The sequence below is a fragment of the Mariniradius sediminis genome, assembly GCF_021491425.1.
Classification (GTDB): domain Bacteria; phylum Bacteroidota; class Bacteroidia; order Cytophagales; family Cyclobacteriaceae; genus Mariniradius; species Mariniradius saccharolyticus.
On the sequence record NZ_JAKEVZ010000007.1, the window covers coordinates 230,687 to 272,202 of the forward strand.

Consider the following 41,516-nt stretch of genomic DNA (forward strand, 5'->3'; position numbering starts at 1 on the left):
TTGACGCTACGTCTGTCAATTCCATGCCTGGTATCCGTGATGTGTTCAGCTTTCAAGTACACAAGGATGATTATGAGCAAAACTTTTTTGATACGACCACGCACCCTGAGTTGGTGGCGATCGTCGGCAATTCGACCTGGGAGGTCCTACAGGCCAAAAGGCAACTGAAAGTCGATTGGGAAGTAGCCCCGGAGCGTTCCTTTGTCATGACTGGCTTTGGTGGCAACAAGTCCACCGTGAAAGTTCCTGCGGGACTTGAAAATACGCCTGGGCATTTGGCCAAAATGGAGGAATTTTCAAAGAAACCCGGCAATATCCTACGGCGCGATGGCAATCCAGAGGAGGCTTTCAAAAAAGCTGCAAAGGTGCTGGAAAGAACCTATACAGCCCCTTTCCTTGCCCACAATTGCATGGAACCAGTCAACTGCTTTGCCCATGTGACAGCAGACAAGGCAGTGATTTATGGTCCGACCCAGGCGCCTGAATCCATCATGCAGGCATTGGTACACCGATTGGGATTGCCAAAGGAGAAAATCCAGATCAACCTCGCCCGTATGGGTGGGGGCTTTGGGCAACGTGCCTACGGTCACCACATGGTAGAGGCAGCCGTCATTTCCCAGACGGTAGGCGCCCCGGTTAAGATGGTCTATACCCGCGAAGATGACATGACCTATGGCATCTATCGTCCAACCTATACGGCTACCTACAGGGCGGCATTGGATGAAAAAGGCAACCTGACTGCCATCCATGTGAAGGCAGGCGGTATCCCTGAGACGCCGATCGCGCCAAACAGATTCCCTGCAGGTGCTGTGGACAATTATCTGGCGGAAGGCTGGGCAATTCCATCAAATATCACAATCGGAGCATTCAGGGCTCCGAGGTCCAATTTTATCGCCAGTGCAGAGCAATCCTTCTTGGATGAGTTGGCGGAGGAAATGGGCAAGGACCCGATTGATTTCAGGTTGGAGCTTTTGGAAAGGGCCAAAACCAATCCTGTTGGCGAAAGAAACGACTATGACCCGGAGCGCTACGCCGGTGTACTGAAGTTGGTACGGGAGAAATCAGGCTGGGACTCCACCCCCGCGAATACCCATAGGGGTGTTTCCGCCTATTTTTGCCACAATTCCTATGTTGCCGAGGTAGTCGACACCGTCATCAAGGACAATCAACCGGTAGTCGAATCGGTATACGCCGCGGTGGATTGTGGGATAGTCATCAATCCGGATGCTGCGAGGAATATGGGTGAAGGCGCAGTGGTCGATGGGATCGGAAATGCGTTCTTTGGGGAATTGACCTTCGATAATGGTGCGCCCTCCAAGCGGAACTTTGACAAATACCGCATGATTCGAATCGGAGAGGCTCCAAAGAAAATCGAGGTACATTTTGTGGAAAACAACGAAGATCCTACAGGTCTGGGCGAACCTCTTTTTCCTCCGGTTTTCGCAGCCGTCGCCAATTCGCTCTACAAGGCTACGGGCAAGCGCTACTACGAGCAGCCATTTGCGCCACAACTCGAAATGCAGAATCTGAGGATGTAAATGAGAAACCAATATTTGGAAAAGGCATTCGGTACAAAAGCCAAGTGATTCCGATCCCATTCGAAATATTTAATTTCTTCAAAATAAAAAACGGAATTTTATTCTGAAAGAAGACCAGATATCGATTCTAATCGGTGTTTGGTCTTTTTTTTGGCCATTTTTCGAAAATTTATTTCAGGAATGTAGGCATATCGCTTCAAATTGATTCATGATTCCGACAATTTTGTGAAAAATCAAAAAACAGGTTCAAAAAATAATCTATTTTTTCATAATTAATGTAAATATTCAAAAAACTGGTTTAAAAATTGGGCATAAAAAAAGGAGTCTCTGTAAAAGACTCCAAGTGTGGGTTTATTTGTAACTGACTACAGCCGTATAAACTTTGGTAAATTCTTGACTTTTGATGTTTTTTCGCTACCAAAATTTTTTAAACATAATAATTTCTTCTGAATAGACCATGTTGACAGTAAAATATTTTTTACAATAACAGGTATTCGATATGCAAATTTGTTTTGTCTTTTAAACAATGCTCGGTAAATCCAGCTTACTCGCGAATTGCCGAGCTCAATATTTCACCCCAGCCAGGATGGCGATTGGTAAGTCATTTTCCTTTGGCGGAATGGGGCAGGAGTACCGGTCGCTGTAAGCGCAATATGGGTTGTAGGCTTTGTTGAAGTCGATGACAATCGTATCGCCTTCCGGAATCTCCAGGTCAATGTACCTGCCGCCTCCATATGTTCCCGTGCCGTTGCTTTGGTCGGTAAAAGGTAGGAAAAGGCTGTTTTTGGATTCTTCCTTTTGCTTGGAACTCCTATCGCGGTAAAGTATCAATGTATATTCCTTCCCATCAAGCGTAAACGCGGCTTTGGCATACCGATCGAAGGCCCGTAGCCTATTGTCGCTGGTGTGCATGCGTAGGGGATTGGAGGATGGAAGGCGCTCAAACTTGGCGGTGACGCGGTATTTTTCATCAACCGGGAAAAATGGTAGCCCTTTAAATCCCTCAATTTCTTCTGGCGGAAGCGGCGATTCTTCGGGGTTTGCATAGCTTTCATCCAGTTCTTTTTGGAACTCCCGGATGGATTTCTTGTAGGATTGTGCTGATGCGAGGATCGGAAATCCAATAAGGAAAACAAGCAAAAGGGCTTTTGTAGGCATAGCTGGATGTGCAAAAAACGTGAATCCTAAATTAGACGTTTTTCTTCTTCAAAAAAACAAAGGCTGGAAATCCTCCAAAAACTTCCGCATCCCATTTCCCCTGCCATGGTCTATGGTCTATTGACTATCGACTTTTATCCGCCTTTTCCCCAATCCGCTACCATCCTTGCCGCTTTTTCCCCAGCCAAGACAGCGCCCTCGATATAGCCGTACCATTTTTCCGATGCTTCGGTACCTGCCCAGAAAACATTGCCAAGTGGTTTTTTGTAGCTGTCCCTGAATCCTGTCCAGGCCCCTGTCGGGTACAAACCCGCATAGCAGCCTTTGCTCCAGGTTTCCTCAGACATGGTATGGTCCACGTATTGGATGGGATTGTTGGCCTTTTCCCCAAAGTACCGCACAAGGACCTGCTGCATCACTGCTTGTCGGTGGGTTTTGTCTTTTTGGAGAAAAGCCTTGGCCCGATCCCCGATGCAGAAACCCAGGATGATGCCGTAGCTGCCGTCTTTTGGAGAGCTGTCAAACATGCTTTGGAATGGTGAATGCTCGTCCGCAAAGGCTTGACCGCTGAAATCCTCTTTTCTCCAAAAAGCCTTTTCATAGATCATGAAGCATTTGATGACGATGCCCATGGCAATCCGGTCCATGACTTGGCGCTTTTCCAGGGGCAGCGGAGGATCGAATGTGATGTTGGCGGCAAGGGGAGGGGGAATCGCGACAATGGCTGTTTTGGCGGCATACTCAAAACCTTGGGCGATTACCTTCACCGACTCTTTTTCTTGATATATACTTTGAACAGGATGCTCGAACAGGATTTCTTTCCTGAATGGCTCCGCCATCCGCTCAATCAGGGTTTGCATACCGCCCACGATGCGGTGCTGTTGGGCGCCGTTTTCGATGTTGATGAGGGTGTTGAGGTCGCGGCCGGACTTGATGTAGAATAGGGCGTGAAGCAGCGAAACCTCGTTGAGTTCGCAGGCAAGCACTGTCTCCATGGCAAGCTTGACCAAATTCCGGCTGGCTTTGGTTTTGCAATTTTCCTCCAGGAAAAAAGCCAAAGAAACGCTGTCGTAGTAGCTTGCTTTTGGATGGGTCCAAGGCTGTTGCAGGTCGATGGATTTGGCCAGGTTTTCCATCTTTTTGAGCACCAAGTCGAGATTGATCAAGGAAATCAGGTCCAGTTTTGGGATCAGGCCTTTGAACTTTTTCACTTTCCCGCCAAAATCCAGCATGTGATAGCCCGAATTGTACGTCTCGAAATAGGGCACGGCGAGTTCCGCGCAAAGTTGGTACATCCGGTCCTGTCCCGGCCCAATCCACTGACCACCCAAATCAAGGTAAAGTTCCTCGGAGAAATGCTTGGTATGTACCCGACCGCCTATGCGGTCGCGGGCCTCGAGTACCTTGAAAGAAAGGCCTTTTTTGTGAAGCAACTTCGCGGCGGCGATGCCCGAAAACCCGCCGCCGATGATGATGGTGTCAAGCATGGGGATACAGTTTTGGGGTTTCACTTTCTTGGCGGGGAAATTCCCGTTTTGGTGTCGAGGATTTGGCTGAAAAAGGCAAAGACTTCATGCGGATGGGTTTCTAGGGATTGGAACCAAAAATTCCAGAATAAAACCCGAATCTGCAAGAAGTCTTTGTGCGCTGACCGGTCAGGTCAAGGATTATTTAGAAATGGAATGAAAAACGGATGGCACGGAGGGGAGACAAAAACAGGCCGAGGTTGTTGTTTTGAATGGTCTGCTCTCCAGAGGAAGTCTGTGTATCTCGAAAATCATAGATTGTCATATTGGTATAATTGATCGTGCCGGAGGTTTCGGCCGATATAGAGAAGTGTTTGGATAGGTGATATCGCATACCTAGGAATGCAGTGCCACCGATGTTGGCGCTTGTTGTCCGTCTGGTTGTTGGCAATTGATTTGGATCATTTGGAGTAAACTCATTGAATGAACGCCCATAGCCAAAAGACAGGTCAGTACCATAGTATCCGATGATTCGTGGATGAAAGGTTTTTTGCCATTCTTTCCCGATATAGACCTGAAAGGATTGCCCATTTAGGTCTTGGACATTGCCGCCGGGAGAGTTATTTTCAAACTGCCCTACATTCGCTCCAATCGATCCGCCTAGCCTTAGCGCCACGTTTTTCCCTTTTTTGCTCACATAGTGTCTTCGGTACAGAAGATTTGTAGGGTAGCTTCCGTCGATAATCGGCGCGATATCCAGCGACAGTTCGTGCTTGGTCTTTGCGTAGTCGAAAACAGTGGGCTCGGCGGTTTCCTGTGCAAAACCAAGGGCCGATAGCCCAAAACAAAACAACAGAATCAAAAGTCTCTTTTTCATAGATGTTGGTTTTTGTGTGAAATACCAGCATCAACGAAAAGATTATAGATTAGGTTTCGCTGCGACAAGGCAAAAACTCAACGCCTTAATTTTCAGCAACTTTGTTTTTCGGGTTCGTCAAAAAGTCCCTGAATTCTTCCGTATCGAAATTACTCATGCCTTCTTGGTAAAAGATGATTTCACCATCGGGATTGACGACAAGGGTAGTGGGGATGGCCTCGCTTTGTAGGGATTCATTGAGGCCGTAAGCGGCGTGGACCACGGGAAACGTGAATCCCTTGTCGCTGATGTATTTTTTGCTTTTCCCAAAATCCTTGTCCAGTGCTATCATCAAAAACTCAAGGTCAGGTGTGTCTTTCACTTTTTTGTACATCTCGGAAATATGCGGCATCTCAGCCCGGCAAGGTGGACACCATGTCGCCCAAAGGTTGATGAATACCGTCTTTCCACGATAGGATTCCAAGTTCACCGGATTGCCTTCCATGTCAACGAATCGGCCGCGGTAGTCAAACTCTTGGTTTTCCTTATTGACCAGTTCGATTTTTGGCTTTTTGATGCCGGTAGCCAGCAGCAGCGACTGGATGCCGCCCATGATGGGTGTGATCAGCCCAGTGAAATACAGAAACGCGAAGATCGAAAGCATCAATCCCCAACTCTTGAGTTCTTTTTTCCAGTCGATTTTCATCCTTTGAATTTTGGTCCCACAAATCTAGCGCTTGTCTTTTGGAGGAACTGTGATATTGGACACTTTTCGCATTTTTGAGATTGGTTAAATACGTTTGGATTTGCCTGTTCAAGTTTGTTTAACTTGACCAAAATGACTACTTTTTCTAAAGAAAGTTGACCAAAACGGGATTCATGATGTCAAAAGGTTTCAGGTTCATTCTGTTTTTACCAATCATGTTGGCTTATACCGCAAATGGGTTTTGCCAAACCTTTGAAATCAGCCCATTCAGCGGCTATACCTTTCCATCCAGTTTCGATATCACGGGTGGCACTGCCAAAATCGAGGGAAATGCCAATTTTGGAATTTCCGCTTCCTATGCACCTCAGGACCGTATCGAATGGGAATTGTCCTATACATATCTGCCAACTACTGCCAGGGCAAGCTCGGCTTATTTGCAAAATGATGCGGTCAGCAAGGCTCGGCTGCATTTCATTATGGCCGGCGCCAACAAGTTGATTTGGGTGTCACAAAAAGTCGCTTTCTATCCCGGGGTCAAAGTAGGCTTTTCTTCCTTGATCTTTTCCGACGGGCCAAGTCCCAACCTTACCAAATTCACCTTTGGGATGCAGGGTGGTGTGAAATATCTTTTTTCCGATCGTGTTGGTGCGAAGTTGCAGGGAAATCTATTGTTACCCATTGTCAGTGCTGGAGGGAGTCTTTGGTGGAATCCAAGCACTGGTACCAATGTCAGCGGATGGACACCGATAGTGCCATTCAGCATCAATGTTGGCCTGGTCTTTCGTCTAAACTGAACAAACGACTGTTGTCGTTGCGCCGATTTTGGCTAATTTCCTAATACCCTTCCTATCAAAACACGTCGCTTTTTCCGAAAAAAAGTAACAATTCAGGCGCTACTTCACACCTATTAAGAACTCCCTGAAATGGTCTGTATCGAAATTATTGGTGCCATTGAGGTAATACACGACTTTTCCTTCCGGATTCACGATGATGGTGACCGGGATGGTCTTGGTAAACATCGAGGAATTTAGACCTTCGAAGGCATGGTAGACCGGGAAGGTAAATTCCTTTGTCTCTACAAATTGAAGGCTTTTCGAGAAATCTTTGTCCGTGGCGACCATCAGGAATTCAATATCGCCCCGCTCTTTTATTTTGTCATAAAGGCTCTGGATGTAAGGCATTTCGATTCTACATGGCCCACACCAAGAAGCCCAGATGTTTATGAACAGGGTTTTTCCTTGGAACTGTGAGATTTCGACTTGGTTGCCGTCTTTGTCCAATAGTCTTCCGGAAAAGTCAAAATCAGCCACCTCGGTCTTGGGTTCGTTTTTGGTGCCGATGATACCCATGCCGATGAGTTCGAGACGCGCTCTTTTTTTGATCGATTTCCCTTTTCCTGTAAAATAAAGAAACCAAACAGAAAGGCCAGCAATGAGGGCCAATGCAATTAGGATTGTCTTGATTTTCATATCGCAAATATGTTGTATCGGGCAATAAATTTGGTCGAATATAGGGAACTCAAAAAGAATGATTTGTGATTAGTTTCACAATCGGAAAAACTTTGTCATGATTCAATGAAAAAACCCGAAAATTTAGTTTCCTGACCTCTTTCATTTTGATATTTACATCTAAATTTGTCATCTAAGCATTACTCAATTCACAACTATTTACTATGAAAAAATCGTTACTTTCTCTTCTATTATTTTCATCTTTTGCATTATTGGCTAAGGCCCAAAGCGTAGAGATTACACCAATTACAGGTTATACATTTCCAGCAGGATTCAACGTGGGTGGCGGACGTGCGCAGTTGGAGGATGGCCAAAACTGGGGAGGTAATCTTGGATTTTCTCCCAATAGCTTCGTTGAAATCGAGTTGTCGTATAGCTATATGGCTACCCGGGCTTGGACAAATAGAATACCTGGGGCGGCAAATGTGGATACGAGGACACAAATCCACTATGCAATGATCGGTGCAAACAGACTTTTTCCCGTAAGTGAAAAAGCTACTTTCTTCACCGGTGGTAAATTGGGTACAGGAACATTGGCATTCCCAAATGGTGACTACAGATCGCAAACGCGATTTTCTGTAGGATTCCAAGGCGGTGTGAAATACTATGCATCTGAGAGAATCGGCATCAGGCTACAGGCCAATTTGATGTTTCCTATCATCAGCTCCGGCGCCAGCCTTTGGTGGAGCCCGGGAGGCGGCACGGCGGTCGGCGTCACAGGTTGGTCTCCGATTGTCCAGTTTGGGTTTACAGGAGGTTTGATCGTCCGTTTGCAGCAATAAGTACAGCTCGTTTGATCTTAAAGATTGGCCCTGGGAATCTCCCGGGGCTTTTTTTTTGCTTTGACCGCCACTGGGTTGTCATCTTCAGTGCCGGATTTTTTTCAAAATGGACGGTTGATTTTTCCAATACTGCTTACTTTGCGGCTCCAAATTTCAGTGAAACATGAACACCAACCATTTCCTAATCGTAGCCCAAGAATTGGGCATCAAAGTCAAGCAAGTCACGGATACAGTTGAGTTGCTGGACGAAGGTGCCACCGTTCCCTTCATTTCGAGGTATCGGAAGGAAGTTACCGGCAGCTTGGACGAGGTGCAGGTGGCTACAATCAGGGACAGGGTACAGCAGCTGCGTGATTTGGACAAAAGGAGGGAAGCCGTCCTCAAATCCATACAGGAACAAGGCAAACTGACGCCGGAACTGGAAAAGCAGATCCTCGCGGCCGAGACGATGGCAGTGTTGGAGGACTTGTATTTGCCTTACAAACCAAAGCGCAGGACAAAAGCCACCGTGGCACGGGAAAAAGGATTGGAGCCTTTGGCGGAATTGGTCTTCGGGCAAGAATTGAAGGATGTCGAGGCCGAAGCGGCAAAGTACATCGATGAAGCCAAAGAGGTCAATTCAGTGGAGGAAGCCTTGCAGGGCGCCCGCGATATCATCGCCGAATGGATCAACGAAAACGCGGAACTGCGAAAGAAAATGCGTGATTTGTTCATCAATGAAGGGGTTTTTGTGTCCAAAGTCATACCAGGTAAAGAGGAAGAAGCGATCAAATACAAGGATTATTTTGATTGGAAGGAGCCGATCAAGAGCGCACCCTCCCATCGGGTGTTGGCGATGCGAAGAGGGGAGAAGGAGCTATTTCTGATGCTGGATTCCTGTCCGGACGAGCTGTCGGCGACTTTATTGATGGAGAAAATGGTCCTCACCGGGGCCGCAAATTCGTCTGTCGAGCAGGTCAGATTGGCCATCAAGGATTGTTACAAAAGACTGCTCAAACCCTCAATGGAGACCGAGGTAAGGCTTTTCACGAAGAAAAAGGCAGACGAGGAAGCCATTCGTGTCTTCGCGGAAAACCTCCGTCAGTTGCTCTTGGCAGCGCCACTCGGAGAGAAATCGGTTTTGGCCATTGATCCGGGATTTCGGACAGGCTGTAAGACCGTTTGCCTTGGACCACAGGGACAACTGCTGAGCTACGATACCATTTTTCCCAACGAACCCCAAAAGCGAACCGCCGAAGCTGGCGCGACTATCAGGCACTTGGTGGAAACCCATAAAGTTGAGGCAATCGCCATCGGTAACGGTACTGCAAGCAGGGAAACCGAGGCTTTTGTGAAATCGCTCGGACTGCCCAAGAATATCATCGTCACCATGGTCAACGAGAGCGGCGCATCGATCTATTCGGCTTCGGAGGTGGCAAGGGAAGAATTCCCCGATTATGATTTGACGGTTCGCGGTGCTGTTTCCATTGGACGTAGATTGATGGACCCCTTGGCCGAGCTCGTCAAGATCGATCCAAAGTCCATCGGCGTCGGCCAATACCAACACGATGTCGATCAATCAGCCTTGAAAAACTCCCTGGACGATACCGTCATGAGTTGTGTCAACGGCGTCGGCGTGGAGGTCAATACAGCTTCCAAACAATTGCTGACCTATGTGTCTGGCCTTGGCCCCGTGCTCGCCCAAAACATCGTGCAGTACCGCACCGAAAACGGCCCGTTTAAAAGCAGGGCAGAGATCCGAAAAGTGCCCCGTTTGGGCGATAAGGCATTTGAGCAGGCGGCGGGCTTTTTAAGAATTCGAAATGCCAAACATCCGCTGGATGCCTCCGCTGTACATCCAGAGCGGTATGACTTGGTGGAGAAGATGGCAAAGGATCTTGGCGTCAAGGTAGCAGACTTGATGACTTCGGAGGAATTGCGGGAGAAGATCGTCCTTAAAAACTATGTCTCTGAGATTGTCGGTCTGCCGACGCTGCAGGATATCATGTCCGAACTCTCCAAACCGGGCCGTGACCCGCGGGAAGTCTTTGAGGTATTCCAATTCCAGGATGGCGTCAACGAGATGTCGGACCTGAAGGTCGGCATGAAGTTGCCGGGCATCATTACCAACATCACCAAGTTTGGGGCATTTGTCGATATCGGTGTGCACCAGGATGGTTTGGTGCACCTCAGCCATTTGTCCGACCGCTATGTCAGCGACCCGGCGGCCGTCGTTTCGGTCAACCAAAAGGTCCAGGTCACCGTGATGGAAGTCGATATCCCACGGAAGCGAATTGGCCTGAGCATGAAATCCGATCCATTTGCGGAGCGCGGCAAACAAAAACCTGTGGAGAAAAAATCGAAAGAGACGCCTGAATCCCAAGGAGACTTTGCAGCGAAATTGGCTGCGCTGAAGGGGAAGTTTCGGTAGGGGATTTTGAAATTTGAAGATTGAAAGATTGAAAAATTCGGTTGAAAGGTTAAAAAAATTAAAACGTTTGAAAGTTTGAAGAGCCGGACTTTTTTGACTCAACGGATATTTTGGACCGAGCAGGCGTTAGAAAAGGCGCTTTTTGAGGCGAATGCCTTTCTTTGTCATTCCGAGCTTTTAAAATTTGGCATTTACAGAGAGGAAATCACAGCGGTTGCAAACCCCCAACGGGGGTTGAACCTTGAATAGCCCCGGGTTTCAACCCGGGGTTTCAAAATGATTTTGTAGTTTGGTTCCCAACCCCAAAGGGGTTGAACATTGTCTTTATGACATCAATTCTGTCAATAGTACGGAGGAGGAATCTATTTTCAAACATTCATTTCGTTTGAAATGGATTTAAGCTATTTTTAAAGCAAAACCTAAAGCCATTGCTATGAAATCTACCCACATGCACTTTTACCTATTTCTTTTCCTTTTCCTTTTTCCCTACAAATCCACCTTTGCTCAAGAAAACATTGTCTCCGATTCCCTCGAAGTCATTTTGCCTGATTCAGTTGAACTGGGGGATAATGGATTTCATGAGGTCGTCAATGAGAAATTTATAGAGGGAGAATCGTTCTGGGAGGGATTTGGTAGCCTTCACGTTTTCATTTTAGCTTCCGGGATTTTTTTCTGGGTTGCCTTGATCCTGTTTCTGGTGTTCAAGCTATTTCGGTACTTTTTTAAATAGTTTTCAAGGAAAAAAACGCTGACTGATAGTCTTCAACTAATTCCATTCAGAACAAAAACACAAAAGGTCAGCCCACCCAGGACGTCGGTTATCCCCGTGAGTAGCTACCTGCGTAGACCATATTCCAAAAAAGTTGCGTTGTTGCTTCCAGAAGCCCCCACATGCCGACACCAAAGTCATCCACCGCGGTAATTTTCGGGACTTTGTGATTGGACTATGAAATCCTATTCAAAACCCAACCTTTCAACCTTCTAACTTTCAACTTCCAGACCTTTGAACCCTCAAAACCTTTTAACTTTCCAACCTTCTACCCTTGAAACCAATCTTCCAATCTTAAAATCCTTCCTTCCCCGACATCCTCTGTCATGATCATGTTAATTATACCAACATGTATTGGTTAATAAAAATAACATTCCGACATTAGCCTTTGTCAAATCACAGGGGATATGGAAACGATCAACAACATCAGCGTGACACAAAAGGAGCTTCCTTCCGGCAATTGTCAGGTCAAATTTTTTATCGAAGATGAAAGGCGGCCGCAGTACGGCTACTTGCTTGTCAGTGAACCCAAACCGGTTGGTGAAATCATCGCAGAGATTCAGGAAAGGCTGGAAAAGCGCAGGATGGCCTTTTCGGGGCTCAATCCATTTTCTTTGAAAAACAACATCCGGGACGACCACGACTTCCTTTTGTTTTCGGCCTAAATTCCAAAGCCATGATACTAGCTAAGAACATCCGCTTTCTCCGTACCCAAGCCGGCATGACCCAGACCGATTTGGCAGACAAGTTGGGCCTGCAGCGTACGATGATTTCCGCCTACGAGGATGGGCGTTCCGAGCCTAAGCTTGCCACCTTGGCGGTGATTTCGGGGCTTTTTATCGTCAGTATCGACGAGCTGATCAACCATGATATCGAGCAGTTTGGCAGAAGGGCTTCCCAAGCCAAAGACATCAAAGTCCTCGCCGTGACGGTAGACCGGAAGGATCGCGAAAATATCAGCATGGTCGGGCAAAAGGCCTCAGCAGGCTATCTCAACGGCTTTGCGGACCCGGAATATGTGGAGACATTGCCGCAGTTCCACTTGCCTACATTGGCTTCCAATGCGACTTATCGTGCTTTTGAACTCAGTGGCGACAGCATGCTGCCACTTGTCCCGGGTACGATAGTCATCGGTGCCTATGTAGAGCAACTGAAGGATATCAAAAGCGGGAAGACTTATGTCCTCGTGACAGCCACAGAGGGAGTGGTCTACAAGCGGGTGTTCAATTATTTGGAAGAAAACGGCAAGCTGTTTTTGGTCTCGGACAACGAACACTACAAACCCTATGACGTCAGGGGCGAGGATGTGTTGGAGGTCTGGGAGGCTAAGGCATTTATCAGCACAGATTTCCCCAATCCAAAAGATAAAACAAAGCCGGCCACCTTGGATGAGATATCGACGATGATCCTGGACTTGAAATCAGAAATCCTACGGCTTAGGAAATAGAACGTCGGCGCCTTGCTTTCTGCTTATATAGGATTAATGTGGCCGATCGCAGAGTTTGATGTATTTCGTTAGATCCGAATACAGGATGGCGTCCAGTTCTTTTTTATTTTCCATCCTTGTTTCGGTAAAAAGAAACCCGAAGACGCCGAATTTGTCAAAGGGTACTTTGCGGAGGTGCAATGGTTTTTCAAAATCCCCTAGCAATGCCTCGTAGTCAAAATGGTCGAACTCTTGCGGATCGATGTTGGCTTGGTTGTCCAATAGAATCAAGCTAAAGATTTTGTCAGTTCGGGGCGGGAGGATATTTTCCCAATCCGGTTTAATTCCTTGTAGGAAACTCACGTAGGAATTGATGCCGTAGGCATACCAAGTCAAATCCGCGGTGGTACAGAAGCCGCCGAATCGCAGTGGATTTACTTCGATGGGATAGATTTTTCCGCCTTTTTTCCTAATTTCTATGTGCAGCGGAACATTTCGAAGGCTGATCTTACTACCCAACATTTCAAGGAAATCCATGATCGGCTTGTGCATTTGGGTGATGAGTGAAGGACAGCTGCTGTACAGCCGATCGCTTACGTCATCTGCGGATGAAAAGGTATGGTGGAGGATGTTCAATAAAACGGGATTGCCGTCCTTGTTGAAATAGCAGTCAAACGCATACTCATCGCCCTCGATATAGCTCTCCAGTAGGATTTGCGAACTGTCTACCACTGCAGTCGGGTAGAGGGATTTGAATTTTGAGATGTCGGATTTAAGGTTTTCAACGGACTTTTCCCATTCCGAAGCCCGATCTATTCTTTGTATACCCAAGCTGAAAAAACCAACCGATGGCTTCATAATCAGTGGGAAAACCAGATTTTTTGGCTCGATTTGATCCAGTTGCTCCAATGCCACTGCTTGAAAAAAAATTTCGGGATAGGCATCTGCGACCAAGCGTCGGAATTCGAACTTGTTTTTGAATACATGCACCGTGTCGTACAGGCTACTGTTGGGAAGGTGTTCCTTGATCCATTGGACGCTGTTTTCCGAGTTGGTATAGACAGGATGATGCGGATCCTTTTGGAGGATTTCAAGCGCTTCCGATTCGGAAATCCAGCTCACTTTCCTCCCGCTGGCTAGTTCAAGCGCGTTTTTGGTAGCAATGACTGGTAATTCAAACTTCGAGATAGTGTCAAGGAGAAAATCCGAGACATAGGGATAATCTAGGAGAATCATGGTGGTGATTAGACGCGACCAAGATATTCAGTGCCTGAGCTTGATGATATGGGTATTTTGACCAGCGGTTATTTGAAATGATGCGTCCTTGAAACTAGGTGGGCCAAAGGTCCCCATCGAATTATTCGAGAAGCCGTAGCCATCGCGGGGGATTCCGACCAGATTCGTCCTTAGTTTTCCCGAATTTTGTGAATCGTGAAAAAGGGATATCGCAAACCGCCCTGGAGGCAAATTTTCAAATTCAAACTCGGCTTGGGTGCCATTGATTTTCACCGATGCACTCCTTATGGCTTTTTCGGTTGCTTCGGGAAATCCATTTTCACTGTTGAAAAGCAATGCGCGGACCACTCCTTTGTCGTTTTTGAATCCGGTGACCTTTACGGTAAGCTTGGCCGAATTTTGCTGTGGAACCCAATGAAGCATGAGTAGAAGAAGTATGAAGACGGTTTTCATAGTGTTTTTTCCAATGTTTTGACGCGGTTGATTTTCCCCGAGCTTGTTCTGACAAATTCCCGGAGACAGAATATTTCTTTAGGCAACTGGTATTTCGGGATGTTTCTTTGAAACAGACTTAGGAGGGATTCTGTTTGCGAATCGCTGATTTGATCCGTTTCTAATACCAAAACTGTTTTCTGTCCGAGCCTTGCATCGTCCTTTCCTCCGATGAAGAATGAAATCTCACCGATGACTGATTGGATGTAAGGCTGGATTTGGGATTCCAGGATTTCTGGCTGGATTTTGACGCCCCCCGAATTGATTGTGAAATCGGCCCTGCCTTTCCAAAAAAAACTATCCTCATCAACCATCTCTACCAAATCATTGGTCTGGAGCAGGGGTTCAATTGCCATCGGAGCCTTAACCCACAGCTTTCCAGAGTCATCGGTACCGATCTTGACTCCGGGAAGTGTGCGGTACAAAAGATTTTCGCCTTCGATTTTGGCCAGGGCAAAATGCGATACCGTTTCCGTCATGCCAAAACTTTGGTATGCGTTGAGTTTTTGTTCTTTGATTTTATCAAAAAGTGTGGGAGAAAGCCCCGCGCCACCGATTAGGAGGTGTTTTATTCCCTGCAGTTTTTGGAGCCCCTTTGGGTTGTTGAGGCAAGTTTCTACCTGGAGCGGTACCATCGCTACAAAATCGAATCTTTGGGGAAGTTTATTGTCGGAAAACGGGTCAGCGGTCGGATTGACCAAGTAGATATCCGCATCCCAAAGCATGCCCCTTACGAGCATCATCTTACCTGCGACCATGGCAGTATTGAGGCAGCAAAGCAGGCGAGCGTGGGCTGCAATCTGGAAAAAACCCAGAGTCGCTCTTGCGGAAACCTCCATTTGGGTTCGCTGCACCCGAATGGTTTTTGGAGTGCCCGTTGAGCCGGATGTTTTCAGTTCAAAGGAGGTTTGCCCACACAACCAATCTTGGCAGAATCGGAGGGAATCCGCAAAATAGGGCTCAGATTCGGCCCAATTTCCCCCTTTGATGTCATCGAAAGCATAGGATTGGTGTGGAAGGATGATTTTCCCCATGAACGTGATTGCTGAAGTCCAAAAATCAACAAAATTCCCCGAAGGCTGTTATCTTGCATGTAAAAATAACCGATCCGACTATGTCAATCAATTGGAAAACTGCCAAGGAATACGAAGATATAACCTACAAAAAATGTGATGGCGTGGCCCGTATTGCTTTCAACAGGCCTGAGGTACGCAACGCGTTTCGACCCAAGACCACCAAGGAACTTTATGATGCATTTTATGATGCGCAGGAGGATACCTCGATTGGCGTGATCCTGCTTTCAGGCGAAGGACCTTCACCCAAAGATGGGGTATATTCCTTTTGTTCGGGCGGTGACCAACGCGCACGGGGACATCAGGGCTATGTGGGGGATGATGGCTATCACCGATTGAATATCCTTGAAGTGCAGCGACTGATCCGATTTATGCCCAAGGTCGTCATTGCCGTGGTACCGGGATGGGCCGTGGGAGGGGGACATAGCCTTCATGTGGTATGTGATTTGACCTTGGCTAGCAAAGAACATGCGATCTTCAAGCAGACCGATGCGGACGTGACGAGCTTTGATGCAGGATATGGCTCAGCCTATTTGGCCAAAATGGTTGGTCAAAAGAAGGCGCGGGAGATATTTTTTCTGGGAAGAAACTACTCCGCCCAAGATGCCTATGACATGGGTATGGTCAATGCAGTGATCCCTCATGCCGAACTCGAAGACACCGCCTACCAATGGGCGCAGGAAATCCTCGCCAAGTCGCCAACTTCCATCAAGATGTTGAAGTTTGCTATGAACCTGACCGACGACGGCATGGTGGGACAGCAGGTGTTTGCAGGTGAAGCGACACGGCTTGCCTATATGACCGAGGAGGCGAAAGAAGGTCGGAATGCCTTTTTGGAAAAGCGGAAGCCTAATTTCAAACACATCAAATGGATACCTTGAGGCGATAATTCAGGGGCTTTTCCACTAAATCAATGTCCTACCGCACTATTCTTGAAGATTCCCCATGAAACACCTCGAGACCTCCTACAAAACCCACGACGGACTGGAATTGTACCTTCAGGCTTGGATGCCGGAGCAGCCGAAAGCTTCGGTATTGCTCGTGCACGGCCTGGGGGAACATAGCGGCAGGTATGCCCATTTGGCCAAGAAGCTAACTGATACCGGGGTAGCTGTCTTTACGTTTGACGGGAGGGGACATGGTAAATCCAGCAAGCCCTCGCCAACGGCTTATTTTGACAGGTATGAAGACTACCTCAAGGACATCGATGCGCTTTTTGGAAAAGTGAAAAATTACGTCCCGGGAATTCCGGCCTTCATTTTTGGGCACAGCATGGGTGGGGGGATGGTGGCGGCCTATTGCATCGCGTTCAAGCCAAAAGCCGCTGGGGTCATTTTGAGCGCGCCTTTGCTGAAACCTGCGGAAGGCACTTCCAAGGGACTCATCGCCCTTGCATCCCTATTGGGACGGCTTTTTCCCAAACAAAAAGTCATGGAGGTCGATGCGAACCTCGTGTCCCGTGACCCGATCGAAGTCAAAAAATACAACGACGATCCACTCAATTACCACGACAAAGTCACTGCAAGGACGGGTCATCAGCTTTTGCGGATGATGAGATTCATAGGGGAGAATACGGAAAAATTCGATTTGCCTTTACTGCTGATGCACGGTACCGCCGACGGACTGACCAATCCCGATGGATCAAGGGAATTTTTCAAAAAGCTGAAAGGTTCGGATATGACGATGAAGTTGTTTCCCGATTTCTACCACGAACTGATCAATGAGCCGGAGAAGGAGTTGGTGATGGAGGAGATTGTGGGGTGGATTTCGAGTCGGGTATGACTTCTCGCAGAGAAAAATAAGGTAACAAGAAATGCACGCAAAGACGCGAAGACGCGAACAGATTCAATCTGGAATTATTGTTTCGTTAGAAATCGACTTTTTACTGTTTTGTTAGTTACACAACATCAGTAAACATTAGCCACGAATGCACGAATTGTATCTCGCTAAAGGCTAGATGCACTTAGCGTTCTTGGCACCTTTGCTGTCTTTGCGAGAGAAAAATCAAGCGCTTCTCGCGCCACGTAATACAATATTGCTCAGGATTTTGAAAAAATAGCGCATATCGGTTTTGAAGGGGGATTTTTCGTAGGCTTGGAGGTATTTCATTTCCGAAGCCATAATCTCTTCCAAGGTTTTGGGAAGGTCTGCATAAAACGGCGGGAGCAAGCCCGGACGGAATTGGGTTCGCTTGGTCTTTAGTTCCTCGCTGTAGAGATTAAAATAATGTCTGCTCAACGGTCTTACGCCCACGATCTTGATGTCGCCGCGGACCAGATTCCAAACCATGGGCAGCTCGTCAAGCCAGATTTTTCGCAAAAATCGGCCGAACTTGGATATTCTGAAGTCATCCTTGAATTTGCCCCCAACTTGCAGGTTGTTTTGGCTAAAGACCATTTCCTGAAGGTATTCGGAATAAGGATACATCGTCCGGAACTTGTAAATATGAAATTCCCTGCCCTGCAGCCCGACACGCTTCAGCTTCACCAAGGGCGCATAAGTCGGGGATTCGGCCTGTATTGCAGCGGTTGTCTTTTGGGCGACAAAATATTGCTTCCCATCGATGATCTTTTCCGCGAGCAATTCAAATCCGGCGGCATACAATCTGCCGATCATTTCCACCTTGGACATCAGCCGCTGTTCGCTTCCGAATGCCCAATCATGGGCTGCTCCAAGAATTGGGACCTTGGGCAAAAACCTGTGCCAAATGGCATCCCAGGCATAGGCGACGGGGAACATCAGCTTGGCATACCTGTTTTTGAGGGAAGCTTTACGGGTCTGATACGTTTCGGTCCAACCCAGAAAAATTCCGCCATGAACCAAGGCAGCGTTGCAGGTATTGAGTAATTGGTTGTTGTTTGCCTGATGGTTGATGGAAAAGCCGACCACCAGACAATCAGGGTTTTCACTTGCCGGCACCGTGCCCGGAACATTGACAAAATGTGGCCTCAAGCAATCCGCAGCATACGCCGAAATCAAATCAGCAAAGACCTCGGGTATTTCGGATTGGAAACGAGATTCCTGCAGGCTTGCCGGATTTGCCGCCAACTGATCAATTTTCTCTATATCCAATCCTCGAAGCATGAATCTGATTTACCTTAAAACCGAAATTTACACTTTTTGTCTCGGTCGGGTCCGGATTTTTCAATAAAGCTTTGGGATGGCATTTATTTTTTTGATGGATGCCGCGAAATCCAGCCCGATCATTTCTAGGTACCAGCGGATGGTTTCGAAGCGGGGCTCGTTTTCACGTTCCGCCAATTCGATGGCTTTTTCGCGGGTAATCATCCCCTCCCGGATTTGGTTGCTGCGAAAAGTATCCACCTCGGAGAAACCCGCGACCGTGTTGTAGATATAATTGTAAAACCCGGCCGTACCATCGCCTATCCGCCAAGTAGTGCTCGTGTCGATGGCTTTTTCCCAATGGTATTCTCCCAAGGTCTTGTCGATCTCAGCTTCATCCCAAGGATAAAAATCAAAAAAATGAAACTCATCACGCTTGGGGGCCAGGAACCGTGTGGCGAAAGAACCCAAATTGTCCAGCCAAGATTGGTTGAGGTAGCCGGGATTTTGGATGAGCTGGCTACCGACAAACCCGAAGAGTTTCAATTGCCTTGCCAGTGAAAGCGAATAGATTTTCTCCTTGTCGAATTGGGGTGGAATCCCCGCAAATCCCACTTTGAAATCGGTGTTTTCCAGATGATTGATCCCCCAAAGATTCAGCTTGATACCTGTTTGCTTCTTGAGTCGGTCTGTGTAGTAGAAAAAATACTTGTCTCCCGCCATAAACAGCGGCACCATTCCCAAGTGGGGTTTTCGGAGCCATGCGCTTACATTTTTCCGGATGTTTTCGCGCTTCCAGCGGATATCCGCAGCCACGACGATGTTTTCGATACCGAGTTTACCGCAGACCCGGGAGATATTCCTTCTCGCCAAGTCCGTCACCATCCCCCAATCGTAGGTAAGTGCAATCGGATTCAACCCCAATTCCTTTTTTGCCATGTAGAGTGCAAAAGTACTGTCCCTGCCACCGCTGAAGGGCACGATGCAATCCTGCCGTCCTGGTTTTCGGTAGCATTCTAGCATGTCCATCAAATCGGGAAGTCGATTTCCCCGGGATTTTGGCTTGTAGCCATGGCAGTAATTGCAGATGCCTTGGGCATCAAAATGGATGAAGGGAAACGTTTCTGGAAGGATACATCGTGTGCAGCGACGAAGTGTACGGACTTTTTCTTTGGGATTTTCCAATAGATTGAAAAGTGCCGTTTCACGATTTCTGTTGAAATGCACCTCAGGTTCTAGCACCATCGCTTTCTGCGGATGATTTCCCTTCACTTCCAAGACCTTGGTATTCCAATTTTTCTTTAACTCTTGTGAGGTCTTCACCGGTCGGTGCCAATCCAAATTTTGAATCTGACAGCGCTTCGGGTCAATCCATACGCCGGCCCATGGACCGACAGCGCGAATTTCGGGATCGGTGTCGGAGAACTGTCTCCACGCCTTTTTTTGTCTGATTTTTTGAAGGAAGTATGCCTCTGAAGCAAAAGCCAGGAATTTTCCCGGTTCGTGGATATAGTGCAGCGAACCGTTGTTGCTGGCGAGCAGCATCTCCTGCCGGGAACCCAAAAAGGCCATGATGGAAAATGTTCCCTCCATGCGGCCAAACACTTGGCTGAGAGGGACTTCTCCGGCGGTAGAGAGAAGTTTGTCGCTCAAAGTCGCCAAGATGACCTCAGAGTCGATCTGGAATTCCCGCTTTTGATGGAGGCTTTCCCAGAGCACTTCGTGGTTGGTAATGATGCCGTTGTGGATCAGCAGGTCACCGTTTTTGACAACAGGCTGGTTGTTGACCTGCTCCAATTGGGAGCCGTTGGTGACCAAGCGGGCGTGGCCAAACGCGAGGAAAGGGACCCTTTGTTCACGCCAAGCATCCAAAGATGCATCCAAGTTGGATTGCGTGCTCGGGTCTTTCAGAAGTTCCCGAAGCCGCAGATTGCCTTTCAGTACCTTGGCTTCGTTTCGACCAAAATCCAAAAAAGCCATGCCGGACGAATCCTTTCCCCTTGCCTCGCTCATTCGTGCCAAGCCGTGGAGAACCTCTTTAGCAGCATGTTTACTGGCTTGGTAATCAGGATGGATCAGAAGTCCAAAGATGCCGCACATATGTCCCTTAGATCGATTGCATGGTTAGACGTTTTTTGGGGTACTTAGCGGCATTTTCAGCAAATCCGAATAAATTTCTCGATACTGTGCAGCAATATGTTCCCAGCGATATTCACTTACTACCTTATTGTAAGCGTTTTGTGCGATTGTTGCTCCCAGATCGGCATCATTCTCCAAGAGCAAAAGTTTGTTGGCTAGGTCCATGGGGTTTTGGGATTGAAAAAATATAAGTTCGTTTTCATCGAAAATTACGCGTACCTCAGCTATATCGCTTGCAATTACTGGTATTCTTAGTGCAACAACTTCGAGCAACATCATCGGCATTGCTTCTTTTTCCGATGGGAAAATGAAATAATCCGAGTCACGGATGGTATCGAATAAAATCTCCTTGTCGTGTATTTTACCTATGAACTCAATATTGAGACCCCTAGATATGGATTCAATCTCAGTCTTGTATTTTGGGATTTGCGTTAGGTCGCCAATTACCTTCAGTGTTTTTTGAATCCCGGATTTGCGAAACGCCTCTATCAAAGTATGTAATCCTTTGATGTGATAAATCCGGTTAGCGGCGAAAGTCACGTAGCCTTTGCTTTCTCGGGGGCTTTTCAATTTGGGAATTCTAATTCCGTTGGGTATATACCGTATCAATTCTTTTCCGGCCTTAGAGTTAACTTTTTTGGTGTCAATATTTGAAACAGAAATATTGATATTGGAAAGACTGAGGTTGATCGATTGTGAAAATCTAAAAAAGCGGTTTGTGAGTTTTGAGAATTTTGGATCCGAATACTCATCCAAAAACATTCCATGGTATGTTGTAACGACCTTGTACCTCAACCTCAAAAGTGGCGTTATGAAGCCGCTCTCGGCATGATGCAAGTGGATCAGGTCGTATTTCCTTTTAAAAAGCACAAACAACGCACACCTGAGGTAGTAAAGGAGCGTATTGATTTTTGGATTTTTGTGGGCGGGAAAAATGATCTGGGAAAAGCCCTTTACAATTGGGTCTTTTGCGTGGGATGCAGTCGAAAGCACTTCGAATTCAAAGTAATCTCTAAGGTAATCGATCAGACTTTCGCCGACAGTAGCCGCCCCTCCTGTAGCTGGGATACCCTTAAGGCCAATGACCGCAATCCTTTTTTTCAATTTGATTCGATTATGTCTATATATGCCAATCCCATTTTCTCGACAGTGAAGCTGCTTTCAACTATCTTTCGGCTTCGGGAGCCCATTTTTTCCAAATGAGAGGGTTCTCTCAAAAAATAACTTATTGACTCAACAATGCCATCAATATTTCTTTTCATCACAACAAATCCATTAGAGCCAGTTGTTACCAATTCGGAAACGTCGCCGACATCTGTAGCAATAATTGGCAATCCGTAGCTCATCGCCTCTAGGATTGTGTTTGGCATTCCTTCATTTATGGATGTACTTAGGTAAAGGTCTGCATCCAAAAAGTAGCTTTGCAGGTCGTCTGGATTGACTACAATATTGACCACTTCCCCTAGTCCCAACTCTTTGATTTTCAATTTGATTAGGTTTTCTTGCTCTCCATAACCGACAATAAAGTAGGTAATTTTGTGTTGAGGCCATCGATTTCTCGTAATTGAGACTGCTTCGATCGCTGTCAACAAGTCCTTCTCTTTTACAAATCTCGCTACAGTAAGGATTTTCAAACCGATAGAATCGTTTAAATAATCCTTTCGCAAGTCTGGGGCTTTTATGCCATTTTGGATGACAACGGATTTCTGTCTGTAAAAGCCTCTTTGCCAAAATGAATTGGCTCCCGAATAGTTGTTGAAAACTGTTTTAGTGGCAAAAAAACGATGAATTACCAACTGAGCGTACCATTTCCAACCATGTATCTCATTTGTCCTTATTCCCATAAATCTATTCTGAATTCCAAGTAGCTTTCCGAATACTCCACCAATAATGTTAGAGGTCAGCAAAAAGGAAATTGCTACACTTGGGCGGGAGTACCTTACGAAATTCCTAATTGCTAGTAGCTTTTGAACCAAATTTCCCTCTAGGATTTTAATTTCGATTTTAGCGCGGTTCAGTTGGGAGAAAAGTTGAGGATCGATTTGGTTATTGAAAATTAAAAGATTCACCCGGAAATGCTGGGACAGGAAGTTTGCCAATAACACGCATTGCTTTTCGGCCCCTCCCTTTAGAAGTGTGTTGGAAATTAGGATAATGCTTTTTTGGTTCGTTTCTGTCATCTTGTCTTTTCGACAAAAGAATGCAGGACCTTTTGATAGTCAAACCTCTCATGGAAATACAAATTCGACCGGGCATATTTTGGTTCATATGTTGGATCGGTTAGTACCTTTTTCAAGAGATTGGCCAAGGCTTCAGTATTTCCCCTTTCGAAAACATTACCTCCAAAAGCGTCCAGGATTGACCTTACACCATCCGCGTCAGAGCCCACAATTTCGATTGGATACGATAGTGCCTCAAGCAACGACAAGGGTTGTCCCTCATATTCTGAAGAAATCAAGTAAACATCACCTGCCTTAAGATAAAACGGGATTTTTTCACGCAGTTGAATGCCATCAAAGCGAACAAACTCCTCAATGCCCAGTTTCTTCACACTTGTTTCCAACTCATTGCGGAGCTCTCCATCGCCCACAAAAACCAAAAGAATCCGTTCCTTTTTTAAAAACTGATATCCTAATAGGTCCAAGGCTGCTAGTGGAAGATTTGGTCTTTTAACCTGCCTCATTGAACCCACCGCAAGGATTACTTTTCTGTCTTGAGGTATTCCAAGTGTATGTCTGCATGCTGATTTTTCTAAGTTTTCCCTTTCGAATGGGATCAAGGGCGGAAGGTAATTTACAGGTTGGTTGACGCTTTTCCCATAGGCATTACAGATAGACTCAGAAACTCCGAACAACGCATGTGCATTTCTGAATAACGCTAGGTGGATAGGTGTGTTTCTCCATTCGCCCAAATCACCTGAGTGGATAACCACCACATACTTAAGATTCCGTAATTTTTTCAGGGCAATGTAGGGAAGCCAATTGATCCAATGTGCCTTTGAAAAGCTAACTACTACCCTTATATCATCCAATTTTGCAAAAAGCATTCTGAAAAAGATACCGAAAGAAAAGAATAAACCGTGTGGCGGTAGCGTCTTGATTCCAATGAAATCTCGTTTTAGAATTTCATTGGGTCTCTCTTGATGTGATACCACTGATACTTCGGTTATCTTCCCAAGTTCCTTGATCAAATGATGGTTGAAGACCTCCAAGCCTCCGATTTGGTGGGGATAGAGGTTTCCACAAATAAAGACATACCGATTCATGGACTGGTAACTAACGCGTTTTTCATCTTTTCCGGATTGCCCATTTTTGCGCGGAAATTTCGGTATTCAAAAAAGAAGCGGTTTCGAATCAGGATGATTGAGAAAAGCAGCATCGAATAAATGATTCCAAGATCACTAACGGTATTCATCAGAATGAAACTAGGAATGGAGATCATCAAGTGCTCGTACATTTTATTTTTGTAGGAAAACCAAATTAATTGACCGATTGAAGTTAAAAACGCCAATGAAAACACCAATCCGCTATTATAGGTAATTGTTATAAAGGCATTGTGTGCTGAGTAATATTGGGAATCCCAAGAAATCAAAAGCTCTGACCGGGCACCTGTCAGGAGATAGGTTTTGTGTTGCCAAAGGAAGGTTACGTAAAGCGCCCATTTTCCAATGCGGTTTGAGGTCGAGTTCATGTCGAATTGCTCATTGATAAGCTCAAATCGATTGATAATCAGCTCGAAAAAGGGTATTGAAACCACAACAATAAATGGGAGAAACAACAAAAGTTGAATTTTTGTCCTCGAACTGTGCTGATTTTTCACCAGGGCAAAAAACACCAACAGCATCACGACGAGCGCGATTATTCCGGTCCTACTTCCGGCGATACCGATCAAGATAATCAGTGGGACTGGATAAAGGATATAGATTTTTTTTTGGTAGTAAATATAAAATAGAAGACAAATGCCAACCGCAAGGGTGAGGTAAACACTCAGGGTGTTGGAATCGCCATCGGCGACAATTCCAGAAAACCTTTCGAATCCGACCTGTTCAAATTCAGATTTCTCGGTTCCGAGAGATCTAAATCCCAAACTCGGGAGTAGTGGACTGAAGGCGGAGAAGATGATCATGAGGGTAATTGAGGAAATCATGACACTGTTGATTTGTTGTAATTGCATTTTGCAAAGTGCGGTACGGATTACGCACAAACATGCCATTAGCTGAAGTGTCATATTGATGGATTTCAAAACTGCCGATTCGATCGAATACCCATGGATTCCGAAAAACGCATTCTTGAAATAGGTATAGTTGAAATAAAAAATAAGAACTATGAGTATTGTGTCTAGCGCTCCCAATAAATGTTTATACTTCTTGCTAGATCTGATAGCGGAGTATCTTGGTTTGATGTATCTCCAGTTTTTCAGAAAGAAAAGTATTACAAAAGATGCCAAGATTTGCTTTAGTCCCAAAAATGAAAAAAGAAAGTCTTCTTTGTGGAAAATATCGTTTGTGGGCAAAAAAACCAGAAAAGCAATATTGATCAAGTTGCTGTTTGCCAGAAAAAGAACCAAAAAACCAATTAGGGTAATTGCCAAAAAATAAGTCACGAGACCAAAATTCGATACTGCAAACAGTGTCAATACCATAAGTGCAGTAAGGCCTATCGTTATTGAAGATGTTTTCATCTTTTGTCAAGCCACTTTGCCAAGTCTCTAAACGGTAATAGATGTAGTTTAAAGAGAAGGAAGAAGGCCAATGGAAAATAAATGATAGCAGACAAAACAGGGAGGAGGTAGCCTTTCTGAATTACAAGACCAAGACCAATGCCGATCGGCACAATCAAAAGGGATATTCCAACGATTTGGAATAGCTGTTGCCACGGGAAAAACTCTCGAAATCTGTACCCAGTCAACCGAACTTCGACGTATAGTTGTATCAAACCTGGTAATACAACTGCAAAAACCGACGTAATTGCAGCCCCAAGAAGCAATTGGCTTGGTACAAGCCAAAATGCAATCAAGACTGTGATTGCAGCGCAAATCAAATTGATGAGGAAAATTTTCCTTGTTTGGTTTGCAGCCCTTAGAATAAGGCCGTATGAGGTCATTGTACCTAAAAACGACAAAAGCGCAATTTTATAATAAAGTGTCCCTTCCAGATATGCGGCGGTAAATACAAGCTCGACAACAAACTCGCCATAGAAAAAGAAAAAAAGCAGAAGTGGAACTGCTATCGATCCAGTTTTGACGACGATGTTTCTATAAAGCTCCCTGAGTTGCTCAAAATCCCTCCGCTTTACGAGCGAAACAAACTCTGGCAAGGCTACATTATTAACCGAACTATAAGCGTTGGCGAGAAAAGGAATGCTTAAAAACGATACTGAATAAATGGCGTAATCACCGGGCTCGACATACCCATTCAGGATGTATTTGTCGATTTTGTTCGAGAATATATATACCAATGTTCCAAGGTAAAACGGCCAACAATATGAAATCTGAGATTTAATCTTTTTGAGATCGGCCGAAAAGTATGACAAACTATGTCTTTTCGCCAAGTAAAAAGCAGTAAATACAAACTTGAGTAGCGAGACTAAAAAGATACCCTTGAAAACGTCAATGAATCTTTCTTGGAGGAAATACGCTGATAGTATGATTGTGAAAAAAGTGATCTTTTCCAGTGGCAGAAAGAACAGGATTCCGAACCTGTTCTTATCCAGAAGGAAGATATTGTCACAAATGCTTGATGCCAAATAAAAGGCAATTGAAGCTATCGACCAAATGGCAGCTTCATTCAGCGCACCAAGGTTGAGGTACCCGAGGATTGGATCTTTGAAAATGAAAAATGAGATAGAGAAAAGCAAGCTTGAGAATATGAGCAAAAAAAAGGTTTGATTAAAAAAGTAGCTCTTTTCCGAATCATTTTCTGAATTTCCACTGAAGAAGTAAAGGCTGGAAACGAGGGTAAATCCAAAAAAAGGAAGAATTGTGGTGAGCAGTAGATTGTATTGCTGGTAAACTCCGAACTCAATTTTCCCTAAAACTCGCACGAGAACAAAAGCCGTAAAAAAATGGAAACTAAATCCGATTACCTGACTTATAAACGAGTAAAGAGATAGGTTTCTTAAGGTCATTTCACTTTTTCCCCAGCTTTGCTTTGGGTTTTTCGCTAAAAAAAGGGATGTGGAGTGCCTGACCGTCGAGATACAGGCTGATTCCTGATGGCATACGTCAACTCCAACGACCCCCTTGCCGCATCCAAGCCGTAGCCTTTGCCGTCAAGGATTTGGCGGTAGCTCTCGGTGTGCAGGTCGGTGAACCCTTCGCTGAATTCGAGGGCCTCGCTGTCTACGGTAATGGAACGATATATGCTTTTGCCTGATTTAGTGGCTGCTTGGGGCAAGCTCTTTGCGTCGATACTGAGAAACCATCTTACCCTTGCCTTTTCGAGTTCGAGGTAGCCGGCTGCCCGGTCATGGGTATGGAGGTGGAGGATGTTTTGCTTTAACCCGCCAAAAATCCACAGCAGCATGTCAAAGAAATGGATGCCGATATTGGTGGCGATACCGCCGGATTTGCTTTCGTCACCTTTCCAGGAACTATGGTACCAATGTCCCCTTGCCGTAATGTAGGTAAGGTCGACGTCGTGGATCCTGTCCGATTGGGCGACTTTCTCACGAAGAGCCATGATGGCAGGATGGTGGCGGAGTTGGAGGATGGTGAAGACTTTGCGGCCGGTTTCGCGCTCGGTTTCTTGCAGGGCATCGAGGTTCCAGGGATTGAGCACGAGCGGTTTTTCGCAGATCACGTCCGCATCCATCTTCAGCCCAAATCTGATATGGGAATCATGCAGATAATTGGGCGAGCAGACCGACAGGTAATCCACAGCGGCTTCCTGTCGGCGCAGTTTTTCCAAGTGTCGCTCAAACCGCTCGAATTCCGTAAAGAAATCCGCCTCCGGAAAATAGCTATCCAAGACCCCTACGGAGTCAAACTTGTCCATGGCGGCGACAAGTCGGTTGCCCGTTTCCTGGATTGCCTTCATGTGCCGCGGGGCGATGTATCCCGCAGCCCCGATCAATGCGAAGTTTTTCATGGCCTTAATTTTTCAACCCTCCCTTTTTCCAACAAATACTCCTCGCCACTCTCTGGACATTTCGCCACATTATTTGCATCAAATTCCAAGCGATGCCCATAGGCACTCATCCATCCTTTTTGCCGAGCGGGGTTTCCCATCACCAAGGCATAAGCGGGCACGTCACGGGTAACCACCGCCCCTGCGCCGATAAAGGCATATTCCCCGATCGTGATGCCGCAGACGATGGTGGCATTGGCACCAATGGTTGCGCCTTTCTTGACGATGGTCGGGAAATATTGGTCACGGCGGTTGATTGCCGCGCGGGGATTGATGACATTGGTGAAGACCATGGATGGACCGAGAAAAACCTCGTCCTCGCAAACCACGCCCGTATAGATCGATACGTTGTTTTGGACTTTGACCCGGTTGCCCAAGACCACCTCGGGTGAAATGACCACATTTTGACCGATGTTGCAGTCCTGTCCGATGGTACAGCCGGGCATGATATGGGAAAAATGCCAAATCTTGGTGCCGCTGCCGATCTTGCAGCCCTCGTCGATGACAGCGCTTGGATGTGCGGAGTAGCTCATGCGAAGAATCTTTTGACTTGGGAAATGATGTAGTCCAATTGGTCTTCTTCCATTTCTGTGTGGATGGGCAGTGAAAGCACCTCGTTGCACAGCTGCTCTGCCACCGGGAAATCGCCTTCCTTGTACCCAAGGTGACGGTACGCTGGCTGTAGGTGCACAGGCAGTGGGTAGTAGACCATGGTCGGTATGCCTTGGTTTTTCAGAAAATCCCGCAACTCATCCCGATTCGCGCCCCGGACCCTGAGGGTGTATTGGTGATAGGCATGTGTGGAGTTGGGCACAAGCTGCGGAATCCGGATATGGGGATGCAGCGCAAAGGCTTGGTTGTAGGCCCTGGCAACCGTATTTCTCCTTTGTACAAAATCATCCAAATTCGGCAATTTCGCATGCAGGATCGCTGCTTGGAGGGTGTCCAATCTCGAATTGACGCCGATGCGCTCGTGGAAGTACTTCTGCCGCTGTCCGTGGTTGGCGATCATGCGGATTTTTTGGCCCAATTCCGGATCATTGGTAAAGGCGGCACCGCCATCCCCGAAGCAACCCAAGGTTTTGGAAGGGAAAAAGGAGGTAGTCCCGGCATGTCCGATTGTACCCGAGTGCTTGCGGCTGCCATCCGGCATCGTGTAGATGGCACCGAGGGATTGGGCAGCGTCTTCGATGACTTTCAGCCCGTGATTTTCGGCAATTTCCATGATGGCACCCACGTCAGCGCATTGGCCAAAGAGGTGCACGGGGACAATTCCGACTGTATTTGCTGTGATGGCGGCGGCGATCTTTTTGGCATCGATCTGAAAAGTCTCAGGATGAACGTCCACCAAAACGGGCCTCAACCCAAGCAAGGCCAAGACTTCTACGGCCGCTATATAGGTAAATGCCGGCACGATCACTTCCTGACCGGGCCGAAAGTCCATCGCCATCATGACCAACTGAAGCGCATCGGTGCCATTGCCGCAGGGTATGACAGTGGGGCAATCCAAATATTTGCCCAGATCCGCCGCAAATACCTTCACTTCCTCTCCGTTGATGAAGGAAGTCCTTTCCAAGACGCCCTGCATGGCTTGGTCGATATCGGCTTGAAGCCTTTCATATTGGGACCTGAGGTCCACCATCTGTATTTTTTTCATGCTTTTGCCAATGTCCGGGCACAGCTTCGCCACGTGGGTCACAAAAGGGGGTGGATTGGTTATTAGTTAAATGGTTATAGGTTAATTGTCCATGGCTGATAGACCATAGTCAATAGCTTGTAAAATCGGAATCAGTGTTCAGAAAATGATCGCTTTACGATTTAAGTTAGGTAATGGGTTAGCTAATCTCAATTCACCCGTTCCCTATCTCAAATCTCGAATCTCAATTTTCAACTCTTCCTCCTCTTCAGTGCCCTTTTCCACCAGGGAAGCTGGATTTCCTCGTGGTAGCCATACCCACCCGCATGTCCATAACCGTAGCCATAGCCATAACCGAATCCGTAGCCTTTGTCGATATGGACATCATTGAGTATGGCGTAGATTTTTGTTGCCCCACCTTTTTCGATGAGGTTGTTTAGTACTTGGATGTTGCTCTTATAGGAAAAATTCTGCCTGAAAATGAAGAAGTTGACGTCGGAGTATTTGAACAGTTCCTTAGTTTCGGATACCAATCCGACCGGGGGACAGTCCATGATGACGACCTCGTATGCACTCTTTATTTCCTCCATGATGGCGGAAAACCTATCCTGGACAAGCAATTCGGCCGGATTTGGCGGGATAGGACCCGAAAGAATTACATCCAGGTTGTCGTATTTTGTTTTTTTGACCACCTCTTGCCAAGGCGTACCCGTACTCAAACAGGTACTTATTCCTTTGTCGTTGCTGAGGCCAAATTCCTCGGCGATCTTGGGTTTTCTCAGATCCAGTCCCATGAGAAGGGTTTTTTTGCCCAACAAAGAGTACACCGAAGCCATGTTGACGGAGGCGAAGGTTTTTCCCTCTCCCGAAAAACTGCTGGTGAATAGAATGGTGTATTGCTTCTGGTTGGGCACCAAAAAGGACATGTCGGCCCGGATATTCCGGAAGGATTCCGTCACGGAGGATTTTGGATTGTTCAGGACCGGCTTTGGATCATTGCTGAAATTACGCCCAATCATCCCAATCAGCGGGGTTTTGATTTGTCTTTCCAGGTCCTTGGGATCTTCGATTTTGGTGTTGAGGAAATCCCGGATGGTGATGAAGCCAATCGAGAAAAACAGACCGCCCGCCAGTCCCAACACCAGGTTCAGCCATTTTCTCGGGAAGACGGGTATTTGCCCAGCCCGTGCATAATCCAAAATCGCGTTTTTTGGCATATTGGAGGCTTTCAGGATTTCTGACTCTGCCCGTTTTTGGAGCAGGTAGAGGTAGATGTTTTCGTTGACGGTGAACTTGCGCTGGATGCCAAGCAGCCGTCGTTCAGTCTCGGGCAGGGCGTTAATTTCCCGCTCGATTCTTTGGATACGGGTGTTGATCTCGGCCAAAACTGTGTTCGTATTTCGTATCGACGAATTGACGTTTTCCAGCAGCGCCTTTTTGGTGTTTCTGATTTGGTTGTTGATTTCCCGCACAGCAGGAGTTTGGGCGGAAAAATTGGCCGAGAGACGGAGTTTTTCTGCCTGCAACTCGCTCAAGCTGGTCACGAGCGACTGCATCAGCGGATCGGTGTTGCCCGTGATGGATGGTGCCACCAAATCCTCCAATTCATCATTGCTGAGGTAGGTTTGGAGGGTTTGGAAATATTTGAGGTTGATTTCGGTTTGGGCTTTGTCTTTCTCGAGTTCTTGCAGCCGCAGGAAAATCTGGGAACCTTCCTCACTCAGGTTGAAAATCCGATTCTCCGAGCGGTATCTTTCCAATCTCCCTTCAAAATAGGCCAATGAATCGGTGATGCCGCTGAGTTGGTCTTCGATAAAGCGGATGGTATTTTCTGCAGCTTGGTTTTTTAGGTCGAGTTCTCGCTGCAGGTAGACCTCCATGAGCTTGTTGAGGTAATCCTCGCCCATTTTCCGGACCGGGGTTTCGAAGGAGATATTTAGGATTGAGGCTTGCTTATTGATGGGCGCGACTGCGATTTTTTCCTGGAGAATAAGTGCTAGGGAATGGTTGTCGATCAGTTCGAACTGAAGGATATCGCCAGGTTTTGCCTTCAGGTTTTGGACTTTAAAGCTGATGGAATTGGTTTCCACTTTTTCCCCAAATTCATACTGACTCGAAAAAGTAGGGAGATCTTTGGTTTTGGTTTTGTAAAAGGGATCCGCGGGGTCAAAAAGCTCGTATTCATCGTCCAACGCCGTGATCCGAAAGGTATTTGCGTCCAGGACTTCCAATTCCAACTTACCGCGGACGAGCTGGTAATGGCCCCAATCCACATCCACCGACACGGGGAGATTGGCATACTGCTGGCTGCTGATCAAAAGTAGATCCGAGGTGTAAAAGAACACATCCAAGCCAAGTTCTTGGATAGCTTGCTTAGCCAAGGTATACGATTTGAGGATGCCGATTTCGTTTTCCACGTTGCTCTTGATTGGCAGCAGGCCCACAGATTCAAACATGTCGGCACCTAGGTTTTGCGGTTCGTCAGCGACGATCACGCTCGATTGGACGGAGTAGATGGGGGTTGTATAGCGGTTGAACAAGAAGGCCGCTAAGAGACCAACCACCGTGCAAATCACAATAAAAGGCCAAGATTTCAGGTAATTGAAGAGGACCACCTTAAGCTCGATGTCCTCCTCCTGGGGTGGCAAAAATGGATCTGGAAGAAAGGGGTAATTGGGTTGGCTCATTGTCAGTTGACGAATAGGTTAGCTACCAAAGCCACGGCGGTGATGGCCGAAAACACCAGCAGCAGGGTTTGGGCGGTGTTTTCCCCGACACCGAGTTCCCTGACTTTCATCGGCTCGGCATAAATCTGGTCGTTGGGCTGGATAAAGTAGTAGGGCGTTTGGATGATTTGCCGGTCGTTGAGGTTGATGCGGTGAAGGCGTGTGCCCTCCGGATATTGCCGGACCAAAAGGATTTCGTCCCTTTTAGCAATGGTGGTCAGGTCCCCCGCTTGTGCAATGGCTTCATAAATCGTCAGGCGGTCTTGCAAGACCACATATTTCCCCGGTCTCCGGAATTCGCCAATGGTGGAAAAGCGGATCCCACCCAATTTTACCCTTACATAGATCTCTGTGGTGACATAGGCCTTGAGGTCGTTTTCCAGTTTTTCGCGGATATCATCCAGTGTCATATCGACGACTTTGACTTCTCCCATCATTGGCATGCGGATAAAGCCGTTTTTGTCTACCGTGAATCCATTCATGTAGTAGATATCGCCGCCACTTTGGGCGATTTGGCCAAAAATAGCCTGATTGGCTTCCATTTGGACTCTCGAGTTGAAACCTTTTTCCAGTATATCTTCTACAGTTTGGATTTGGATGTCGAGGATGTCGTTGAATTGGATGCGGTATTCGGGGATTTGGTAAGGGATCAGATCCCCATCCGGGATGCTTGAATTGCCCTCGAGATTTTGGTAGTAGATGACTTTTTTATTGGGAATACAGGAAAAAAGGCCCGCCAACAGCAGGATCACCAACATACTCAATTTTCCTATGTGCATAGAATTCACTCGAATCTTACCAATTGTTGACCGTAAACTTAATCAAATATATCAATTATTGAATCGGTTTGGTGGAGAGTCAGAGCATAAGAAATTGGCACAAAACACGCACCAAACACCTTTTTCGGATCACTTATGTCCGTGTCTTGCAAAAGGATAAACAAAAAAATCGAAACCTTTTTTTGGATTGTTTTTCCACAAACGGGGTTAATGGGAGGGCTTACCTTACCCTGACCGAATCTTGGGTAGACCGCCCATCCATCCAAAGAGGCCTGATTTCCCGCTCCTCCAATTTGGTCAGGCGTTCGTTTTCAAATGTTGCCAAGATGTAGAAACGCTCGTCCCGGTTGACCCGATAAGTCTTCAAGGGACCGTCAAGGCTGCTTACGACGGCTTCTTTGTTTTGCCTTAGAAACTTCCTTTCCTTCATGCCTGTGTAGTAGTTTTGGTCCGGCCCTAAGCTTCCGCAGGCAGAGACGACTACAAAAAGGATGACTATCAAAATGGCATTTTTCATATGCTTGTTTGTTTGGTTACACTTTTTTTTACCCTCGTTTTAGGGAAAATGTTTTGGAGCGGGGTTCAGTGCCCTGATATTCAGCCGGATTGATTTTTGTTCAAACATTTGCTGTGAATGTATTTTGACTTACCTTTGCCCTCCGGCGGCACGACCAGCTCCTGCTGAATCCCCCAGGTCTTGACGGAAGCAAGGGTAGGCGGTTGTAGCGGTGCGATGCCGCCTCTTTTTTTGATTGCTCCCTGAAGCAAAAAATCGAAAAATACTTCCTTTCCAGGTTCATTTGTTCCAAGTTTTCCAAAAATTGACGTCAAGCATCCGCCGATTTGACTTAATTTTGGCCATTCCCTTTTCACCATTTTTATGCATCTGAAAAAAGAAGATATCCAACTGATTGAAATTGCCTTTGACTCGGGCGTGATTCCTCCTCCCTACAGCCATTATTACAAACTCAAAATTGGTATCCAACGGGATTTTTTGGATGTGGCCCTGGACTTGGTCTACACGGACCGGGACGAGGTGACGGCGGAGGAAATCAAGGACGAAGGATTCACGCTGCATGATGACTTTCATTTCAATGGTGAGGTTCCTTTGGTCTGGAAAAAGCCCCTGATGGAGCTTTATTCAAAGACTAAATGGTCCAATAAAAAGCTTGACGCTGAAGGCGGAATTGGTGTTTTGACGAAAGACATACACGGACAGGAAGTCTATACCGTGCCGCTTAACCAAGAGGATTGGCAGTTTTTTGCCCAAGATGTGATCCAAGCGATCTATGAGATTTCCAAAAAAGAGGCTCCGCTAAAAATTGGGTATTTGATTCGGGAGGAAAACCAACTTTTTGATTTGACCTTGACGGTTTTGTTTTCTGTTAGAAAAGTGGAAGTTAGGGTAAACGGAAAGGCAAAGGAAGCCGATTGGGACAAGACCAAGGAATTGCTCTCGTTTGTGTTTCTACCGGATTACGACTATGATCGCGCAAAGCAAACCAAGCCCCAACACAAGGGACATTTTATCGATTGTGGAGATGGCCTCTGGCATGAAGTGGGAAAAGGAGTCATCAATATCGACGACTCCTTTGATGCGGTTGGCAGAATCAAGGAAGGCTTCAAAGCCTTGTCTCTAAAGTGATTTTTTGCTTTCTGCTTTGGCGATGTTTTCGATGCCCTTGATCAGTGCGTCTGGATTGAATGAAATACTGTCGATACCGAGTTCCACCAGAAATCCTGCAAAATCGGGGTAGTCGCTCGGAGCCTGTCCGCAGAGTCCGATCTTGACTCCTTTTCGTTTGGCTGCGCCAATCACATCGGCCAGCATTTTTTTCACCGCAGGATTGTTTTCGTCAAACAGATCGGAAATCAGCGAGGAGTCCCGGTCAATACCAAGTGTGAGTTGGGTGAGATCATTGGAACCGATGGAGAATCCGTCAAAGATCGCGGCAAACTCTTCGGCAAGAATGACATTGCTTGGGATTTCAGCCATGACGTAGATCTCTAGACCGTTTTTGCCTCGTTCCAAGCCATGTGCTTTCATTGTTTCCAAGACCTTTTTGCCTTCCTCGAGCGTCCGGCAAAATGGTACCATCAACTTGACATTGGTCAATCCAAAATGGTCCCTTACCATTTTCATGGCTTCGCACTCAAGCCCGAATCCTTCGCGGTAAAGTGGATGGTAGTACCGGGAAGCTCCCCTGAAACCAAGCATGGGATTTTCCTCACCGGGTTCAAAGTTCTTTCCGCCGATTAATTGGGCGTACTCGTTGGTTTTAAAATCGCTCATCCGCACGATTACATCTTTGGGATGAAATGCTGCTGCCACCATCGCGATTTCTTGGGCCAGCGTTTCGACGAAAAATTGCCTCTTGTCCACGTATTGGGCAGTGATGCCTTCGATGGCCTTTTTGTCGTTTCCCTCTGGGAGTTGGTCGAAATTTACCAAGGCCATGGGATGAATCCGGATCGCGTTGCTGACGATGAATTCCATGCGCAACAATCCTACTCCTTGATTTGGGTAGGCCGCTAACCTAAACGCCTTGGATGGATCGGCCAAGATGAACATTGGATGGGTTTTGGTTTTTGGCAGGTTCCCTAGGTCAATTTCCTTTTCGGTCCAGGCGATTTTTCCCTCATATACCATTCCCTCGTCTCCTTCGATGCACGATACGGTGATTTCTTGCCCATCGTGCAGTTTTTTCGTTGCGTCGCCGGTGCCCACCACGGCATGGATTCCCAGTTCCCTGGCAACAATCGACGCATGGCTGGTGCGGCCTCCCTTATTCGTCACGATGCAAACCGCCTTTCTGAGCATCGCATTCCAGTCGGGATTGGTGATGTCTGCGACAATGATATCGCCCTTTCTAACCTTTGAGGCATCTGCGATGGAATCTACGAGGCAAGCTCGTCCGCTTGCAATCGACCTTCCCACGGCTTTGCCTTTGAGTATCGGTTTTGCTTTGGAGGTCAGGGCATATTCTTTCACTGTCAGTGCTTTTTTGCTACCGTGCACGGTTTCAGGCCTCGCTTGTACAATGTATAATTCTCCGGTTTCCCCATCTTTGGCCCATTCCACATCCATGGCCATGCCATAGTGCTTCTCGATCAAAAAGCACCATTTAGCAACAATTTCGATCTCGGTAAGCGATAGGCAATAATGGTTTCGCTCCCAGGTGGCAGTCGGTACGCTAGTCACCGGCTTGGCTGTGTTTTGGCTGTAGACCATTTTGGTTTCCTTGGAACCCATTTTCTGATGGATCACACTGGGCAAGGACTTCTCAATGTTTGGTTTGAAAACATAGAATTCATCCGGATTGACAGCGCCCTGCACGACGTTTTCGCCGAGACCCCAGGCACCGGTGATGTAGATGATGTTTTCGAATCCAGTTTCCGGATCATTGGTAAATGCCACTCCAGCCGAACCCAAATCCGATCTGACCATCTTTTGAATCCCAGCAGAAAGAGCGACCTGCATGTGGTCAAAGCCATTGTCCAGCCGGTATTTGATTGCGCGGTCATTGAAGAGGGAGGCGTAGCATTTCTGTATCGCATGCAGCAGTTCCTTATCCCCCGAAATATTCAAAAAACTATCATGCTGTCCCGCGAAACTCGCCGTGGGCAGGTCTTCGGCAGTAGCAGAGCTCCTCACGGCCACGGCAATGGGCGTTGCGGCGCCGAGTCGGCGGTAGTTTTCCAGGATGGCAGCCTCAAGGTCTTTTGGGATCGAAGCGGACAATACCAATTCCCGACATGCTTTTCCAATTTCGCCGAGGTTTTCCAGGCTGGTTTTGTCGAGGCTGTCGAGCAATTCCTCCAATTTGGAGACTAGGTTGTTTTGCCGGAGAAAATACCTGAAAGCATTTGCGGTGGTGGCGAATCCATCTGGAATCCGAATTCCCAATGGACTTAGATGATGGAGCATTTCACCCAAAGAGGCGTTTTTCCCGCCGACTTGTGCAACGTCCTTGTTGAGGATTTGGGAGAAGGGTATAATGAAAGGAGCCATGTCTTTTGGATTTTCAATCAATTTACGCCGATTGAAATTCAAAAAACATGACCCCGGTCATGGAAGAAACCTGATTTTCGAGTGGCCCCTTAAGGGTTTGACTCCTTGTAAAAATCGCGGACAAAAGCCAACAGTTGGTTCTCTGTTAGCTTGTCGCTGGTCTGGACAGAAAGCCATTTATCAGAAAAGCTTTTGTTTTCCCGCAGTCTGTTCCTGAACTGTTCTTTGACTACGCCAGGTCCGAAAATCAGGATGTCGTCATAGGCTGCCAATTTGTTTTCAAGGATTCTGAAATATTCATTCAGTTCTTTTTGGGCAATGTTATGTTTTTTGTGTTCGTTGTTGGATGAATGTTCATTGCTTGAGGTGAATCTTGTTGTATCCTTCACTTCGCCCTCGATTCTTTTGATGGTTTCGACCGGAGAATCTATGTTTTCGACCAAAACTGCTTCACCGTTTTTGAATTCGACAACTTGTGCTTTGGAGTGGTCCATCCATAGACCAACCTGTCTTGCATGGTTATTTTTCATAGTGTTTTTCGTGTTGGGTTATTGTATTGAGGGATAATTTAAGGCTTTTTTCTTGGAAAAGTATACCTTCAATGGTATTCGAATGCATGTTAGCGTTGTTTGGCGGCAGCTTATTCCTTTGACCAAATCAGGGATTAGCTTTGGCCAGGTAGAGATTGAATTCCAAAGCACCTCCTGGTTGGAACTCATCAACTTCCAAATCCTCAAATATCTCTTCATCAAAGGACATATCGGTCTTTTCGACCCTCCCGTCGGGATGTACGATCAGCTCGATGCCCGAAAAATCCGTTGGATTGACCTTGACCAACACCTGGTAGTCGTCAAACACGCGCTTGAAATATTGGGGGATTGGCTTCATGTTTTTTGTTTTTGTTCCAAAATTTACTCGAAATAATTTTGGATTCTTCAATCCTTGCCTAAATTTGGCCATCGAATTATGAAAACATTGACAGCAAAATATTGGTGGTGGCATTTGACTTTCCAAGCCGGGGAAGAACCAAAAGCTGTTGCCTAGATTTTGACAATCATCATACATGAAGGCCCGCTGGTTTCCCCCGCGGGCCTTTTTCATTTTAATCCCTGGACCATGAATGCATTCAAAATACGGACATCTTTCAAAAAACTGCTGGCTGATACTATCACGCCGGTTTCCATTTATCTACAGATCCGTGACCGATTTGCCAATCCGATCCTGTTGGAAAGCTCGGATTACCACGGTCATGATGATAGCTATTCCTATGTGTGCTTCAATCCACTGGCGGCCTTTTCTTTTTTGGATGGAAAAGTAAAGGAAACCCTTCCAAATGGTGAAATCCTGCATTACCCAATTGGTCCCGATCTGTCGCTGATCGATGCGCTAAAGCGGTTTTCCGAAAAATTTGAGGACGACAATGGCAGACACAAGTTCATCTCGAATGGGCTTTTTGGCTACATGCAGTATGATTCGGTCGCCTACTTTGAGGATATTTCGCTCAATCACGGGGCGTCTGACTCTGTTCCGATGCTGCACTATGCCGTCTACCAGCACGTCATTGTGGTGGACCATTTCAAAAACGAGATGTACCTCTTTGAGCACCAAGTAGAAGGATCACCACGCGAAAGCATCCTGTCACAATTGGAAACCCTGCTCAACAACAAGAATATTCCAGCCTATTCCTTCAGATTGGTCGGGGAGGAGCGGTCCAACTACACGGATGAGGAATTTTTGGATATTTTGAAAAAGGGCCAAGAACACTGTTTCCGCGGGGATGTATTCCAGATTGTGCTTTCCCGTCGGTTTACAACGGCCTTCAAAGGGGATGAATTCAATGTTTACCGGGCCTTGCGTTCGGTAAACCCCTCGCCCTATCTGTTTTATTTTGACTATGGTTCTTTCAAGGTTTTTGGCAGCAGTCCGGAGGCACAGATTGTGGTAAAAAACGGCCAGGCCACCATCTATCCCATAGCAGGCACCTTCAAACGAACTGGTAACGACCAAGCAGATGCTGCCCTGGCGATGAAACTGTATGACGATCCAAAGGAGAATTCCGAACACGTGATGCTTGTGGACCTTGCCCGCAACGACCTCAGCCGTTCTTCGGAAAAGGTGGAAGTGGAGGTTTTCAAAGAAATCCAATACTATTCCCATGTCATCCACTTGGTCTCCAAGGTAAAAGGAACCTTGCCCAAAGACGCCAATCCATTACAGCTTGTTGCGGATACCTTCCCAGCTGGAACACTGTCAGGCGCACCCAAATACCGTGCGATGCAATTGATCGATGAGTTGGAAAACACGCCTCGTAAATTTTATGGGGGTGCAATCGGCTTTTTGGGCTTCAACGGTGATTTCAACCACGCCATTCTGATCCGCTCCTTTGTGTCCGAAAACAACGAGCTGCGATTCCAAGCCGGGGCAGGAGTGGTTGCCAAGAGTTCTGTCGAGTCTGAATTAAACGAAGTAGGTAACAAGCTGGAGGCCCTGCGAGTCGCTCTCCGTGCCGCACAACAAATTTGAATACAGAGGTCATGAAGATATTGGTACTCGATAATTACGATTCATTCACGTTCAATCTCGTGTACATAGTCCGTCAACTTGGATATGGGTCGATAATGGAAATTTATAGGAATGACAAGATTGATTTAAGTCAAGTTGAGAAATACGACAAAATCCTGCTTTCGCCGGGACCGGGCGTGCCATCGGAAGCGGGAATTATGCCTGAACTTCTCCAGAAATTCAGCGCAACCAAGGATATCCTAGGCGTTTGCCTGGGTCATCAAGCGATTGGGGAGGCGTTTGGAGGTAGTTTGATTAACCTTTCGGAAGTCGTCCATGGCTTGGCGTCCGAGGTAGATGTGCAGTCTGATTTGTTGTTCCAAGGGCTGCCAGGCACCTTCAAGGTTGGTCGTTACCATTCTTGGGTGATCAATGAACAGGACTTCCCAAGGGACTTGGAAGTCACTGCCCGCACGCCGGATGGACAGATCATGGCGGTAAGACATCGGGAATTCAAGGTGCGTGGCGTCCAATTCCATCCCGAATCCATTTTGACGGAAAATGGCGTCCAAATGATGCGGAATTGGCTGGAAGGATAAAGGAAGTACAGAGTACCAAGTATGAAGAACCAAGTAAATGAACCGATTATTGAAAATTTGAAATCTCAGCCGCAGCTAAAGACCATGGACTATCCGCTATGGACTCAATAACCAATAAATCAACAACCTACCAAACCATGAAGGAAATCCTCAACCACCTCATCGAACACCGTACCCTTGGAAAGGAACAGGCACGGGAGGTACTCAAAAATATCGCCACCGGCGCGTACAACTCCAGCCAAATCGCTGCTTTCATGACTGTATACCTGATGCGGAGCATCACGGTGGAAGAGTTGGGCGGATTTCGGGAAGCCATGCTCGAGCTTTGCGTGCCCGTAGAAATTGACGAATACGATGCCATGGACCTTTGCGGCACAGGCGGAGACGGCAAGGATACTTTCAATATTTCTACCTTGGCCTCCTTCATTGTGGCAGGCGCCGGTCAGAACGTCGCCAAACATGGCAATACGGGTGTTTCCTCTATCTGCGGTTCCTCCAACCTGCTCGCCTATTTTGGCTATGAGTTCCGCAATGATATGGACCATATCCGCAAGAGCTTAGACGAGGCTGGCATATGCTTTCTGCATGCGCCCCTGTTTCACCCGGCAATGAAAAACGTGGCTCCGATCCGGAAGGAATTGGGCGTCAAGACCTTTTTCAATATGCTCGGTCCGATGGTGAACCCGAGTTTCCCGAAGAAGCAGTTGGTAGGGGTGTTCAGCCTCGAACTTGCTCGACTTTACGCGTACCTGTACCAAGAGCATGAGGGGAATTTCAGCATTCTGCATGCATTGGACGGCTATGACGAGATTTCCCTGACAGGGGATTTCAAAATGATCAGTCAAAAAGGCGAAAAACTGTACAGCCCCGAGGATTTGGGAATGGTGGCCATTGCGGCCGAATCCATATCAGGAGGCGAGACAGTAGAGGAGTCCGCGCGCATTTTTGAATCCATCCTGAAAGGCAAAGGCACCGAGGAGCAAAACTCCGTCGTTATCGCCAATGCGGCGGCAGCCCTCATGACCGCAAATCCGGAATTGGATTTTGCACAGGCTGTGGAAAAAGCCAAAGACTCCCTCTTCGGACGAAAAGCCCTCAAAGTTTTCCAAACTTTAGTCAATCCCAAAACAAGCATCTCATTTGCATCCTGATACCATGAATATTCTAGACCAAATCATCGCCCACAAGCGGAAGGAAGTTGCCGAAAGATCCGAAATGGTTCCGGTAAAGCTCTTGGAAAAAAGCATCTATTTCGATTCCAAGGTGGTTTCCATGAAGAAATATATCCTGCGTGAAGACAAAACCGGGATCATCGCCGAGTTCAAAAGACGTTCACCTTCCAAAGGACATATCAATCCCGGCGCGTCGGTGGAAACCGTCACCATCGGTAACCGTTGCACAACCTCCCCTTGAATCAAGGAAATAGAAGTTTTTTAAAGGAAGTGGTAGATTTTTGGGATTTTTGATTGGCTGGCGAAAACGGGATCGTTTTTCGGTCAGGCGGGGCTAGGAGC

The 41,516-nt window shown here is 46.8% G+C and carries 38 protein-coding genes and 1 pseudogene (1 of these 39 cut by a window edge); 14 read left to right on the top strand and 25 right to left on the bottom strand.

Features of this window, described 5'->3' with window-relative positions; genetic code table 11:
* Nucleotides 1–1,538, top strand: partial view of a molybdopterin cofactor-binding domain-containing protein gene (locus L0U89_RS11010; protein ID WP_234861569.1) — the 3' portion only. The gene continues 724 nt to the left of window position 1, outside the view; the window shows 1,538 of its 2,262 coding nt (coding positions 725–2,262); its start codon lies off the left edge, out of view; the stop codon is at nucleotides 1,536–1,538.
* Between the two features lie 564 nt (nucleotides 1,539–2,102).
* Here L0U89_RS11010 and L0U89_RS11015 read toward each other — a convergent pair.
* The 4 genes from L0U89_RS11015 to L0U89_RS11030 form a co-directional block, all read right to left on the bottom strand.
* A complete protein-coding gene (locus L0U89_RS11015; RefSeq protein ID WP_234861570.1) occupies nucleotides 2,103–2,696 on the bottom strand; it encodes a DUF1684 domain-containing protein in 594 nt (197 codons plus the stop codon).
* 134 nt (nucleotides 2,697–2,830) lie between these two features.
* Nucleotides 2,831–4,183 carry a flavin monoamine oxidase family protein gene (locus L0U89_RS11020; protein WP_234861571.1) on the bottom strand — a complete coding sequence of 451 codons (1,353 nt, stop codon included), beginning with the start codon at nucleotides 4,181–4,183 and terminating at the stop codon, nucleotides 2,831–2,833.
* 184 nt (nucleotides 4,184–4,367) lie between these two features.
* Nucleotides 4,368–5,039, bottom strand: a complete 672-nt coding sequence (locus L0U89_RS11025; RefSeq protein ID WP_234861572.1) for a hypothetical protein — start codon at nucleotides 5,037–5,039, stop codon at nucleotides 4,368–4,370.
* An 85-nt stretch (nucleotides 5,040–5,124) separates the two neighbouring features.
* Complete coding sequence (locus L0U89_RS11030; RefSeq protein WP_234861573.1) at nucleotides 5,125–5,724, bottom strand: TlpA family protein disulfide reductase; 600 nt, start codon at nucleotides 5,722–5,724, stop codon at nucleotides 5,125–5,127.
* Between the two features lie 173 nt (nucleotides 5,725–5,897).
* Here L0U89_RS11030 and L0U89_RS11035 point away from each other — a divergent pair, with 173 nt between their 5' ends.
* A complete protein-coding gene (locus L0U89_RS11035) occupies nucleotides 5,898–6,518 on the top strand; it encodes a hypothetical protein (protein ID WP_234861574.1) in 621 nt (206 codons plus the stop codon).
* 99 nt (nucleotides 6,519–6,617) lie between these two features.
* Here the strand turns inward: L0U89_RS11035 and L0U89_RS11040 are convergent, their stop codons facing one another.
* Nucleotides 6,618–7,193 (bottom strand): TlpA family protein disulfide reductase, encoded by a 576-nt coding sequence (locus L0U89_RS11040; protein WP_234861575.1) that lies wholly within the window; start codon nucleotides 7,191–7,193, stop codon nucleotides 6,618–6,620.
* 203 nt (nucleotides 7,194–7,396) lie between these two features.
* Here L0U89_RS11040 and L0U89_RS11045 point away from each other — a divergent pair, with 203 nt between their 5' ends.
* The 5 genes from L0U89_RS11045 to L0U89_RS11065 all read left to right on the top strand — a co-directional run bounded on the left by L0U89_RS11045 (nucleotide 7,397) and on the right by L0U89_RS11065 (nucleotide 12,640).
* Complete coding sequence (locus L0U89_RS11045) at nucleotides 7,397–8,014, top strand: outer membrane beta-barrel protein (RefSeq protein WP_234861576.1); 618 nt, start codon at nucleotides 7,397–7,399, stop codon at nucleotides 8,012–8,014.
* A gap of 163 nt (nucleotides 8,015–8,177) precedes the next feature.
* Entirely contained in the window at nucleotides 8,178–10,424 is a 2,247-nt protein-coding gene (locus L0U89_RS11050) for a Tex family protein (RefSeq protein ID WP_234861577.1), read from the top strand.
* Nucleotides 10,425–10,857: 433 nt separating this feature from the next.
* The gene (locus tag L0U89_RS11055) at nucleotides 10,858–11,154 is read left to right on the top strand and encodes a hypothetical protein (protein WP_234861578.1); all 297 of its coding nucleotides are present in this window, start codon (nucleotides 10,858–10,860) and stop codon (nucleotides 11,152–11,154) included.
* Between the two features lie 446 nt (nucleotides 11,155–11,600).
* Entirely contained in the window at nucleotides 11,601–11,858 is a 258-nt protein-coding gene (locus tag L0U89_RS11060; protein WP_234861579.1) for a hypothetical protein, read from the top strand.
* A gap of 11 nt (nucleotides 11,859–11,869) precedes the next feature.
* Nucleotides 11,870–12,640 (top strand): XRE family transcriptional regulator, encoded by a 771-nt coding sequence (locus tag L0U89_RS11065; protein ID WP_234861580.1) that lies wholly within the window; start codon nucleotides 11,870–11,872, stop codon nucleotides 12,638–12,640.
* Nucleotides 12,641–12,673: 33 nt separating this feature from the next.
* Here the strand turns inward: L0U89_RS11065 and L0U89_RS11070 are convergent, their stop codons facing one another.
* From L0U89_RS11070 to L0U89_RS11080, 3 genes are read right to left on the bottom strand one after another with little or no spacing between them, the layout of a single operon-like run.
* Complete coding sequence (locus tag L0U89_RS11070; RefSeq protein WP_234861581.1) at nucleotides 12,674–13,855, bottom strand: ATP-grasp domain-containing protein; 1,182 nt, start codon at nucleotides 13,853–13,855, stop codon at nucleotides 12,674–12,676.
* Nucleotides 13,856–13,882: 27 nt separating this feature from the next.
* Nucleotides 13,883–14,308: a DUF2141 domain-containing protein gene (locus tag L0U89_RS11075; protein WP_234861582.1), complete on the bottom strand. Its 426-nt coding sequence runs from the start codon at nucleotides 14,306–14,308 to the stop codon at nucleotides 13,883–13,885.
* Nucleotides 14,305–15,381: an AMP-binding protein gene (locus L0U89_RS11080; protein ID WP_234861583.1), complete on the bottom strand. Its 1,077-nt coding sequence runs from the start codon at nucleotides 15,379–15,381 to the stop codon at nucleotides 14,305–14,307. The genes L0U89_RS11075 and L0U89_RS11080 overlap by 4 nt, the downstream gene beginning before the upstream one ends.
* Nucleotides 15,382–15,461: 80 nt before the next feature.
* On the opposite strand from L0U89_RS11080, the gene L0U89_RS11085 reads away from it, so the two are divergent.
* Together L0U89_RS11085 and L0U89_RS11090 are read left to right on the top strand one after the other, a co-directional pair.
* On the top strand, nucleotides 15,462–16,301 hold the full coding sequence (locus L0U89_RS11085) for a 1,4-dihydroxy-2-naphthoyl-CoA synthase (RefSeq protein WP_008626201.1): 840 nt from the start codon (nucleotides 15,462–15,464) through the stop codon (nucleotides 16,299–16,301).
* Between the two features lie 64 nt (nucleotides 16,302–16,365).
* Nucleotides 16,366–17,202 carry an alpha/beta hydrolase gene (locus tag L0U89_RS11090; RefSeq protein ID WP_234861584.1) on the top strand — a complete coding sequence of 279 codons (837 nt, stop codon included), beginning with the start codon at nucleotides 16,366–16,368 and terminating at the stop codon, nucleotides 17,200–17,202.
* Between the two features lie 222 nt (nucleotides 17,203–17,424).
* On the opposite strand, the gene L0U89_RS11095 is transcribed toward L0U89_RS11090, so the two are convergent.
* The 14 genes from L0U89_RS11095 to L0U89_RS11160 form a co-directional block, all read right to left on the bottom strand.
* Nucleotides 17,425–18,504: a sugar transferase gene (locus L0U89_RS11095; protein WP_234861585.1), complete on the bottom strand. Its 1,080-nt coding sequence runs from the start codon at nucleotides 18,502–18,504 to the stop codon at nucleotides 17,425–17,427.
* Nucleotides 18,505–18,564: 60 nt separating this feature from the next.
* Nucleotides 18,565–20,583: a hypothetical protein gene (locus tag L0U89_RS11100; RefSeq protein ID WP_234861586.1), complete on the bottom strand. Its 2,019-nt coding sequence runs from the start codon at nucleotides 20,581–20,583 to the stop codon at nucleotides 18,565–18,567.
* 24 nt (nucleotides 20,584–20,607) lie between these two features.
* The gene (locus L0U89_RS11105; protein WP_234861587.1) at nucleotides 20,608–21,726 is read right to left on the bottom strand and encodes a glycosyltransferase family 4 protein; all 1,119 of its coding nucleotides are present in this window, start codon (nucleotides 21,724–21,726) and stop codon (nucleotides 20,608–20,610) included.
* Nucleotides 21,723–22,721 (bottom strand): glycosyltransferase, encoded by a 999-nt coding sequence (locus tag L0U89_RS11110; protein ID WP_234861588.1) that lies wholly within the window; start codon nucleotides 22,719–22,721, stop codon nucleotides 21,723–21,725. Before L0U89_RS11110 ends, L0U89_RS11105 begins: the two co-directional genes overlap by 4 nt.
* Before the next feature lie 77 nt (nucleotides 22,722–22,798).
* Nucleotides 22,799–23,887, bottom strand: a complete 1,089-nt coding sequence (locus L0U89_RS11115; RefSeq protein ID WP_234861589.1) for a glycosyltransferase family 4 protein — start codon at nucleotides 23,885–23,887, stop codon at nucleotides 22,799–22,801.
* Nucleotides 23,884–24,768, bottom strand: a complete 885-nt coding sequence (locus L0U89_RS11120) for an O-antigen ligase family protein (RefSeq protein WP_234861590.1) — start codon at nucleotides 24,766–24,768, stop codon at nucleotides 23,884–23,886. Before L0U89_RS11120 ends, L0U89_RS11115 begins: the two co-directional genes overlap by 4 nt.
* Nucleotides 24,769–25,298: 530 nt before the next feature.
* Complete coding sequence (locus tag L0U89_RS11125; RefSeq protein ID WP_234861591.1) at nucleotides 25,299–26,747, bottom strand: lipopolysaccharide biosynthesis protein; 1,449 nt, start codon at nucleotides 26,745–26,747, stop codon at nucleotides 25,299–25,301.
* Between the two features lie 35 nt (nucleotides 26,748–26,782).
* A complete protein-coding gene (locus L0U89_RS11130) occupies nucleotides 26,783–27,709 on the bottom strand; it encodes a Gfo/Idh/MocA family oxidoreductase (RefSeq protein WP_234861592.1) in 927 nt (308 codons plus the stop codon).
* Entirely contained in the window at nucleotides 27,706–28,281 is a 576-nt protein-coding gene (locus L0U89_RS11135; RefSeq protein ID WP_234861593.1) for an acyltransferase, read from the bottom strand. Before L0U89_RS11135 ends, L0U89_RS11130 begins: the two co-directional genes overlap by 4 nt.
* Nucleotides 28,278–29,405 carry a DegT/DnrJ/EryC1/StrS family aminotransferase gene (locus L0U89_RS11140; RefSeq protein WP_234861594.1) on the bottom strand — a complete coding sequence of 376 codons (1,128 nt, stop codon included), beginning with the start codon at nucleotides 29,403–29,405 and terminating at the stop codon, nucleotides 28,278–28,280. The genes L0U89_RS11135 and L0U89_RS11140 overlap by 4 nt, the downstream gene beginning before the upstream one ends.
* Nucleotides 29,406–29,635: 230 nt before the next feature.
* Complete coding sequence (locus tag L0U89_RS11145) at nucleotides 29,636–32,071, bottom strand: GumC family protein (RefSeq protein WP_234861595.1); 2,436 nt, start codon at nucleotides 32,069–32,071, stop codon at nucleotides 29,636–29,638.
* A 2-nt stretch (nucleotides 32,072–32,073) separates the two neighbouring features.
* On the bottom strand, nucleotides 32,074–32,889 hold the full coding sequence (locus L0U89_RS11150) for a polysaccharide biosynthesis/export family protein (RefSeq protein ID WP_234861596.1): 816 nt from the start codon (nucleotides 32,887–32,889) through the stop codon (nucleotides 32,074–32,076).
* Between the two features lie 220 nt (nucleotides 32,890–33,109).
* Nucleotides 33,110–33,406 (bottom strand): hypothetical protein, encoded by a 297-nt coding sequence (locus L0U89_RS11155; RefSeq protein ID WP_008626251.1) that lies wholly within the window; start codon nucleotides 33,404–33,406, stop codon nucleotides 33,110–33,112.
* Between the two features lie 80 nt (nucleotides 33,407–33,486).
* Nucleotides 33,487–33,720, bottom strand: a complete 234-nt coding sequence (locus L0U89_RS11160; protein WP_234861597.1) for a hypothetical protein — start codon at nucleotides 33,718–33,720, stop codon at nucleotides 33,487–33,489.
* A gap of 49 nt (nucleotides 33,721–33,769) precedes the next feature.
* On the opposite strand from L0U89_RS11160, the gene L0U89_RS11165 reads away from it, so the two are divergent.
* Complete coding sequence (locus tag L0U89_RS11165) at nucleotides 33,770–34,534, top strand: hypothetical protein (RefSeq protein WP_234861598.1); 765 nt, start codon at nucleotides 33,770–33,772, stop codon at nucleotides 34,532–34,534.
* Here the strand turns inward: L0U89_RS11165 and ppsA are convergent.
* The 3 genes from ppsA to L0U89_RS11180 all read right to left on the bottom strand — a co-directional run bounded on the left by ppsA (nucleotide 34,526) and on the right by L0U89_RS11180 (nucleotide 37,789).
* Nucleotides 34,526–36,901: a phosphoenolpyruvate synthase gene (ppsA, locus tag L0U89_RS11170; RefSeq protein WP_234861599.1), complete on the bottom strand. Its 2,376-nt coding sequence runs from the start codon at nucleotides 36,899–36,901 to the stop codon at nucleotides 34,526–34,528. The genes L0U89_RS11165 and ppsA overlap by 9 nt on opposite strands.
* A gap of 89 nt (nucleotides 36,902–36,990) precedes the next feature.
* Complete coding sequence (locus L0U89_RS11175; protein ID WP_234861600.1) at nucleotides 36,991–37,431, bottom strand: hypothetical protein; 441 nt, start codon at nucleotides 37,429–37,431, stop codon at nucleotides 36,991–36,993.
* A 127-nt stretch (nucleotides 37,432–37,558) separates the two neighbouring features.
* On the bottom strand, nucleotides 37,559–37,789 hold the full coding sequence (locus tag L0U89_RS11180; RefSeq protein WP_234861601.1) for a ligand-gated ion channel: 231 nt from the start codon (nucleotides 37,787–37,789) through the stop codon (nucleotides 37,559–37,561).
* A gap of 228 nt (nucleotides 37,790–38,017) precedes the next feature.
* On the opposite strand from L0U89_RS11180, the gene L0U89_RS11185 reads away from it, so the two are divergent.
* From L0U89_RS11185 to L0U89_RS11200, 4 genes and pseudogenes are all read left to right on the top strand, one after another.
* On the top strand, nucleotides 38,018–39,424 hold the full coding sequence (locus tag L0U89_RS11185; protein ID WP_234861602.1) for an anthranilate synthase component I family protein: 1,407 nt from the start codon (nucleotides 38,018–38,020) through the stop codon (nucleotides 39,422–39,424).
* 11 nt (nucleotides 39,425–39,435) lie between these two features.
* A complete protein-coding gene (locus L0U89_RS11190) occupies nucleotides 39,436–40,002 on the top strand; it encodes an anthranilate synthase component II (RefSeq protein WP_234861603.1) in 567 nt (188 codons plus the stop codon).
* A 137-nt stretch (nucleotides 40,003–40,139) separates the two neighbouring features.
* Nucleotides 40,140–41,153, top strand: a complete 1,014-nt coding sequence (gene trpD, locus L0U89_RS11195) for an anthranilate phosphoribosyltransferase (protein WP_234861604.1) — start codon at nucleotides 40,140–40,142, stop codon at nucleotides 41,151–41,153.
* Nucleotides 41,154–41,157: 4 nt separating this feature from the next.
* Nucleotides 41,158–41,391 (top strand): annotated as a pseudogene (locus L0U89_RS11200) (indole-3-glycerol-phosphate synthase TrpC); the annotation flags it as partial.
* Between the last annotated feature and the right edge of the window lie 125 nt (nucleotides 41,392–41,516).

Bases quoted from the DNA above. Each gene is read 5' to 3' on its own strand.
- L0U89_RS11015 (WP_234861570.1), bottom strand. From the start codon at position 2,696: ATGCCTACAAAAGCCCTTTTGCTTGTTTTCCTTATTGGATTTCCGATC.
- L0U89_RS11020 (WP_234861571.1), bottom strand. From the start codon at position 4,183: ATGCTTGACACCATCATCATCGGCGGCGGGTTTTCGGGCATCGCCGCC.
- L0U89_RS11025 (WP_234861572.1), bottom strand. From the start codon at position 5,039: ATGAAAAAGAGACTTTTGATTCTGTTGTTTTGTTTTGGGCTATCGGCC.
- L0U89_RS11030 (WP_234861573.1), bottom strand. From the start codon at position 5,724: ATGAAAATCGACTGGAAAAAAGAACTCAAGAGTTGGGGATTGATGCTT.
- L0U89_RS11035 (WP_234861574.1), top strand. From the start codon at position 5,898: ATGATGTCAAAAGGTTTCAGGTTCATTCTGTTTTTACCAATCATGTTG.
- L0U89_RS11040 (WP_234861575.1), bottom strand. From the start codon at position 7,193: ATGAAAATCAAGACAATCCTAATTGCATTGGCCCTCATTGCTGGCCTT.
- L0U89_RS11045 (WP_234861576.1), top strand. From the start codon at position 7,397: ATGAAAAAATCGTTACTTTCTCTTCTATTATTTTCATCTTTTGCATTA.
- L0U89_RS11050 (WP_234861577.1), top strand. From the start codon at position 8,178: ATGAACACCAACCATTTCCTAATCGTAGCCCAAGAATTGGGCATCAAA.
- L0U89_RS11055 (WP_234861578.1), top strand. From the start codon at position 10,858: ATGAAATCTACCCACATGCACTTTTACCTATTTCTTTTCCTTTTCCTT.
- L0U89_RS11060 (WP_234861579.1), top strand. From the start codon at position 11,601: ATGGAAACGATCAACAACATCAGCGTGACACAAAAGGAGCTTCCTTCC.
- L0U89_RS11065 (WP_234861580.1), top strand. From the start codon at position 11,870: ATGATACTAGCTAAGAACATCCGCTTTCTCCGTACCCAAGCCGGCATG.
- L0U89_RS11070 (WP_234861581.1), bottom strand. From the start codon at position 13,855: ATGATTCTCCTAGATTATCCCTATGTCTCGGATTTTCTCCTTGACACT.
- L0U89_RS11075 (WP_234861582.1), bottom strand. From the start codon at position 14,308: ATGAAAACCGTCTTCATACTTCTTCTACTCATGCTTCATTGGGTTCCA.
- L0U89_RS11080 (WP_234861583.1), bottom strand. From the start codon at position 15,381: ATGGGGAAAATCATCCTTCCACACCAATCCTATGCTTTCGATGACATC.
- L0U89_RS11085 (WP_008626201.1), top strand. From the start codon at position 15,462: ATGTCAATCAATTGGAAAACTGCCAAGGAATACGAAGATATAACCTAC.
- L0U89_RS11090 (WP_234861584.1), top strand. From the start codon at position 16,366: ATGAAACACCTCGAGACCTCCTACAAAACCCACGACGGACTGGAATTG.
- L0U89_RS11095 (WP_234861585.1), bottom strand. From the start codon at position 18,504: ATGCTTCGAGGATTGGATATAGAGAAAATTGATCAGTTGGCGGCAAAT.
- L0U89_RS11100 (WP_234861586.1), bottom strand. From the start codon at position 20,583: ATGTGCGGCATCTTTGGACTTCTGATCCATCCTGATTACCAAGCCAGT.
- L0U89_RS11115 (WP_234861589.1), bottom strand. From the start codon at position 23,887: ATGAATCGGTATGTCTTTATTTGTGGAAACCTCTATCCCCACCAAATC.
- L0U89_RS11120 (WP_234861590.1), bottom strand. From the start codon at position 24,768: ATGATTTCCTCAATTACCCTCATGATCATCTTCTCCGCCTTCAGTCCA.
- L0U89_RS11125 (WP_234861591.1), bottom strand. From the start codon at position 26,747: ATGACCTTAAGAAACCTATCTCTTTACTCGTTTATAAGTCAGGTAATC.
- L0U89_RS11130 (WP_234861592.1), bottom strand. From the start codon at position 27,709: ATGAAAAACTTCGCATTGATCGGGGCTGCGGGATACATCGCCCCGCGG.
- L0U89_RS11135 (WP_234861593.1), bottom strand. From the start codon at position 28,281: ATGAGCTACTCCGCACATCCAAGCGCTGTCATCGACGAGGGCTGCAAG.
- L0U89_RS11140 (WP_234861594.1), bottom strand. From the start codon at position 29,405: ATGAAAAAAATACAGATGGTGGACCTCAGGTCCCAATATGAAAGGCTT.
- L0U89_RS11145 (WP_234861595.1), bottom strand. From the start codon at position 32,071: ATGAGCCAACCCAATTACCCCTTTCTTCCAGATCCATTTTTGCCACCC.
- L0U89_RS11150 (WP_234861596.1), bottom strand. From the start codon at position 32,889: ATGCACATAGGAAAATTGAGTATGTTGGTGATCCTGCTGTTGGCGGGC.
- L0U89_RS11155 (WP_008626251.1), bottom strand. From the start codon at position 33,406: ATGAAAAATGCCATTTTGATAGTCATCCTTTTTGTAGTCGTCTCTGCC.
- L0U89_RS11165 (WP_234861598.1), top strand. From the start codon at position 33,770: ATGCATCTGAAAAAAGAAGATATCCAACTGATTGAAATTGCCTTTGAC.
- ppsA (WP_234861599.1), bottom strand. From the start codon at position 36,901: ATGGCTCCTTTCATTATACCCTTCTCCCAAATCCTCAACAAGGACGTT.
- L0U89_RS11175 (WP_234861600.1), bottom strand. From the start codon at position 37,431: ATGAAAAATAACCATGCAAGACAGGTTGGTCTATGGATGGACCACTCC.
- L0U89_RS11180 (WP_234861601.1), bottom strand. From the start codon at position 37,789: ATGAAGCCAATCCCCCAATATTTCAAGCGCGTGTTTGACGACTACCAG.
- L0U89_RS11185 (WP_234861602.1), top strand. From the start codon at position 38,018: ATGAATGCATTCAAAATACGGACATCTTTCAAAAAACTGCTGGCTGAT.
- L0U89_RS11190 (WP_234861603.1), top strand. From the start codon at position 39,436: ATGAAGATATTGGTACTCGATAATTACGATTCATTCACGTTCAATCTC.
- trpD (WP_234861604.1), top strand. From the start codon at position 40,140: ATGAAGGAAATCCTCAACCACCTCATCGAACACCGTACCCTTGGAAAG.